39 protein-coding genes (2 of these 39 only partly in view) are annotated in these 57,671 nt (G+C 43.9%); 11 read left to right on the top strand and 28 right to left on the bottom strand.

Annotated elements, in window-relative coordinates; translation table 11 throughout:
* From M1L62_RS16705 to M1L62_RS16655, 11 genes are all read right to left on the bottom strand, one after another.
* Nucleotides 1-323: the beginning of an NAD(P)/FAD-dependent oxidoreductase gene (locus tag M1L62_RS16705; protein WP_254560749.1), read on the bottom strand. 964 nt of this gene lie to the left of the window's left edge; only the first 323 of its 1,287 coding nucleotides appear in the window; its start codon is at nucleotides 321-323; the stop codon falls past the left edge of the window.
* Nucleotides 324-630: 307 nt separating this feature from the next.
* A complete protein-coding gene (locus M1L62_RS16700) occupies nucleotides 631-1,581 on the bottom strand; it encodes a DUF7674 family protein (protein WP_254560748.1) in 951 nt (316 codons plus the stop codon).
* A 210-nt stretch (nucleotides 1,582-1,791) separates the two neighbouring features.
* On the bottom strand, nucleotides 1,792-4,170 hold the full coding sequence (locus M1L62_RS16695) for an ABC transporter permease (RefSeq protein WP_254560747.1): 2,379 nt from the start codon (nucleotides 4,168-4,170) through the stop codon (nucleotides 1,792-1,794).
* A gap of 86 nt (nucleotides 4,171-4,256) precedes the next feature.
* The gene (locus tag M1L62_RS16690) at nucleotides 4,257-6,629 is read right to left on the bottom strand and encodes an ABC transporter permease (RefSeq protein WP_254560746.1); all 2,373 of its coding nucleotides are present in this window, start codon (nucleotides 6,627-6,629) and stop codon (nucleotides 4,257-4,259) included.
* Nucleotides 6,630-6,682: 53 nt separating this feature from the next.
* Nucleotides 6,683-9,118, bottom strand: a complete 2,436-nt coding sequence (locus M1L62_RS16685; protein ID WP_254560745.1) for an ABC transporter permease — start codon at nucleotides 9,116-9,118, stop codon at nucleotides 6,683-6,685.
* 40 nt (nucleotides 9,119-9,158) lie between these two features.
* The gene (locus tag M1L62_RS16680) at nucleotides 9,159-11,525 is read right to left on the bottom strand and encodes an ABC transporter permease (RefSeq protein ID WP_254560744.1); all 2,367 of its coding nucleotides are present in this window, start codon (nucleotides 11,523-11,525) and stop codon (nucleotides 9,159-9,161) included.
* Nucleotides 11,526-11,546: 21 nt separating this feature from the next.
* Nucleotides 11,547-13,907 (bottom strand): ABC transporter permease, encoded by a 2,361-nt coding sequence (locus M1L62_RS16675; RefSeq protein ID WP_254560743.1) that lies wholly within the window; start codon nucleotides 13,905-13,907, stop codon nucleotides 11,547-11,549.
* Nucleotides 13,908-13,967: 60 nt separating this feature from the next.
* Nucleotides 13,968-16,385 (bottom strand): ABC transporter permease, encoded by a 2,418-nt coding sequence (locus tag M1L62_RS16670; protein WP_254560742.1) that lies wholly within the window; start codon nucleotides 16,383-16,385, stop codon nucleotides 13,968-13,970.
* Between the two features lie 107 nt (nucleotides 16,386-16,492).
* A complete protein-coding gene (locus tag M1L62_RS16665) occupies nucleotides 16,493-18,844 on the bottom strand; it encodes an ABC transporter permease (RefSeq protein WP_254560741.1) in 2,352 nt (783 codons plus the stop codon).
* Between the two features lie 107 nt (nucleotides 18,845-18,951).
* Entirely contained in the window at nucleotides 18,952-21,336 is a 2,385-nt protein-coding gene (locus tag M1L62_RS16660) for an ABC transporter permease (RefSeq protein ID WP_254560740.1), read from the bottom strand.
* 100 nt (nucleotides 21,337-21,436) lie between these two features.
* Complete coding sequence (locus M1L62_RS16655) at nucleotides 21,437-23,821, bottom strand: ABC transporter permease (protein ID WP_254560739.1); 2,385 nt, start codon at nucleotides 23,819-23,821, stop codon at nucleotides 21,437-21,439.
* A 375-nt stretch (nucleotides 23,822-24,196) separates the two neighbouring features.
* Between M1L62_RS16655 and M1L62_RS16650 the strand changes: the two genes are divergently transcribed.
* Nucleotides 24,197-25,522 carry a serine hydrolase domain-containing protein gene (locus tag M1L62_RS16650; RefSeq protein ID WP_254560738.1) on the top strand — a complete coding sequence of 442 codons (1,326 nt, stop codon included), beginning with the start codon at nucleotides 24,197-24,199 and terminating at the stop codon, nucleotides 25,520-25,522.
* A 77-nt stretch (nucleotides 25,523-25,599) separates the two neighbouring features.
* On the opposite strand, the gene M1L62_RS16645 is transcribed toward M1L62_RS16650, so the two are convergent.
* The 4 genes from M1L62_RS16645 to M1L62_RS16630 form a co-directional block, all read right to left on the bottom strand.
* Nucleotides 25,600-27,324 carry a HAMP domain-containing sensor histidine kinase gene (locus M1L62_RS16645; RefSeq protein ID WP_254560737.1) on the bottom strand — a complete coding sequence of 575 codons (1,725 nt, stop codon included), beginning with the start codon at nucleotides 27,322-27,324 and terminating at the stop codon, nucleotides 25,600-25,602.
* Nucleotides 27,324-28,454 (bottom strand): sensor protein KdpD, encoded by a 1,131-nt coding sequence (locus M1L62_RS16640; protein WP_254560736.1) that lies wholly within the window; start codon nucleotides 28,452-28,454, stop codon nucleotides 27,324-27,326. Before M1L62_RS16640 ends, M1L62_RS16645 begins: the two co-directional genes overlap by 1 nt.
* Complete coding sequence (locus M1L62_RS16635; RefSeq protein ID WP_254560735.1) at nucleotides 28,454-29,545, bottom strand: porin; 1,092 nt, start codon at nucleotides 29,543-29,545, stop codon at nucleotides 28,454-28,456. The genes M1L62_RS16640 and M1L62_RS16635 overlap by 1 nt, the downstream gene beginning before the upstream one ends.
* A gap of 256 nt (nucleotides 29,546-29,801) precedes the next feature.
* Nucleotides 29,802-30,362, bottom strand: a complete 561-nt coding sequence (locus tag M1L62_RS16630) for a K(+)-transporting ATPase subunit C (RefSeq protein ID WP_254560734.1) — start codon at nucleotides 30,360-30,362, stop codon at nucleotides 29,802-29,804.
* A 36-nt stretch (nucleotides 30,363-30,398) separates the two neighbouring features.
* Between M1L62_RS16630 and M1L62_RS16625 the strand changes: the two genes are divergently transcribed.
* Together M1L62_RS16625 and M1L62_RS16620 are read left to right on the top strand one after the other, a co-directional pair.
* On the top strand, nucleotides 30,399-30,662 hold the full coding sequence (locus tag M1L62_RS16625; RefSeq protein WP_254560733.1) for a hypothetical protein: 264 nt from the start codon (nucleotides 30,399-30,401) through the stop codon (nucleotides 30,660-30,662).
* Nucleotides 30,659-30,925: a Txe/YoeB family addiction module toxin gene (locus M1L62_RS16620; protein ID WP_254560732.1), complete on the top strand. Its 267-nt coding sequence runs from the start codon at nucleotides 30,659-30,661 to the stop codon at nucleotides 30,923-30,925. The genes M1L62_RS16625 and M1L62_RS16620 overlap by 4 nt, the downstream gene beginning before the upstream one ends.
* On the opposite strand, the gene kdpB is transcribed toward M1L62_RS16620, so the two are convergent.
* The 5 genes from kdpB to M1L62_RS16595 form a co-directional block, all read right to left on the bottom strand.
* Entirely contained in the window at nucleotides 30,926-32,968 is a 2,043-nt protein-coding gene (kdpB, locus tag M1L62_RS16615) for a potassium-transporting ATPase subunit KdpB (protein WP_254560731.1), read from the bottom strand.
* Nucleotides 32,969-33,076: 108 nt separating this feature from the next.
* Complete coding sequence (gene kdpA, locus M1L62_RS16610) at nucleotides 33,077-34,765, bottom strand: potassium-transporting ATPase subunit KdpA (RefSeq protein WP_254560730.1); 1,689 nt, start codon at nucleotides 34,763-34,765, stop codon at nucleotides 33,077-33,079.
* 232 nt (nucleotides 34,766-34,997) lie between these two features.
* Nucleotides 34,998-35,276 (bottom strand): DUF7674 family protein, encoded by a 279-nt coding sequence (locus tag M1L62_RS16605; protein ID WP_254560729.1) that lies wholly within the window; start codon nucleotides 35,274-35,276, stop codon nucleotides 34,998-35,000.
* 415 nt (nucleotides 35,277-35,691) lie between these two features.
* The gene (locus tag M1L62_RS16600) at nucleotides 35,692-37,407 is read right to left on the bottom strand and encodes a GMC oxidoreductase (protein WP_254560728.1); all 1,716 of its coding nucleotides are present in this window, start codon (nucleotides 37,405-37,407) and stop codon (nucleotides 35,692-35,694) included.
* A 38-nt stretch (nucleotides 37,408-37,445) separates the two neighbouring features.
* Nucleotides 37,446-37,976: a gluconate 2-dehydrogenase subunit 3 family protein gene (locus M1L62_RS16595; protein ID WP_254560727.1), complete on the bottom strand. Its 531-nt coding sequence runs from the start codon at nucleotides 37,974-37,976 to the stop codon at nucleotides 37,446-37,448.
* 271 nt (nucleotides 37,977-38,247) lie between these two features.
* Between M1L62_RS16595 and M1L62_RS16590 the strand changes: the two genes are divergently transcribed.
* The 4 genes from M1L62_RS16590 to M1L62_RS16575 are packed head-to-tail and all read left to right on the top strand — an operon-like array spanning nucleotide 38,248 to nucleotide 44,341.
* Nucleotides 38,248-38,721, top strand: coding sequence for a MarR family winged helix-turn-helix transcriptional regulator (locus tag M1L62_RS16590; protein WP_254560726.1), 474 nt, complete (start codon nucleotides 38,248-38,250; stop codon nucleotides 38,719-38,721).
* Nucleotides 38,722-38,774: 53 nt separating this feature from the next.
* The gene (locus M1L62_RS16585) at nucleotides 38,775-40,103 is read left to right on the top strand and encodes a TolC family protein (protein WP_254560725.1); all 1,329 of its coding nucleotides are present in this window, start codon (nucleotides 38,775-38,777) and stop codon (nucleotides 40,101-40,103) included.
* Between the two features lie 21 nt (nucleotides 40,104-40,124).
* Nucleotides 40,125-41,180, top strand: a complete 1,056-nt coding sequence (locus M1L62_RS16580) for an efflux RND transporter periplasmic adaptor subunit (RefSeq protein ID WP_254560724.1) — start codon at nucleotides 40,125-40,127, stop codon at nucleotides 41,178-41,180.
* Nucleotides 41,181-41,218: 38 nt separating this feature from the next.
* Nucleotides 41,219-44,341: an efflux RND transporter permease subunit gene (locus tag M1L62_RS16575; RefSeq protein WP_254560723.1), complete on the top strand. Its 3,123-nt coding sequence runs from the start codon at nucleotides 41,219-41,221 to the stop codon at nucleotides 44,339-44,341.
* A gap of 354 nt (nucleotides 44,342-44,695) precedes the next feature.
* Here the strand turns inward: M1L62_RS16575 and M1L62_RS16570 are convergent, their stop codons facing one another.
* The 3 genes from M1L62_RS16570 to M1L62_RS16560 all read right to left on the bottom strand — a co-directional run bounded on the left by M1L62_RS16570 (nucleotide 44,696) and on the right by M1L62_RS16560 (nucleotide 47,032).
* Nucleotides 44,696-45,358: a YiaD family glycine zipper/OmpA-like lipoprotein gene (locus tag M1L62_RS16570; RefSeq protein WP_254560722.1), complete on the bottom strand. Its 663-nt coding sequence runs from the start codon at nucleotides 45,356-45,358 to the stop codon at nucleotides 44,696-44,698.
* Between the two features lie 27 nt (nucleotides 45,359-45,385).
* A complete protein-coding gene (locus M1L62_RS16565) occupies nucleotides 45,386-46,213 on the bottom strand; it encodes a tetratricopeptide repeat protein (protein WP_254560721.1) in 828 nt (275 codons plus the stop codon).
* A gap of 135 nt (nucleotides 46,214-46,348) precedes the next feature.
* Nucleotides 46,349-47,032 (bottom strand): HAD family hydrolase, encoded by a 684-nt coding sequence (locus tag M1L62_RS16560; protein WP_254560720.1) that lies wholly within the window; start codon nucleotides 47,030-47,032, stop codon nucleotides 46,349-46,351.
* A gap of 288 nt (nucleotides 47,033-47,320) precedes the next feature.
* Here M1L62_RS16560 and M1L62_RS16555 point away from each other — a divergent pair, with 288 nt between their 5' ends.
* Nucleotides 47,321-48,175 (top strand): polysaccharide deacetylase family protein, encoded by an 855-nt coding sequence (locus M1L62_RS16555; protein WP_254560719.1) that lies wholly within the window; start codon nucleotides 47,321-47,323, stop codon nucleotides 48,173-48,175.
* A gap of 9 nt (nucleotides 48,176-48,184) precedes the next feature.
* On the opposite strand, the gene M1L62_RS16550 is transcribed toward M1L62_RS16555, so the two are convergent.
* Nucleotides 48,185-48,850, bottom strand: coding sequence for an NAD(P)-dependent oxidoreductase (locus M1L62_RS16550; protein ID WP_254560718.1), 666 nt, complete (start codon nucleotides 48,848-48,850; stop codon nucleotides 48,185-48,187).
* A 172-nt stretch (nucleotides 48,851-49,022) separates the two neighbouring features.
* Between M1L62_RS16550 and M1L62_RS16545 the strand changes: the two genes are divergently transcribed.
* The gene (locus M1L62_RS16545; RefSeq protein WP_254560717.1) at nucleotides 49,023-49,865 is read left to right on the top strand and encodes a CHRD domain-containing protein; all 843 of its coding nucleotides are present in this window, start codon (nucleotides 49,023-49,025) and stop codon (nucleotides 49,863-49,865) included.
* 68 nt (nucleotides 49,866-49,933) lie between these two features.
* Here M1L62_RS16545 and M1L62_RS16540 read toward each other — a convergent pair whose 3' ends face one another.
* The 3 genes from M1L62_RS16540 to M1L62_RS16530 all read right to left on the bottom strand — a co-directional run bounded on the left by M1L62_RS16540 (nucleotide 49,934) and on the right by M1L62_RS16530 (nucleotide 52,923).
* Nucleotides 49,934-50,821: an EamA family transporter gene (locus M1L62_RS16540; protein WP_254560716.1), complete on the bottom strand. Its 888-nt coding sequence runs from the start codon at nucleotides 50,819-50,821 to the stop codon at nucleotides 49,934-49,936.
* A gap of 336 nt (nucleotides 50,822-51,157) precedes the next feature.
* On the bottom strand, nucleotides 51,158-52,300 hold the full coding sequence (locus M1L62_RS16535; RefSeq protein WP_254560715.1) for an FAD-dependent oxidoreductase: 1,143 nt from the start codon (nucleotides 52,298-52,300) through the stop codon (nucleotides 51,158-51,160).
* A gap of 26 nt (nucleotides 52,301-52,326) precedes the next feature.
* Nucleotides 52,327-52,923, bottom strand: a complete 597-nt coding sequence (locus M1L62_RS16530; RefSeq protein WP_254560714.1) for a TetR/AcrR family transcriptional regulator — start codon at nucleotides 52,921-52,923, stop codon at nucleotides 52,327-52,329.
* 435 nt (nucleotides 52,924-53,358) lie between these two features.
* Between M1L62_RS16530 and M1L62_RS16525 the strand changes: the two genes are divergently transcribed.
* A complete protein-coding gene (locus tag M1L62_RS16525; RefSeq protein ID WP_254560713.1) occupies nucleotides 53,359-54,354 on the top strand; it encodes a zinc-binding dehydrogenase in 996 nt (331 codons plus the stop codon).
* Between the two features lie 138 nt (nucleotides 54,355-54,492).
* A complete protein-coding gene (locus M1L62_RS16520; protein WP_254560712.1) occupies nucleotides 54,493-56,892 on the top strand; it encodes an FtsX-like permease family protein in 2,400 nt (799 codons plus the stop codon).
* 121 nt (nucleotides 56,893-57,013) lie between these two features.
* Here the strand turns inward: M1L62_RS16520 and M1L62_RS16515 are convergent, their stop codons facing one another.
* Nucleotides 57,014-57,671, bottom strand: partial view of an enolase C-terminal domain-like protein gene (locus M1L62_RS16515; RefSeq protein WP_254560711.1) — the end only. The gene runs 707 nt beyond the window's last position; the window shows 658 of its 1,365 coding nt (coding positions 708-1,365); its start codon lies off the right edge, out of view — the gene reads right to left on this strand; the stop codon is at nucleotides 57,014-57,016.

Below are 57,671 nucleotides of genomic sequence, written 5' to 3'. Positions count from 1 at the left end.
TAATTCGTCTCTGCACCAGTTGCAAATACCAGATAATCATAATCCAGCTCACCGTTGGAAAGAATAATTTTCTTTTCTGCCGGAATCACTCTTTGCAATTCACCCAAACGGAAATGAAGATTTTCTTTTCCCGAAAATAATTTCCGGAAAGGATAACTGATACTGGATGGCTCTAAAAAAGCGGTGGCTACCTGATATATCAGCGGCGGGAAAAAGTTGTAATTGTTTTTATCGACAAGTACGACCTCAAACTGATCTTTGTTGGCAAGCGAAAGTGCAAAATTAATTCCTGCAAATCCACCTCCTATAATCACTACCTTCATTATAAAACTATTTTAATTTAGATAACAATCCGGTCATGTGTATCGTTTCGTCTGGTCGCATAAATAATCAGGCCAAAGGGAAATATTATACAGATGTTATGTCAAAATACTATTTTAAGCAAAAAAAGGCTCAATAGTCCCGGTATTGAACGAAGATAATAAAAGAAAGGAGTATCAGGAAAGTTTTCACGCATGGCAAATCGCCCGCTCTTTCAAAATGAAGCGCAGAACGACACACAAAAAACCGGCAAAAAAATGAGTTTGATAAAAGGACAAAACAAAGAATCCCGCATTGCGAAGCCCCTGATTAATTAGTCAAAAAGGGATCTTTCTCCGCCGGTGTATATAACATGGCAGTACAAAAACAGTTCTTGCACTGTTTGCTTTGCAAAGCCTGATAATTCACGCAGCTTTTGCACCCTTCCCAGAACTTTTTCTCCTGTGTGATCTCGCTGTAAGTAACAGTTTCAAAACCAAGCTTCGCATTCATTTTCATGACCGCAAGACCAGTCGTGATGCTGAAAATTTTTGCCTTCGGAAATCTTTGACGCGACAACTGAAATATCTTTTCCTTAATCGCTTTGGCCACACCACACTTTCGATAGGCAGGAGAAACGATAAGACCGGAATTTGAAACGAATTCCCGGTTCTGCCAAACTTCAATATAGGAAAAACCCACCCACTCATTTTCGGCTGTCAGCGCGATAACCGCCTTACCTTCTTTCATCTTTTTGATGATCGCAGCAGGTTTGCGCTTGGAAATTCCACAGCCGCGTACAATTGCCGAAGCTTCCATTTCGTCTGTAATTTGTCTGGCAAAAATTGCGTCTTCGCAAGTAGCCATACGTACCGTAATATTTTGAAAATGATCAGATTCTATCAGATTTTCCGTCTGCGGCAGGATCGTGGCATGCTCCAATTCTTTCAGATAAATAGCATAGAAATCGTCAGGAATGAAAAATTTAAGCCTTTTTTTCTCCACTTCGTCTTTTTGCAGAAAGGATGAAAATGAATAAATAAAGCTTTTTTCAACGGCGTTACGAATAATCAAATCACCCTGACTGTACAACCGTTTAGCGAGCGAAAAACATTTGCGGGACAGGTTCAGGTTGTAATCCAAAACAGCTTCCTTGGAAAAATCCAGCAACCGCTGAACGGATTTGTAGATGTCGGTGGAGAGAGAACTTCTTTTATATAAATTAGTCAATTGCGGAAACTCGGATTCAATCAATTTCGTGCCTTCGTACTGCGATATCATCGTTTTAAATGTTAGTGATCTTTTTGAACAGATATCCAAAACACATACCCGCAAACATGCCATTTAAAATACGCACTAATTATCAGCTGTTTACAAATTAAGCCATTTCTAAAAACGAGAAACCACCATTTCATTCTGATAAGGTTTTTATCAGAATGAAATGGTGGTAATCAATCTTGAATACGCGAATAAGGAACGGATTACCCTGATTTATTCGCTCTTCAAACTCTTTATCGGATCCATCAGCGCAGCTTTCACAGCCTGATAACCGACTGTCAGTAATGTGAGAAAAGCCACAGAAATTGTTGCGACGACAAAAACGCCGATGCCGATATCTGCGCGGTAAGCAAACGCATGCAGCCATCGGTTCATCGCCCAGCCAATGAAAGGGAATGCAATCAACATGGCTATCAATACCAGTTTGAGAAAATCCAGCGATAACATCATCGTAACGTTCGCAACGGTGGCTCCTACGACCTTGCGGATTCCAATTTCTTTTTGTCTTCTTTGCGCGGTAAAAGCGGCAAGTCCAAACAATCCAAGACAGGAAATCAGGATGGCTAGACCTGCAAAATAATGTGACAAAATACCGATTCTCAGCTCGGAAGCATAAAGCGCCTTATAGTTTTCATCCAAAAACTGATAATCGAATACCAGTCCCGGATTGTATTGTTGAAATATCTTTTGAACCTGAGCAATGGTCTGTTTTTCAGTGCCGGCAGTTATTTTTATCATCACGTTCGGCATGATGGGATAAGCCTGGAAGAAACACGGTTTCACTGTTTCGTATAAAGACTCAAAATTAAAATTTTCCACTACGCCAACAATCTGCCTTTCCTGCCCCCAGAATTTAACCGTTTTCCCGACCGGATCTTTGAGCCCCATGCTCTTAATAGCAGCTTCGTTAAATACAATTTCTTTGTAAGCTGCCGGATTTTGTGAAAAACTCCGTCCTTCTTTCAATTTCATGCCCAGCGTTTCAATAAAATTGTATCCAACTTCAAGATTCGAAAACTCAATATTGGTACCGGCTGCTTTCCCCGGCCAGTCAAAATCCGAGATCGCGCCATGAGAACCTGTAAGGTTATGATAGTAACTGGACGCATTTTTAACACCGGGAATATCACGGACCTCACTCAGGAATGTCTCAGCGGTTTTCAGCTTCACAGAATCCATTTCCAGCGGAATTTCAAAATGAATGATATTATCCCGGTTATAGCCAAGGTTCTTGGTTTGAATGTAGTCGATCTGCTTATACACGACCAGAACGGAAACAATAAAAATCACCGACACGGCAAATTGAAATACAACCAATCCCTGCCGCACCCAAACTTCCCCGGCCGAGGTTTTGAGTTTGCCTTTCAGAACGGTTGCCGGAGTAAAACCCGAAAGATATAAAGCCGGATAACTGCCCGCGACGAGTCCGGCCAATATGGTTATTCCCAGAATCACAGTGATTAGTGTCCCGTCAAAATGAAGAACAATTTGCTTTCCTGTAATAACATTGAACTGTGGCAGTAAAAGGAAGAGAAGTAACACCGCTATCCCCAATGATAGAAATGACATTAGCAAGGACTCTCCTAAATACTGGAAAACGAGCGAACTGCGAAGCGCCCCAACGACTTTTTTAATGCCCACTTCCTTGATTCTGCCGGAGGCTTTCGCCGTTGACAAATTCATAAAATTGATACAGGCAATGATCAGTATAAAAATCCCTATTGCAGAAAATAGTCTGACATAAGTGATCCTTCCACCGGCCTCAACCCCATTTTCATACTGCCCATGCAGATACTTGTCTGAATATTTAACAGAAAATAGCTGGGCGGTAAGTGTTTTATCTTTGGATTTCAGATAATTCCTGATCTTGTTATTAAATTTACCGATCTCGGTTCCCTTTTTCAGAATGAGAAATGTACTCGGGTCGCTGTTCCCCCATACTTTCATACCTGGCCGTTTTGCAACAAACTGTTCAAAACTAAAAATCAGGTCAAACTGGTTGGTGGCGTTAACAGGGTTACTCCGGAAGACAGCACCAATGGCATATGAACCGCTCATCTCTCCCTCGTCCCATTTTATTGTTTTTCCAATAATGTCATGGGTTGTATGAAATAACTTTACGGCCAGATCTTCTGAAATCCCGATTGTTTGTTTATCAGAAAACAAGGTCTTTTTCTCACCCTGAATGATAGGACAGGTAAATACTTCGAAATAATCTTCCCCTACAAACTGGCCTGCCGCTTTCAGGTGAATAGCTCCGTGTGAAATGACACCCTTGTTGGAAAACCATGACGCCGGAACCACTGAAACCGCATGTTCGACTTCCGGCATTTCGGAGGCTAACGCCTCAGCCAAAACACCAGGCGTATTGTCGATGGTTTTAATACCGTCGTCGTTGCTGTGATTGGCCATCACCTGATATAGCTGGCTGTCTTTTTCATTAACCTTATCCACATGCAGTTCGTCATTGACCCATAAGTAAATGAGCAGGGCGCATACCAGGCCTGTCGATAAACCGGCCAGGTTCAGCAGGGTAAACTGGCGCTCTTTCACGAGATTTCGCCAGGCGATTTTTAAGTGGGGGATGATCACGGGTTTGGGAAGTTTTTGGTTTGGTTTTTGGGGCCTTCCTAAACAATGAATTGTTTAGGAAGGCCGGGCGACGACGAGCGTCGCCCCTACTCGGTTTTCAAACTTTTTACCGGGTTCATCAGCGCGGCTCTGATGGCCTGATAACTTACTGTAAGCAGTGTAATGACCAATGCCCCCAAACCCGTGCTGACAAAAACCAACCAGGAAATCTCCACGCGGTATGTGTAATTCGTGAGCCATTTATCCATAAAATGAAAAGCAATAGGGCTGGAAATGAGGCACGAGATAATGACCAGAACGACAAAGTCTTTGGAAAGCATCTGCCATAAATTACCTACTGACGCGCCCAGCACTTTACGTATCCCGATTTCTTTTGTCCGTTGTTCCGCAATAAAGGAGGCTAGTCCGAATAGTCCGAGACAGGAAATAAAAATAGCCAATACTGCAAAAAAGGTCGCCAGTTTACCGATTCGTTCTTCATCTCCGAATTTTTTGGCATATTCTTCATCGGCAAACTGATATGTAAACGGGCTGGCCGGATTGTATTTTTTAAAAACACTTTCGACCTTACCCAGTGCCTCTGGTATTGCCACGGCATTTGCCAGTTTTATGCTGATGACATTGACATTCCTGCGGTTCACTACAAAAAACGAAGGATTCACAGGCGAGAACGGATTTTCTTTGATCATATCGGAAATGATGCCGATGACTTTGAACTGCTTATCCCCCAGCTTCACAAAAGACTCCAAAGGCTTTTTGAGCGCCATCAGTTTTAGCGCAGATTCATTTAGGATAATAGCGGATGAGTCCGTTGCAAATTCCCTCGAAAAATCACGTCCCTGTTTGATTTTCCAGCCAACCGTCTTTCCATATTCATGTGTTACCGCGTTTGACATCAACAGGGGCTGCGACTGAGGATTTTTACCTTCCCAGAAAACGTTAGTCGTTCCTCCATCCTGAGCCGTCACCGCACCCGACGATTCAGACATTTCATACACAGCGCCTGTGTTGAGCAGATCGTTCCGCAAGGCGTCATAATGCCCGTAAAGCTCAGGAGTATTCATTTTAATTTCAATAAGGCCACTGCGACTGTATCCAGCGGAGCGGTTTTTAGCATGTTCGATCTGATTGAAAATGATAACGGTGCCAATAATCAGTGTAACAGAAACGGTGAATTGCACAACCACCAATATTTTACGCGGAAGTGAAGCAAAACGGCCAACTTTCAGTGTCCCTTTGAGCACTTTCAAAGGTTGAAAAGATGAGAGATAAAGCGCGGGATAACTACCGGCAACAAGGCCTGTAAAAATACTGATAATGACACCTACAAGCCAGAACCATGGATTTAACCATAAAATTTCGATATCTTTTTGGGCAACCTGATTAAAATACGGAAGGAATAATTGAGCGAGAAAAAGCGAAAGCACGGAGGCAAATCCAACAACGAGCATCGACTCACTAAAAAACTGCCCTACCAACTGAGAACGCAGGGATCCTATGGCTTTGCGGATACCTACTTCTTTTGCCCTTTTCTCCGATCGCGCTGTACTCAAATTCATAAAATTGATGCAGGCAAGCAGGAGAACAAAAATACCGATGATACCAAAAAGCCAGACAAATTGAATAAGTCCACCCGTATTCACACCGTTTTTAAAATCTGAATACAGGTGCCAGCGGCTCATCGGATGCAGAAAAAACTCCGGTTTGTAGCCGGGCGGGTCGTCTCTTTTTATACGGGCATCCTTGATCTTTGCAGAAACTTTATCAAAATCGGCACCATCTTTGAGTTGGGCGTATATCTGAAAAGAGTTTTCATCCCATTCGTATTGAGCCCGTTTCGCATAAGAATCTTTCGAGGTCAGCAGGCTCCACGGTGTCAAAAATTGTACATCAGCAAATGCACTGTTAACAGGGAAATCTTCATAAACCCCGGTAACCCGCACATCGTATTTATTGTTAACTCTTACTAAACTGTTAATTGGATTTTTGTTCCCAAAAAAAGAGCTCGCCAGCGACTTCGCAAGCATGATAGAATTCATTTCTTTTAATCCGTCAGAGGTACCGTTCAGTACTTTAACAGACATCATTTTTAAGAAATCGGGTTCTACGGCACTTCCGTTCTTGGCAAACTTCCTATCCCCCGAAGACAAAACCAGCCCTTGTCCCTTCGATAAACTAACCGCTTCGAAATCCGCGTATTTACTCCTAAGCTCTTCTGCCAATGGTATCGGTACCACACCGTAAGTAGATTTTTCAACATCAAACGTCACAAACTGCCAGACCTGAGCAATACGGCCATAGTGCTTGTGGTATTTGTTGTAAGTCAGCTCATCGTAAACCCAGAGACCGATCAGTATAGCAACGGCCATTCCCACAGCCAGTCCACCAATGTTAATAGCAGAATAAACCTTGTTATTAACAAGATTCCGGAACGCGATTTTGAAATAGTTACGTATCATTTTCTGGGCGGTTAGCTGTCAGTGTTTAGGTATTGGCACTTTTATGTATTGTCTTATTCCGTTTTCAGACTTTCCACCGGATTCATCAGTGCGGCTTTCACACTTTGGAAACTGACAGTCAGTAATGCAATAACGATGGTGATGAAACCCGCCAGAACAAATACCCACCATTGAATATCAACCTTATAGGCGAAATCCCTCAACCAAAAATCCATCGCATACCAGCCAACGGGCGAAGCAATGGCAATAGCCAGAAGAACGGGTTTCAAAAAATCTTTGGATAACAATGTTGTGATACTGACCACTGATGCTCCGAGTACTTTCCGTACACCAATTTCCTTGGTACGTTGCTCCGCTGAAAAAGCACTCAAACCGAACAATCCCAAACAAGCGATCAGAATCGCTGTGGACGCAAAGGCTGAAAACAAGTTCTCTATACGTTGCTCAGCACGATACATGGCATCAAAATCTTCACTTAAAAATGAATATTCGAAAGGTTTTCCGGGAGCAGTTTTCTTCCAGATCTTGCCAATGGAGCTAAGCGAAGCAGCAATGTCTTTGGTATCCAGCTTAAAAGAGACCGCTTCCAGAGCTGCCTTTTCAACACTGGAACCCAGCGCGGCACTGCTGATAAATAAGCCCAGGGGTTCAATTTTGGTCCGCAGCGACTCGTAATGAAAATCTTTTATCACCCCGATAATCGTCGCTTTTTCATCACCCGTTTTATGTATCGTTTTTCCAACCGGGTTTTCATATCCAAATCTTTTAGCAGCACTTTCGTTGATGATTACACCATCCATATCCGCGGAGCTCCCGGTCGTAAAGTTTCTTCCCTCTAAAAGTTCAAGATTCAGCGTTTTCAAGTAATCTGTGTCAACCATCCATTCCTGCATATTCACCGCAAACTTTCCATCGGTTTGTTCCTTTGGAAACCACATATCATTCCAGCGTTGAGAAATCACGGGAAGAAAACCACTGACAGTACCCGCTTTAACCGATGGATTCTGCAAGACCTCGTTTTTAAATACCATCAGGTCTGATGCAGTAGATTGACCCGTTTTGACAACAAGCACCTGCTCTTTGTCAAAACCAACTTTTTTGGTACGTATGTAACTAAGCTGCTGGTTGATAAGTAAAGTCCCGATAATCAGCAGCACCGACATGGAGAACTGAAAAACAACGAGATAACTCCGCAAACCTTGCCGGTTGTTGAATATTTTCAAACTACCTTTAAGCGCATTCGCGGGCTGAAATGACGAAAGATAAAACGCGGGATAAATACCAGCCAGCAAGCCCACAATCACAGTACCTGCCAGTACAATGAGAATAGTTTGCGGATTAATCGCGTCTGAGAAGGAAAGCTCCCTGGCCGCCAATGAATTGAAGGCTGGCAACAAAGTGTATAATAGTACAATTCCCGTCAGTAAAGCCAGAAAAGTAGTCAGCATGGATTCAGACAAAAACTGAAAAACAAGGACGGAGCGGTTGGAACCCATTACTTTCCTCACACCGACTTCGCGCGCCCGTTTTGAAGAACGCGCCGTAGTCAGATTGACAAAATTGAAAACGGCGATCAGGAGAATAAAGAAGCCTATGATCAGGAATATGTAAAAGTACTGAATACTGCCATTCGGCGAGAGTTCGCCTTCCCGGTTTGAATACAGGTGAATATCACGCAATGACATCAGTGAGTAACTGAAATTATTGCCGGCTTTTCTCGTCTCGGCAAGTGTAGTCTGAAAATACTGACGCAAAGCCGGATCTATGTATGTCTGAATTACTTTTTCAAACTTGGCATCAACCGATTTGGGATCGGTTCCTGATTTTAGCACCACATAGGTATTGAAAATATGATTGCCCCATTTATTCGCTTTTGCATCTTTGGTTTCATACACCGGCAGGAGAAAATCCGCACGGAAATGCGACTGACGCGGCATATCCTGCATAACACCGGTTACTCTTCTTGTTTCGCCATGATCGAAAACCAGGGTCCGGTTTAAGGCATCTGTTGTACCAAAATATTTTAGAGCCATTTGCCTGGTTATTACTACGGATCCGGGCTCGGTCAACGATTTTTTCGGATTTCCGGCTGTAAACGGCAGCGTAAAAACTCCAAAAATGGTGGAATCTGCGTAAATAATATTTTGCTCCCGGGCGAAGGCACGATCGCTTTTCACCAGCTGACTGCCATATTTCCCCAGGCGGGTTGATTCTTCAACTTCGGGGAAGTCTTTTTTCAAGGTCTGGGCCATCGGTGTAGGGGCGGAAGCTCCCTGCATGCTTTTTCCGGAATAAGTGATGTCGCTGTTTATCCTGTATATTCTTTCCGATTTATCATGGAATGTGTCATAACTCAGTTCGTCTTTGACATACAGAAAACAGAGCAGGCTGACCGCCAGTCCTATGGAAAGTCCGAAGATGGTAATGGCCGAATATCCTTTGTTATGGACGAGGCTTCGGATCGCGATTTTTATGTAGGTCTGGAGCATGGGATTGGGGTTGGTAAGCGGGCAGGGACTAGCCCCGCCCCTACTCGGATTTCAAACTTTTTACAGGATCCATTAACGCCGCTTTTACACTTTGGAATGACACCGTCAGCAATGCTATGGCAAGGGCAAGCAAACCGGACAGTGCGAATACCCACCACTCGATGTTTATTTTATAGGCAAAATCCTGTAACCAGAGGCCCATCGTATACCAGGCAATCGGGACAGCGATGACGATACCGATCAAAACGAGTTTTATGAAGTCTTTTGCCAGAAGCTGAATAATTCCTCCAACACTCGATCCCAGCACTTTGCGTACACCAATTTCCCGTGTTCGGATTTGCGCAGTATAAGTGGCCAGTCCGAATAATCCCAAACAGGAAATAAATATGGCTATGGTAGCAAAAATGTTAAACAGTAATCCGGTTTGTTCTTCTGCTTTGTACAGATCATTAAATGTATCATCGAGAAAGGCATATTCGAACGGGACATCGGCATTGTACTGTTTCCACGAACGTTCGGCTGCTTTGATCACCCCGGCAGCATTCTCGCCGTTTGTTTTGATATAAATCCGATACATATCCTGTGGATCATAGGAAAAGATAGCCGGCTCGATCTTTTGCTTCATGGAAGCTGAATGAAAATCCTTGACGACACCAATTATGGTTCCCTCATGCTTCCAAAGTTTAAATTTCTTTCCAATCGGATCTTTAATACGTGCTGCTTTTACCGCCGTTTCGTTTAATATAAAATGCAGTGAATCAGATACGGAACCGGTAAAGTTCGCCCCTTGCACAATCTGCATTTTGAAGAAAGGAATGAAGTCTTTATCCACCTTCATAGGCCGGAGCATCATCGTTTCACCCTTCTCTTTCCCATCCCATGAATTATCGCCGGTCTGGCTTCCGATTCTTACAATGTTGTTACTCGCGCGGGTCACGCCGGCCACGCCAACTTCATTCAGCAGATCTCCTTTTACTGCCTCATAATGTTTGCTCATATCCCGCATATAAAATGACAGGACATGGGTTTTATCATAACCAAGTTCTTTCGAACGGATGTATTTGAGCTGATTATTAATGATAAACGTACCGGCAACAAGAATAACCGAGACTGCGAACTGAATCACGACCAGCACTTTTCTGAATAAAGCCTCATTAATTTTTCCGGAAACTTTCCCCTTCAAAGCCCTTAACGGGTCAAAAGATGATAACAGCAAAGCCGGATAAATGCTGGAAGCGATCAGCGTACCGAGGATCGTCAAACCGATAACCTGCCAGATGTGATAATCTGCAAAATCTATGGCCAGTTCTTTCCCTGAAATTTTGTTATAAACCGGTAGCAGACCATACATCAAAATCATAGCAAACCCTGTCGCGATGACAAATAGCAACACAGTTTCAACCAGAAACTGAACGAAAAGCTGTGTTTTGGCTGCACCAACAATCTTGCGCATACTAATCTCCTTCGAACGCAACATGGAACGCGCCGTAGAAAGATTGACATAATTAATGCAGGCAATCGCAAGTATCAAAAGCGCAATGACAATGAACATTCTTACCTTTTCGATCCCGCCGTCGGTTCCGTCGGCGTGGTAAAGATGCGTTTTAGGCAGCGCCTGCAAAAGGTATGTCAAATCCGTATCGTCGGGTTTGTTGCGTAAATGGATATTCCGGAGTTTCACTGCCAGATTGCTAACCGACACCGCTGGCCGAAGCAACAGGTAAGTGGTGTAATCAAACTGAGAGAAATCATTATCCATGTTTTTCCCATCTTTATTTGCCTGATAAATGTTTTGAAAAAACAGGGAGATCGGCAAAAACATGTCGCCCTTGAAACTTGAATTTTTCGGAAGGTCGGCAATCACGCCGCTTATTGTAAAACTATGGTTGTCCTTGGTGGTAATGATCTTCCCAATCGGATTTTCGTCTCCAAAATAGCGTTGAGCAGTAGTTTCCGTCACGATGATCGAATGGTTATCGGTAAACGGTTTTGACGGATTCCCTTTAATCAGATTAAAGTCAAAAACCGAGAACAACGAAGGATCGGTAAACACCGTGTTATCTTCATTAAAAATTTTGTCTTTATACTTAAACAAAGTGTAGACAGAGTTATAGGTCAACCGGACCGTCTCTTGCACTTCGGGCAGCTCTCTTTTCGCGAAAGTAGCAATCGGCGCAACCGTCGATTCCCATATCTGCTGACTCGAACCAGTACCAACCCGGTTTTCAAGTTTGTAAATATTGTCCGCCTGCCTGTGAAACTTGTCATAGCCCATTTCATCCTGCACCCACAATAAAATCAGGATACCAACACCCAAACCCACCGTTAACCCGGTGCAGTTTATCAATGAATAGAACCTGTTTTTCAACAAATTACGCCAGGCGATTTTAAAATAATTACTTATCATAATAGGATCTATATTTTAAATTTACTCTGATTTCAAACTCTTGACCGGATTCATCAGCGCGGCTTTGATACTTTGAAAACTGATGGTAAGCAGGGCCGTCATAACGGTGAGCACACCAGTTGCTGCAAAAATCCACCACTCCACACCCACCTTAAAAGCAAAATTTTCCAGCCAATTCTCCATTAAGATACTGGAAATCGGTATTGCGATGAGAATCGCGATTAAGACCAATTTCAAAAAATCTCCTGATAACAAAACGGTTATACTCAAAACGCCTGAACCAAGTACTTTTCGGATGCCTATTTCTTTTGTCCGCTGCTCGGCCGTAAAAGCGACAAGCCCCAACAAGCCAAGGCAGGATATCATGATCGCGGTTGCCGCAAAGAAACTGAACAATTGTTGCGTATGTTGTTCAGACCGATATTGTTTGTCGTAGGCTTCCGACAAAAATGTGTACTCAAAAGCAGTCTGTGGGTTGTACTTTTTCCATATTCCCTCGGCAGCAGCAACGGCTGATTGCGCCGAGATCGCAGTAGTTTTGACATGCACAACATTATTTGCAGCAGGGAAATTGTACAGGATTAAAGGACGAATCCGTTCATGAGCCGAGGCAATGTTAAAATCCTTCACCACACCAATGATCGTGCCCTCCGTTCCATCAAACTTAAATCTCCTGCCAACCGGATTTTTAATTCCTGATTGTTTCAGAGCCATTTCATTCAATATAAAATGAGCCGAATCCGAAGGACCTCCTTCAAAGTTCTTCCCTGCCAGCATTTTGATCCCAAAATTTGGAATAAACTCCGGATCAATACTCATATGAGCGAAAATGACTCCTTGCTTATTATCGCCGCCATCCCAGGAAACTGTCGTTGTCCCGTGGCTTACATTAATAGGCGTATCGCTGGAAGTGCTGATACGTTTAATGGCAGATTCTTTCAGAAGTGCCTGTTTCAAAACAGCAGCTGATTTTTTACCGTCAAAAGAAAACACATATTCGCGGTTGACACCTGAGTCTCGCTGGCGCATGTAGCTTAGCTGCCGGCCAATAATAAAGGTGCTGCTGATGAGCACAGTCGTCAATACAAACTGTGTAACCACCAAACCCTTGCGCAAACCCACGGTAGACTGACGCATAGAACGCCCGCGCAATGCGCTAACGGGATTATAACCAGACACGAGGATGGCCGGATAAATACCTGCCAAAACAAAGGTAAGAATAAGTGTTCCGAGCAGCATCAACCACGACTGAAAGTCAAGCAATGAGAAGTTCTGGGTTTTACCCGTAATATTTTTATAAAAAGGCAGCAGCACCTGAATCAAAGCCAGCGCTGTGATCAAAGAGAAACTCAATGTAATCATCGATTCCACAAGCAGCTGCCCTGCAACCTGACCGGATTTAGCTCCTACTGCCTTACGAATGCCAACCTCCTTATTACGTCGCGTCGCCCTGGCCGTTGTCAGGTTTACATAATTAATACAACCGATAGCCAGAAGAAGCAATGCTGTCAGCCCGAGAATGCGGACCTGCTGCATTCCGGAACTCTTGCCCTCAGGAGAATACAGATGCAGCTCCCGAAGCGGTTGAAGCCTGTACTCAACTGCATCTTCGCCCTTCTCCATTACCGCATTATTGGCCTGGGTCATTTGCTCCGCTGCCCCAACCGGATCGACAGTAACACCAAGTTTCACATAACTCTCGAAATCATAGTCACTCCGGTTATCGTCCATCAATTTCTGTTTGTACTTAACCTTATGGGCCTGCTTTAACACGTGCATCGGAAGATACATTTTGTATCGAAGCGACGAATTATCGGGGTTATCTCTGATAACCGCCCCTACTGAAAAGGTTAAATTATCCTCAATACTTGTAAATGTTTTACCAATTACGTTTGAAGATCCAAAGAGTTTTTCGGCGAGTTCACGTGTAATCAAAATGGATGAAGTTGTCGGAAATGGATTTTTAGGATCGCCATGAAGAATTTCAAGTCCGTTGAAAACAGTCAGAAGGTTTTCATCAGCATAAGCCATTGCCCCTTTCTCAGTAATAATCTTATCGCCAACACGAAAGGCACCGTGATGATAATCGGCGAAACGCACGACGGATTCCACACCCGGCACCGTTTTTTTTGCCTGCACGGCAGCAGATGCCGGAGTATCTGAAAAAGTGTTTTCATCCAGCTTAACTCCAAAATGAGAATTGATCCTGTAAATTCTTTCGTTGTCAGAATGAAAGTTATCAAAACTCAACTCATCCTTCACCCACCAAAAAAGCAACAGACTAACGGCAAGAACGACCCCAAGTCCGCCGATATTCAAAGCAGAATACCACCCTCCTTTTATCAGATTCCTGAACGATATTTTGAGATAATTACGGATCATATCCTGGATTATGGGTTTGAAAACATTCAGTTAGGAAAAGCCGACCAGTATATCATTGATTTACTCTGATTTCAAACTCTTGATCGGATTCATCAGCGCGGCTTTGATACTTTGAAAACTGATGGTAAGCAGGGCAATACAAATTGTCAGGACGCCGGACAGGGCAAAGACCCACCATTCGATATCGATTTTATATGCAAAATCCCGCAGCCATTGGTTCATTCCATACCAGGCTAGTGGTGTAGCAATCAGGATTGCAACCAGGATAAGGCCCACAAAATCCTTTGAAAGCAAAGTCACAATACTGGCTACGGAAGCACCCAGTACTTTGCGGACACCTATTTCTTTGGTTCGTTGAAGTGTCGTGAAAGCTGCCAGTCCAAACAATCCCAAACAGGCAATAACCACGGCGAGCACCGCAAAAATGCCAAACAGCTGCCCTATCCGCTGTTCCGACTGATACATTTTATTAAACCGCTCATTTAAAAATGTGTATGAAAAAGGATTGTCGGTTTGTGCTTTCCATTTTCGTTCAAGCGTTTTAAGCAATGCAGGCATATTATCAGTTCGAATACGCAGTGCCATCTGATATCGGTCTCCGCCATAAGTCATCACCAACGGCGCAATGCTTTGATGCATGTTTTCAAAATGAAAATTCTTGGTCACACCGACAACGGTATAGACTTTTTTACTTCCCGGTGTTCCATTGCCAATCGTATTCACGCGCTGACCAATGGCATTTTTCCAGCCAAATTGTTTGACAGCCGCTTCATTAACCAGAACGGCCGCACTGTCGGAAGAAAACGATTTGGAGAAATTACGTCCCAGCGCCAGCCCGATTCCCAGCGTCGGCAGATAATCTTCATCGATCTGATACACTCTTAAACGATATGGAGAGACGGTGCTCCCGGCACTTTCAGGTAAAAAACCATCTGTTCCATTGTTTGAAGCTCCCGCAGGAACGTACCCTGCAAGCGTAACATTCAGAATCTGGGACTGATTTTTAAGCTCATTTTTAAACGTCTCCGTTTTGTCTCCCAACAAATAAGTGTCTTGCAGGATCAAAACCTGATCTTTATCAAACCCTACTTTTTTGTTTTGTATAAACCGAAGCTGCTGATACACGACAATCGTTCCGATAATCATTACAATGGAAACTACAAACTGCACCGTAACCAAGGTGTTACGCAGCCATCCGCTTCTTACGCCTGATTGAAGTCTTCCTTTTAATACCGTGATCGGCTTGAAAGCCGACAGGAAAAATGCGGGATAACTTCCGGCCAGTAATCCTACGAATAAACAGCCCACGATCGCGCAGGAAATCATCCGGATATTGAGGATCGACATCAGATCGAATTGTTTTCCGGCTAACTGGTTGAAATTCGGCAGCACGAGAATCACCACGCCAAAAGCCACCAGAAGTGCTACGAATGTCAGTAATATGGATTCTGTTAAAAACTGACGGATCAGCTGCTGCTGAATTGAACCTAGTACTTTACGAATCCCGACTTCCTTTGCCCTGTTTGCAGAACCGGCAGTTGACAGATTCATGAAATTGATACAGGCAATTAAAAGAATGAAAACTGCAATGGCCGAGAAAATGTAGACATACTTTAAATCTCCGTTTGGTTCAAGTTCTGCTTCAAGATTTGAATGTAGATGAATATCCGTAAGCGGCTGAAATTCAAATCCGAAACGATCACCCTTACGCAGATATTCCTCATAACTTATCCCCAAAAACTCCTGAATTTCAGGAGCAATGTATTTTTGGGTTATGACCGGACTTTGCGCAGCCAGTTTATCTACCGTATAATCTTTTCTCAACAAAAGATACGTGTGAGCGCCGCTGGACAGCCATTTTTGACCGAGATTCGTAGATTTAATAGATCCGAAGAAATCGTAATGAAAATGCGAGTTTGCCGGTACATCTTTACATACACCTGTAATCCTGAACAAACCTTGCGTCCCTAAGGTCAGGCTTTTGCCAATTGGATCGCTTTTCCCAAAATATTTCCGGGCAGTCGTTTCTGTTACAACGAGCGTATTCGGCGCATTGAGAACACTTTTAACATCACCCTTTACAAGCGGCAGTGTGAAAACTGAAAAGAAATTACTGTCCACAAACGTAACCCGCTCTTCCTTAAACTTCACATTGTCATACTTAACCAGGAATGTACCTTCTTGTGTCAAACGCGTATATGATTCAACTCCGGGATAATCTTTGGCTATTGCTGGCCCCGCCGGGGCTGGTGCGGCAGCAATGGCAATTTCTTTGCCACCTATTTTCCCGTTTAACGTTACCCGAAAAATACGGTCTGCATTCGTGTTAAACTTGTCATAACTTAACTCGCTCTGCACGAACAACAGAATCAACATACAGGTAGCCAGGCCAATAGCCAAACCAAAAATATTGATGGCAGAAAACGCTTTCTTACTCCAAAGACTGCGCCATGCTATTTTGAAATAATTTTGAATCATGGTAGTTATAAGCGTTTAGGCGTTAGCGTTTAGCTTTCTATTGAATTTGAGTTTTATTAGGTCTTTTTACTATCCGGGAAAAGCCAACAGCTAATCGCCAAAAGTCTCTACTCGCTTTTTAAACTTTTCACGGGATTTGCCAGAGCTGCTCTGATACTCTGGTAACCTATCGTAATCGCGGCGATGGCAAACGTTATGACAATAGCAGCTCCAAAAATAGCAGGACCAATGCTGATGTGATAGGCGAATTCCTGCAACCATTTGTCCATAGCAAACCAGGCTACCGGCGCGGCAATGACGAAGGCGATCAGGATAAGCCAGATAAACTGGTTCACAAAAAGAATCACAATGCCCGGAACCGATGCACCCATCACTTTGCGGATCCCTATTTCCTTTGTACGCTGAACGGCCATCAGCGACACCAATCCGTACAGGCCCAGACAGCCGATTAAAATCGCGATGGCCGAGAAAATCCGGAACGCATTATACATTTTCTCTTCCTGCTTGTACATCCCGGCAATATGCTGGTCAATAAATTCGTAGTTGAAAAGATTATCCGGATTAAGCTCCGACCAATCCTTTTCGATCGAGGCGACGGTTTCCCGGATATTTTGCCCACGAAGTTTTACACTCGCCTGCCAGAAAGAATTTGGATTATACATGATAATACATGCCCTGATCTTGTCATGTTTGGATTCGCTTTGAAAGTCCCTGACAACACCGCTGATCCGAGTAGGCGTTCTGCCAATAAGTACCCGTTTTCCGATTGCCTTTCCCGGATCCTGTATCCCCATCCTTTTGATCAAGGTCTGGTTAACAACCAGGTTGACAATGGTGTCTTTCGAAGTCATTTTTCTCACCGGGTCACCTGCAAGAAGTTCCAATTTATACATGGATAAATAGTGCTCATCCACCTGTTTGATCTCCGTTACATCCGTTTCCGTCATGCCCATATCAGGTGAATTGAACGGAGCAAAATTGGTGCTGTATGCAGGCCCGCCCGAAGCAAAACTAACCTGCTGCACACCCGGATTATCTTCCAGTTTTTGTCTCAACACATCTTTTTTCTCACCGGTAGGAAAAGTGATGATCGCATCTTTATCAAAACCCATATCCTGGTTTAAAAAGAAATCCATCTGATTGCCAACAATCAGCGTTCCTGCCAAAAGGATCTGGGTTATTGCAAATTGCACAACCACCAATCCCTTTCTCAAATAAGATTTTCCATGCGCATTGTCCGCAACGCCGGATTTCAATGCTTTTATCGGCTGAAATCCAGACTGCACAAAAGCTGGGTACAAACCCGCAATCACAATTGTCAGCAAAGTAATGACGGCAATTACACCAATAACCTCAGGCTCAAACAAACGCGAAGATTCGACGCTGATATCCAGCAAAGATTTTGTGTACGGCAGAAAAAACAGCACCGCTGCCAACGCCAGCACGATCGCAATACATACCAAAACCGTTGTTTCTCCCAGCATTTGCATGATGAGCTGTTTCCTTTGAGCGCCCAAAGTTTTGCGGACACCCACTTCCTTTCCTCGTTTCAGCGACTGCGCAGTGGCCAGATTAACGAAGTTTATACAGGCGGTCAGAATTATAAAAAGCGCGACGCCGGCCAATCCATAAATCGTTTCCCTGGATCTTGGCATCGAGATATGATTCAGATAACGTCTGTCGAAATGAATCTCTTTCAGCGGCTGCAATAACAGCACGCCTTTTTCCTCATCAATTTCTTTTCGCCAGTTTTTAGACAGAAAACCTGGCAACTGAGCCTGAACGCGAACGGCCGATTTATCATCAGGCAAAGTCACATACACAAACCCGCCCTGAATAGACCAAAAATCGTGATTGCCGATGTCTTTTTTAATCGTTTCCCAGGAAACTAAAAATGAAAAAACAAAGTGTGTATTAGAAGGGAGATCTTTGATAACCCCGCTCACGCGCAGATCACGCTGATTATCCAGCCTGATCGTTTTGCCGATGGCGTCACCCGTGTTAAAATATTTTCTCGCTATGCTTTCCGTCAGTACAACCGTGTTGGGCTCCTTCAACGCCGTCTTCGGATTACCTTGCAACCAGGTAAAATCGAAAATACCTGTAAAATTTTCGTCGGCAAAAGCATATACTTTTTCCTTAAACTTTTGCTCTCCGACTTTCACCAGTCCACCTTCCTGATAGTAATATTGCGAAACCTCTGCTTCCGGAAAATCGTTTCTGAAAGCGGGTGCAACCGCAAAAGAAACGCTTGGGTTACAGGGTTCTCCAAAAAGCGTCACACGATAGGTATGGTTGGCTTTCGCATGATAATCGTCGTAACTCAATTCGTTTTGCACAACCAGAAAAATCACAATACAGGCGCCCAAACCCAGGGCCAATCCTGCAATATTGATAAATGCGTAGCTTTTGTTACGCAACAATGTTCTGAGAGCAATCTTAAAATAGTTACGAATCATGGTAGGTATAAGCTTTTAGGCGTTAGCGTTTAGCTTTCGATTGAATTTGAGTTTTATCAGGTCTTTTTACTATCCTTGAAAAGCCAACAGCTAATCACTAAAAGTCCCTACTCGCTTTTTAAACTTTTCACCGGATCGAGCATTGCTGCGCGCACAGCCTGAAAACTGACCGTCACGAAGGCTATTATAAAAGTCGTCAACAAGGCCATGATAAATATTCCGGCGCCAATCCTGATCTGGAATTTAAAGTCCGAAAGCCAGCCATTCATTAACCACCAGGCGATCGGGGCTGCGATAACAAAAGCAATCAGAATAAGCTGCACAAACTCTTTACCGAAAATCCATAATATCTGGGCGATAGAGCTCCCGAGTACTTTGCGGATACCAATTTCCTTCGTTTTTTGCGTCGCCATAAACGATATGAGACCATACAATCCCAGACAGCCAATAAACAGGGCGAGTAAAGAAAATGCCTGAATCAGTTTCAGCATCAGGGCCTCAGTCTCGTAAAATTTAGCTATATCCTGGTCTACAAATTCGTATTCATATAATTTGTCAGGATGGCGCTGGCTCCACAATTTTTCCAGACTCGCCATTGTCCCTGCGATATCACCCGTTTTGATTTTGACAGCATAACTATTGTAGAGTGAAGGAGAAGAAAAAATACCGATCGGGTTGATATCTTCGTGGAACGACCTGTCGTGAAAATCCTTTACCACACCAACAATCGGACCTTCACACTGTCCGCTGATTTTAAGCTTCTTGCCAAGCAATTCATCAGCAGATTTCAGATTAAGTTTTTTGGCCAAAGCCTCATTAACCACAAACTCCTGAGCGGTGTCTGCTGGTAAAATATTTCTGCCTGCGATCAGCTTTAAGCCGAAAGTTTTCACATAATTATGATCACCTGCCTTAACCGAAAGTCTGAACTCCTGCTCTTTAGGGTCATTTTCGTAAAAAGGTGTCGTGTTCCAACTGATACTCGCAGCCGGCGCCGCAAAGCACATACTTACATCGGATACGCCAGCAAGGTTCTCAAACTCATTTTTCATCGATTTCGCGGCCTGATAATCGGAAGAAACCGGGAGCATCACAACCGCTTCCTTATTAAAACCCAAATCGGATTGTTTTGAGAAATTCATCTGTTTGGTAATGATGATCATACCAATAACCAGCGCCTGCGACAGGGCAAACTGTGCGATGATTAAAGCACGTCTCACATTAAAACCACCGATATGCTGCTGCGACAATTTACCTTTTAAAGCAACAACCGGCTGAAAACCAGCCAGAATAAGACCCGGATAAGAACCTGCAAAAAAGGTTACGATCACGATCAGCAGCGGAATAAAAAGCAGCAGCTTCCAGTCGGATAACAAATTGAATTCGATCTGCGCGTTGAACCAGGTATTAATATAGGGCAACACGACCCAGGACAATAACAAGGCTATTACCAGCGCGAGACACGCAATAACACCCGTTTGCGCAATGAACTGCCAGAAAAGCTGCCCACGCAAACTACCCAGTACTTTGCGAACACCCACTTCCCTGGCCCGGCTCAACGCCTGTGCCGTTGCCAGATTGACGAAGTTGACGCAGGCTGTCACAATCAGAAAAACGCCGATAAACGATAATATCCACAGATTCTTTTTCTCCATGGCGCCACCATAATTTGCATTAAAATGCACATCTGAAAGTGGTTGTAATTTGTAATGATGGACATTTGAACTTGTCGGACGGAATTTTTTCACGTAAGCCGGGAAAACTTTTTCAACCTGTGCAACCGAAACCTGCGGACGTAACAGGACAAAACATTTCATACCGCTCATGATCCCTCCCCAGGCATCGTCGCGGGAAAGCCATTCGTTATGTTGTTTCAAGGTTGGATAAGAAACAAATATCTCTGTTTTCTGGTCACTGTTTTTGGGCAGATCCTTTAAAATACCTGTGATCTTTACGTCTATTTTTTCTCCAAACCGAATGGTTTTGTTGATCGGATTCTCAGCTCCAAAATACTTACGCGCCAGGTTTTCCGTAATAATGGCGGTATTGGGGTCAATCAGTGCGGTCTTGTTATTTCCGACAATCAGAGGAAAGTTGAATATTTCAAAGTACTGCGGCTCAGTAAAGGCAAAACCACCCGTTTCCTTGTATTTCCGGATCTCGTTGCCCGCATTAACCGTAATAACTTCATCCTCATGCATGGCGACGCGCGCTACTTTTTCGGCAAACGAATAATCGTCCCGGAATACCTTTCCCAACGGGCTTGGTACAGCAGGCTGGTACGATATCCCATCGCGATGCTGCTCAGTAACAATGCGATAAATACGATCTGAGTTGGCGTGAAAGTTATCGAAACTCAGATTAAATTTTACCAACACAAAAATCAGCAGTCCGCAGGTCATGCCTAAGCCCAGGCCAAGAATATTGATCAGGGTATAGGATTTGTTTTTTACAAGATTTCTAAGAGCGATTTTCAAGTAACTACGTATCATAATAGGAATGTTATGGACGGGTTTAACGTATTTTGAACTAAAAATGTCAACAAAAATCGGTCTTGAAATAACCAGTCATGGACGACGACGAGCGTTGCCCCTACTCGCTCCGCAAACTTTTCACCGGATCAAGCAAGGCGGCCCGGATGGCCTGATAACTTACTGTCATCAACGTAATAATTAAAGCACCCAGACTGGCAAGCACAAAAATCCACCAGGAAACCTCCGTCCGGTACTCATACTTTTGCAACCAGCCGTTCAGGAAATAAAAGGCGACTGGCGCCGCAATAACACAGGAAATGATAACCAGAATGACAAAATCCCGGGAAAGCATCTGCCAAAGGTTTGCGACAGATGCGCCTAAAACCTTCCGTACGCCAATTTCCTTGGTACGCTGCTCGGCTGTGAAAGAAGCAAGGCCAAAAATACCCAGGCAGCTAATCAGCACCGCCAGAATCGAAAAGAAGGTTGTCAACTTGCCAATCCGCTCTTCATTAAAGAATTTTTGGGCGTATTCTTCGTCTACAAATTTGTATTCAAAAGGTGAAGCACTGTCATATTTCTTAAACACATTTTCAATTTTGGCCAAAGCATCGGCCGCGTTTGCCTGGGGATCAATTTTGACATTGACAACACCGCCATCTCCTGTTGCCATGCTATAAAAAAGCGGCCGAATCGGCGCGTAAGGCGATTCTACGATCATATCTTTCACCACACCGATTATTTGCAGGGGCGTGCCGTTCCATGTTAACATTTCGCCAACAGGATTTTTCAGTCCCATAAATTTTACTGCCGACTCATTCACCACAAGCCCAGCCGAATCGGATGCAAAATCCTTTGAAAAATCTCTACCGTCTACAAATTGCCAGCCCACCGTTTTTCCATAACCGTGGGAAACTTCGTTGAAATGAAAGTCAACCGACAGCGACGGATCTTTTCCCTTCCAGGCAAAACCGCTTGTCGATGACCAGGTTCCAGTGGTAGGACTTCCCGATTCAGCGATTTCCGCTATCGCTCCCGACTTTTTCAATTCGTCACGAACGGCTTCAAAGTGGTTATGAATATCCGGCGTTGTCATGTTGAGAACCACTAACCCGTTACGGTCATAACCTACCGGCCGGTTTTTGGCAAACTGGATCTGGCGAAAAACAACCGTTGTTCCGATAATCAGAATGATGGAAACAGTGAACTGCACCACAACCAGCGCCTTACGCGGAATAGCTGCGAACCTGCCAGCCTTGAACGTTCCTTTCAAAACTTTCACCGGCTGAAATGACGATAAATACAAAGCCGGATAACTTCCTGCGACGACGGCCGTAAAAACGCTAAAACCAATGCTAGCAAGCCAAAACAGCGGATTACTCCATAAAATAGTCAGTTTTTTATCCGCCACTTCATTAAACTGCGGCAGCATAAGCAACACAAGTACCAAGGCAACAACAAAGGCCATTGCCACGACAATAAACGATTCACTGAAAAACTGAGCAATCAATTGATTGCGGACAGACCCGATTGCCTTACGTATACCAACTTCTTTTGCCCGTTTTTCGGAGCGCGCCGTGCTCAGATTCATAAAATTGATGCAGGCGAGAAGCAGTACAAAAGTGCCGATAATGCCGAAAAGCCAGATAAATTCGATCTGTCCGCCAATGCGTTTTCCTTCTTTAAATTCCGAATAAAGATGCCAATCGGCCATCGCGTTCAGAAAAACTTCCGGCTTGTATTTCAGCTGTTCCTTGTGAATATTTTTAACTTTTATATCCCGAATTTTGGCAGATACCTTGTCGATATCAGCGTTGTCATGAAGCTGAACAAAGGTTTGATAACTATTGGCCCGCCATGGATCATCATTCGTTTTCAACCAGGGCGACGCAATCTCCATAAGACTCCACGGGGCCATAAACTGCATATCACGGAAAGATGAATTATACGGAAGATCTTCATAAACGCCCGTAACCTTTACATTGAACTTGTTATCAATTTTCATGATTTGGTCAATCGGATCCGCCTCGCCGAAGAAAGCTTTTGCCACCGATTCCGACAGCAATACGGAATACGGATCTTTCAATCCCGATGCTGAACCTTTTATCATTTTAAGAGTCAGCATTTCCGGTGCGTCCGGTTCCATGTAAGGACCATTTTTTGCAAATTTCTTATCACCATAGGCCAACACATGCCGGTTGCTCCATGACGACATGATCACATGTTTAAAATCACTTCCATAGTTTCGTCTGAGTTCCTCGCCAATCGGATAAGGTACGGCGGTTTGCGTTCCTATTTGCCCATTGTAAGTCTGGTGCTGCATGATCTGGGCAATCCTGCCATGATTCTTATGATAGCTATCGTATGAAATTTCATCATAAATCCAGAGACCGATCAGCATCGCAACGGCCATCCCCATTGCCAGACCGGTAATGTTGATGAACCCATAACCCTTATTTTTGGCAAGATTCCTGAAAGCGATTTTAAAATAGTTATGTATCATGGCTAATAAATTGGTAGGCAACCGCTTCGGCGGTCCGAAAAATCGAACAATACTTTTAACACTTATTTGTTATTCTGTCGATAAGTCTACCTGTTCAAATACTTTGCCACTTAATAAGTATTTAATTAAAATGTTGATTATTAAATAGTTGACAAATAAATAGTATAAAAGTAATGTCCGATAATGAACACCGTTGTTCGGTTTGGAACGGATGTTCATATCAAAGTTAATTTGAAATCCGCGTTCGATAGCCCTGCATTTACAACATAAGCCTTTTATCCTCTTTTACTGCCAGTTATATAATCTTTTCCAATTACAGATCAATAAAAAGTAAATATGCATCTCCATTTCTTTGTCAAACCATTTGAAACGATAATGAGAAGAATAATTTCTACCGCCCTGATCATATTTCTTTTAAATTTTTTCGCCGTCGCCCAATCAATTAACACAGCGAAACTGGATAGCTTTTTCAGTGTGCTTGCCTCCCGTAATCTGGCAATAGGTAGCTTGACAATCTCAAAAAATAATGAAGTTAAATATCAAAGGGCTATTGGATATTCAAGTCTAGAGGGGGAAAAGAAAATACCGGCAAACGTTGACACCAAATACCGGATTGGCTCGGTAAGTAAAATGTTCACCGCTGTTATGATTTTTCAACTTATTGAGGAGAGGAAAATAAATCCGGATCAAAAACTGACCACGTATTTCCCAGATCTACCCAATGCAGACAGAATCACAATTGCAAATTTGCTAAATCACAGAAGTGGTCTACACAATTACACCGAAGGCACAAACTATCCTGAGTGGATGGATGAACCCAAAACGAATGATGAAATGCTCCGGATTATCAAAGAAAAAGGAGCGGATTTCGATCCAGATACCCGAGCTGAATACTCAAATTCCAACTATCTGCTTCTGGGTTATATCATAGAAAAAATTACCGGACAGCCCTACGAAAAAGTACTGAAAGACAGAATCACTTCTAAAATCAGATTATCCGAAACGGCATACATGCATCCGATTGATGTCGAAAAAAATGAGAGTTATTCCTATAAGTTTTCCGACGGTGGTTGGAAAAAAGAGAAGGAAACGATCACTGGCCTGCACGGAGGTGCCGGCTCAATTATCTCCACACCTACCGATCTGGTAAAATTTATTGAGGCCCTGTTTACTGAAAAGCTTATCAATAAATCAAGTCTGGAAAAAATGAACGGGATGGTCGACGGTTATGGAATGGGCATGTTCCCCTTTGATTATGGCACCAAACCTGGTTACGGCCACAACGGCAGGATCGAAGAATTTTATACCGCAGTCAGATATTTCCCTGGCGAAAAGCTGGCCTTTGCATACTGCACAAACGGAATTGAATATCCAAGAACCGATATTTTAAACGGGATTTTGAAGATCATTTTTGATGACGATTTTTCTATTCCTTTCATCAATGTAACAAGACCGCAAAGTGAAGATTTGGATAAATATCTCGGCAAATACTACACAGACCAGCTGCCCATAGAAGTGACATGTGTCAAGGACAACGCAAAACTTTTATTGGAGACCAAAGGGAAAGTATTCGAAGTGGAGCCTATTGCCAGAAACTATTTTATGCACGCCCCAACGGGTACATTTTTCGAGTTTTCTCCTGAAAAAGGAGAACTGCAAATAAAAGAAACGGATAATATCTACTATTTGAAAAGAAAGTAAGGTTCAGATTATCAGGTCAACACCGATTTGAAATGAGTGTTTCATGGCTTTGCGTTTGTAACGCTTTTCAAACATATTTAAGAATTCAAATTAAAATAAAAAGTACTGCCCATTCCAATCTCAGAATCTACTCCGATCCTCCCACCTTGGGCTTCAATAAACTCCTTGCTGATGGCGAGACCAAGGCCGGTACCCGTTTTTGCACTACCCGGCACCTGAAAATAACGGTCGAAAATTTTCTCCCGATACCGGCTTTCGATACCCTTCCCTTCATCTTTCACCGAAAACAATACGCCTGTAATTTCCTTCTTCACACCAATCACAATTTTGCTTTCTTCCAGAGAATAACGAATGGCGTTAGTCAAAAAGTTAATTAAAACCCAGGCTGTTTTTTCTGTATCGGCCTTCACTTCAGGCAGGTTTTCATCGACCTCAGAAATCAGCTGGATCTGCTTCTGATCCGCCTGTATCCTGACCGCCTCCATCGCATATTGCAGTATTTTATATGGACTGCTCTGCTGAATATTTAATTGTATATTTCCGGTTTCTACCTGTGAGAGATTGAGCAATTCTCCGGTTATTTTGAGCAGGCGGTTACTATCATCTTTGATACTATCAATCAGTTGCTTCTGCTCTTCGTTCACATCACCGGTTTGTTTATTTTCCAACAATTGAACACTCATTTTTATGGAAGAAATCGGTGTCTTCAATTCATGGGAGACCGTGGCGATGAAGTTGGTCTTAGCAAAATCGAGCTCCTTAAATGGTGTAATATTTTTAAGCACAATCACCTGACCGATAAAGATCTTCTCCTTTTCTCCCGTTGGTGTAATCGTGATATTTACAATCTCTTTCTCAAAATAACTCTCCTTGTTATCTGCGTAAATTTTCAGCGGCTTCTCCTTTTCCGTATCGTTTTTTTGCGAGACCAGCCCCTGCACGAGCGAACGGATCAGATCATTATCCAATGCTACTTCCACGGCAGGTTTACCAATAATATCCTCAGCCAGAAGTCCTGATATTTTCAGTACTTCGTCGTTCGCGAACAACACTTTTTTATGTTCATCGAGTCCTAAAACCGGCTCGTGCATATTATTGATCAGCGTTTCTATCCTTTTCTTTTCAAATAGTATTTTAGAGAGATTGCTACTGTCGTATTCTTCCAATTTTTCAGCCATGGTATTGAAGGATCCTGCCAATTCGCCAAACTCGTTTTTGCTTCCAAAATGTACCCTTTGAGAATAATTTTTTGCTGCAATCTCCTTGATACTTTCAGTAAGTTCCTTAATCGGATTAGCTATGTTACTTGGCAAATTGACGAGCAGCGTAAAGGCAAAAAGAAAACAAAGCGTCCCCGTAATCACGATCCAAAGATTGGCCGAACGGGCGGTCTGTTGCGCAATTTCACTTTTCCGCTGAATGGCCTCCATATTAAGCCGCATAAGCTCGGTAATATCTTTTCTGATCACCTGATGCAGCGACATATCGGACGGCATTTTTTTCAACTGAATCAAATGATCGGAAATGGCATCCGTAGCTTCCCGTTCTCCTATTTCCGTTACATTCTGCCGCTGTTTATTGAGGTTATCTTCAAAAGCCAGAAGCGCTTTTGTACTCTGCTGCGCCTGATCCAGCGCCATCAGCATATTACGAGAATATTCGAGGGTATTATAATTATCGACCAGAATATTTTCGGTGTCATTTTTCAGCACATTGATATACCGTGCAGCCACCAACGACAATATAATGATCATCAGAAACAGCAGTCCTACCCCCAGGGTTAATTTGGTTTTTATTTTCATCAGGACAGAATAACCAGGTCAATTTCGGAAATAGATAGCTTTTTCAATAACTGGTTAAAGATATTGGTAGCCAAAATTACTTTAAACAAATTCATATGCGGCTTTCCGATGCAAATTGTTGTGATCTGCCTTTGCTCGGCAACTTCCATGATTGTCTTGGATACATGCGCACTTTCGATACGAATTATTTCGCCGCCAAGTTCTGTGGCGAGCTTAAAATTATTTATAAGATGCCTCTGCTTGTCGAGCGCAATTTTATCCATACTCTCCTTGGGTGTCTGAACATAAAGCAACACCCACGGACTATTATAATAACTGGCCAGTCTCGCAGTTTTCCGGATTACAATTTTGGCCGTCTGCGCATTGCTGCTGATGCAGGCCATAAATTTATTCGGCTTCAACGAGGTGGTTCCCCTCGAAGTAATTTCACTCTCCACCTTTCTAACCACCTGACTGGCTACTTCTTTCAGCGCCAGTTCACGGAGCTGTAAAATATTCCCGGATGTAAAAAAGTTGTTAAGTGCCGTAGGGACTTTTTCAGTTGCATAAATCTTACCTTCCTTCAAACGTGTGATCAATTCGTCGGCAGTAAGGTCGATATTGACGACTTCATCGGCCAGCTTTAACACACTGTCCGGAATTCGTTCTTTTACCTCAACCCCGGTAATCTGCTTAATCTCTTCGTTCAGACTTTCGATATGCTGGATATTGACCGCACTGATCACGTTGATACCGGCATCCAGTATTTCCAAAACATCCTGCCACCGTTTATCGTTTTTACTGCCTTCGATATTGGTGTGCGCCAGTTCATCCACAATGACAATTTCCGGCCGCAAACTGATCACCGCCTGCAAATCAAACTCTTCCAGTTCTTTACCTTTGTAAAACAGTTTTCTTCTCGGGATAATCGGCAGCCCTTCGAGCAGGTCGTGGGTTTCCTTCCGGTTGTGCGTTTCTATATAACCGATTTTCACATCGATACCATTTCGCATCAATGTGTGCGCCTCTTGCAGCATACGGAAGGTTTTACCTACACCGGCACTCATGCCGATGTAGATTTTAAACTTCCCTTTCCTGGATTTTTTGATGAGGTCCAGAAAATGTTTTACGTTATTTTCCTTTTCAGTCATTAAAATGATATGGCCACTGATGTTGTCACAAAGTAATTCTGGCTTTCGGCCTTGCCGTCCTTTGTAAATATATCGTCTTTGCTGTTAAAAGCTCTCGCTTCCAGACGGAACATCACGTTGGACGCTGGCAGATAGTCAAAGTTTGCCGAGTATCCGAAAGTTTTGAATCCGTTTGGCGTTCCGGTACTGATAATTACTCCCTTTTCGTCTGCATAATATTCTCCGCGGGCCGCAATCCTGATTTTTTCATTCGGCGTATAACGGGCAATTAAAACGGGCGTATACCAAACATTGTAACTGCTGCTGCCCTTGCTTTTCTGCTGGGCACCCATGTCAAATCCAGCAGTCAAACCAAACTTATCGGTTAGCTGAAACTGCCCGTAAAGGTTACTAAAATATCTCCACTGTTTTGTGCTGTCCGGCTGCTCGTTCCCGATGTAGGTGCTCCAATTCAGGGTAGTTTTCGCAGATGGTTTATAAGTCAGCTGTGTTCCAAATGCCGGTGTCTGATTTCCCTGAACTTTTTGGATCCGCTGCCAGCCATTCAGATACATGGCTGCGGCGTATAATTTTTCGTCTTTACTCGTGAAACCGATTTTCACGCCCGCCTCGTAGTATGGCGAATTCTCAGCCAGCAAACTCCTCGTCAAATTCCAGTTATCCTTTCCGATCGCACTTTCAAATCCGATGTGTGACGGCATAATTCCTGCATCAACCCACAAATTATTTTTCTTTGAGATTTTGACTCCTACGTTGGCTTCAAAAATATTTTTAAGCAGCCCCTGCTCCGCCGACAAATTATATTGCGCATAAGTTCCGGCCATCACCGCCAGGTTTGCACGTACATTTTCGGTGTTATAGGCAACTTTAAAAAGGCCAAGATTCAGATTTACTTCGTTGTGTTTGTTAAAATTATATAAAAATGAAGGCCTTTCATGATTGGCGGGTTTGTTAAAATCATAGCTGTAAAAGGCTTCAACATATCCCGAAAAAGTTAAAGGATTTGATTTTGGCTTTTCTGTTGAGATCGTGTCCTGTGCAATGGCCTGAAATGAAATCATTCCGGCGGCAATTAATAATAATTTATTCATTTTCATGTTGGTAAGCGTACTGGATTTTTGAAGTTATTCTTGTCGAGTGGGAGAATTGATAAGTTATCAAGATGCCGGCTTTGAACGCCATGGAGATCAGGTCCGAGTCATCGGGAAGTCTGATCCGGGTCTTTCGAGAAGTCAAGACCGGGCAACCCCATTTTGAAAACTTGACTTCTCTTTCCCTCTTTTCACCCGGCATAAAACAATTCTACCTAATCGATTAATATATAAAACGTTGCGTAATTCAATTGACTTATTTACTCTGATCAAGCGCCATGTTCAATTTCAATACATTGACTTTTGCAGGACCCAAAAGTCCGAGCAATGGCGCTTCCGTATTTTTTTCGATTAATTCCTCCACATTCTTTTCGGAAAGGTTTCTTGTTTTGGCGATCCTTTTCAGCTGTACCAAAGCAGCTTTGGGAGATATGTCCGGGTCTAGTCCGCTACCGCTGGCCGTTACCAATTCGACCGGAATGTCCTGTTTTTTCACCTCCGGGTTGTGCACTAAAAAAGTGTCAATACGCGCCTGAACGGTTTGCAGATATTCAGGATTTGACGGTCCCTTGTTGCTCCCGCCGCTACCCGCCGAGTTGTAATCCACCGCAGACGGACGGGAATTAAAGTATTTATCCTCCGTAAAAGTCTGGCCAACGTTGGTGTAATATTTTTTACCATTTTGTGTTATTACCTCGCCATTGCCATGATTTGGAGCCAATTGGGCAACACCCCAGATGATGATTGTATAAACACCTGCAAAGAAAACCAGCGTAATGGCGGTCAATCTGATTGCGGGAAATAGGTTCGTTTTCATTGTTATTTATTTTAACTTTATAGAAATTTATATTTTATGGAAGCTGTACTGAAAATTAAATCTTCTGAGTTCACTGACGAATTGATTTCCAAAATCAAAGCATTATTAAGTGTTTCAAAAGACAGCGAGGTCACAATTAGCATCACCGATAAGCCATCCCTTGGACTCCTTCGCGATGAGAGTCGTGAAGAATATTTCTCGAGGCTTGATAAATCAATCGACGATTTCGAAAAAGGAAATGTTATTTCGTTTAGCGGAGATAGCTTTGAACAATTTGTAAAGCACATCGCACAGGAATGAATAACACGATTTTCTCTCTTCAAGTGATTGAAGATCTCACACACTGGTCTAAAAGTAAACCTCGTCTCGTTAAAAAAGTTTTTGAACTGATCAATGATATCCATAAGCACCCTTTCGAAGGACTGGGCAAACCGGAAGGGCTTAAACATCAGTATAAGGGATATTGGAGCAGACGAATTACAGACGAACATCGTTTGATTTATAAGCCGGTCGCCGAAAAAGACATCCTTGTTATCAGTGTTCATGGACATTATGATCAATAATTACAACCAGATACTCACCAGCAAATCAATTACCTTGATACCTAGGAAAGGAATTACTACACCTCCCAAACCATAGATAAACAGGTTTCTTCTCAGTAACGCGCTCGCTCCGATCGGTTTATAGGCCACCCCTTTCAGTGCCAATGGAATCAGTATCGGGATAATGATCGCGTTGAAAATCACGGCTGACAAAATTGCACTTTCAGGACTATGCAGATCCATAATATTCAGACCTTTAAGGGCAGGGATCGCGGCAATAAACAAGGCCGGGATAATTGCAAAATATTTGGCGACGTCATTGGCGATTGAGAAAGTGGTCAGCGTACCTCGTGTCATCAACAACTGTTTTCCAATCTCCACAATTTCAATCAGTTTCGTCGGATCATTATCCAGGTCGACCATATTACCTGCCTCCTTGGCTGCCTGCGTTCCACTGTTCATGGCCACTCCAACATCAGCCTGCGCAAGCGCCGGCGCATCGTTGGTTCCATCACCCATCATCGCCACGAGCTTACCACTTTCCTGCTCTCTTTTGATGTAATTCATCTTATCTTCCGGTTTCGCTTCGGCGATAAAATCATCCACACCTGCTTTTTCGGCAATAAACTTCGCTGTCAGCGGATTGTCTCCGGTTACCATCACTGTTTTTACACCCATTTTACGCAGACGCTCGAAACGTTCACTGATACCCGGTTTAATAATATCCTGCAATTCAATCACGCCAAGTACCTTTTCATTTTCCGAAACCACGAGCGGCGTTCCCCCGTTGTTCGATATCGCTTTGGTCCTATCCTCAATTTCAGCGGGAAATTTGTTACCAGCTTTTGTAGTGAGATTTCTGATCGAATCGAAAGCACCTTTACGGATTCTGGTTTCATCAAAATCAACACCTGAACTTCTTGTTTCAGCCGTGAACTTGATAAAAGTCGGGTTATTCAAATTCGCATAAGTCGACGGATTCAGATTCGCCAGTTCCAGGATAGATTTCCCTTCCGGCGTTTCGTCAGCAATGGAGCTTAATACGGCACATTTAATGAAATGATTGTCAGTCACACCTTTGGCGGCGTAAAAATTTGTCGCTTTTCTGTTCCCGATCGTAATCGTACCGGTTTTATCCAAAAGAAGTACATCAATATCCCCGGCGGTTTCAACGGCTTTCCCGGACTTTGTAATCACATTTGCACGAAGTGCGCGGTCCATACCGGCTATACCAATGGCCGACAAAAGACCACCTATCGTTGTCGGGATCAGACAAACGAAAAGCGAAATAAATGCTGCAATGGTGATCGGTGTATTGGCATGGTCAGCGAAAGGTTTCAACGTCACGCAGACGATAATAAAGACCAGTGTAAATCCGGCTAAAAGAATCGTAAGCGCAATTTCATTGGGTGTTTTCTGACGACTGGCACCTTCTACCAGAGCAATCATTTTGTCAAGAAAACTCTCACCCGGTTCTGTCGTTACCATAACCTTGATCTTGTCAGACAAAACCTTTGTTCCACCCGTCACACTGCTTTTATCTCCACCCGCTTCACGAATTACGGGAGCACTTTCACCCGTAATTGCACTTTCATCAATCGTCGCCAGCCCTTCGATAATCTCGCCGTCGGTTGCAATGTTATCACCCGCCTCACAGATAAAAATATCCCCTTTTCTCATCGAAGCAGACATCACTTGTCTGGTCGAAACCGAGAACCCGGCTTTGTTTTCGATAACCAGTTTCGCCGGTGTTTCTTCTCTTGTTTTACGCAAGCTGTCGGCCTGTGCCTTACCTCTCGCCTCTGCGAGTCCCTCCGCAAAATTGGCAAAAAGCAGAGTCAGTAATAACACTAAAAACACCGTAAAATTATAGGCAAAACTCCCCTGAGATTTCTCCCCCATTAAAGTCCATATACTTACCACCAGCATAATTGCCGTTCCGATTTCCACCGTGAACATCACCGGATTGCGGAACATTATTTTGGGATTCAGTTTGACAAATGCCTGTTTGAGGGCTTCGTTGACCAGGTCCTTTTGGAACAAGGACGTATCTTTATTTTTCATTTCCTGATGGCATTTCGCCGTTATTGATTTTGGTATTCGCTGCTTTTCAGACTACCGGTTATTGTATAACCCAGCGCTTTCGCAGCACTATTAAAATGAATTCAGTTGTTAGCGCAGCGTGAAATATTCGGCAATTGGACCCAAGGTCAGTGCCGGGAAGAAAGATAACGCCGTGATGATCACGATAACCGCCAGAATCATAATCCCGAAGGTCGAAGAATCCGTTTTTAACGTCCCTGCGCTTTCAGGAATGTATTTTTTATTAGCTAAAAGGCCGGCAATCGCAATTGGACCAATGATCGGAATGTAACGTGACAGGATCAAAACAAAACCTGTACTGATGTTCCACCAGGGATTATTATCTCCCAACCCTTCAAACCCGCTACCGTTGTTTGCCGATGATGAAGTGTATTCGTACAACATTTCGGTGAATCCATGAAAACCGGGATTAGCCAGCGTAGCGGAAGTGATCGACGGGAATGCCGCTGCGAGCGCAGTACCCACCAAGATCAGGAACGGATGAAGCAAGGCTACAATCATCGCAATTTTCATTTCTCTGGCTTCGATCTTTTTACCCATAAATTCAGGTGTCCGACCGACCATCAACCCGCTGATAAACACGGCCAGAATGATAAAAATAAAGAAGTTAAGCATACCCGCTCCCACACCGCCATAAAATGCGTTGGTCATCATGCCCAGCAGCTGGGTCATACCGGACAGGGGCGTAAAGCTGTCGTGCATGCTATTGATCGAACCGGTGGATATAACGGTAGTCGCTATACTCCAAAACGCTGATGCGGTACTTCCCAACCTGACTTCCTTGCCTTCCATCGCACCGGCGCTGTTGTCGATTCCCATCGCAGTGATGGCATGGTTACCTCCATTTTCCCACATGATCGTCGGAATGGTGAGGACCAGAAAACCAGCGGTCATCACACCAAAGATCATCCATCCCATCTTTCTTCTTTTCAGGAAAAATCCGAAAGCAAAAACCATAGCAATCGGAATTACCATCTGCGAAAACATCTCCGTCATGTTGGTCAGGTAATTCGGATTTTCCAGCGGATGCGCTGAATTGGCTCCATAATATCCGCCACCATTCGTCCCCAAATGCTTGATTGCTACAAATGCGGCAACCGGCCCTGTCGAAACCTGTACGGTATCGCCCTGCATATTGATGATGGTATCTTTACCTTCAAAAGTCATCGGCGTTCCGTTGAAAGCCAGGATAGAAGCAACAACAATCGAAAGTGGAAGTAAAATCCTCGTGCATGATTTTACCATCAGATTATAAAAATTGCCCAATTTGTCGGTTGTCCGTTCGCGCAGCGCTAAAAACAAAACTGCCGCTGCCGCCATACCCGTTCCTGCTGTTACAAAGTGAAGAAACATCAGAAACAGCTGCGATAAATAACTTACTCCCGATTCGCCCGAGTAATGCTGTAAGTTACAGTTTACCACGAAAGAAATACTGGTATTAAAGGCCAGATCGGCGCTTTGTCCCGGATTTCCATCCGGGTTCAGTGGTAACCAGCCTTGGTTCATCAGCACAAACATCCCCAGAACGAACCAGACCATGTTGATGGTGATCATTGAAAACATGTGCTGTTTCCAATTCATTTCGGCCTTTTCGTCGATACCGCCGATTTTGAAAAACAATTTTTCAATTGGGTTAAAAACAGGGTCCAAGGATGTTTTCTCGCCTGCGTAAACTTTTGCGATGTATTTCCCAAACGGTATTGCAAAGGCAACCGTCAGGATAAACATGGCAATGATTCCAAATATTTCAGTGTTCATTTTTTCTAATTTTTAATTCGATTTCAGTTTCCGGCAGTTAAATCCGGTCAGAATTTTTCGGGTTTGATCAGTACATAACAGATGTAACCAAACACGCATATGGAGATAAAAAACAGTGCTGCCATGGTTAGATATTTTCAAAAAAATTGACGGTTTTGTAAAAGAGTGCGAAACATAAAATTCCGGCGGATACCAAGAGGATTGTGATCATGATATTTAAGTTAAATTGATTTTATAATGCATTGATTTGTTTGATGTATTCAGCTTTCAGCGTTTTGGGAAAGAGTGCGTCGATATTGCAGTGATTTAATTCGAGCGTGCCTGAAACAGTGTAGACATATACCATCGCCACTGCGTTTTTTGTTTGCTTATTTCCATTGATCAAAAGGTTTTCAGCAAAGTCCAGACATTTTTTAACCCGCGGCATATCATTTCTTGCAATCATCATGCGCGTCAGATCGGCAAATTTTTGCATCTGCTTGTAAATTCCTGTTGCTGGTTTCGTTCTCATCGTTTTTTAAATTGTTACGATAGTGTTAATACCAAAAATGATCCTGAATTCTGGCACGAAACCTAATCAAATGTCTATCAATAAGATAAAATCAAACCACTGTGAAAGGAAGAAATAAAACCCTATCATTTTGATAAGCTTTTATCAATTTAGAATTCCAGGAATAAATTCCCGGGCTACAAGATGGGACGTACCGTTCGGCACTTTTGGCCTGGAACAGGGTTCCGGATAATGGAAGATTGGCGATTTGAAAGGAAATGACAATGCCGTAGGCATGACCGATCTTGTAGCCATGGATTTTAATCCATGAAAAAAAAAGCCAGATCCCACAAACATGAATTTTAATCCATAAAAAAATCCCCCTGGCCGAATCGCAAAATTCAGCCAGGGGGAAAACAAATTATTTATCCTTTTATCAGATATTCTTTTTCTTCAATTCCTTCACAGCGAAATCAGCTGCTCTTGCCGTAAGCGCCATGTAAGTAAGTGAAGGGTTCACACAGGAAGCCGAAACCATGGCGGCTCCATCCGTTACAAAAACGTTCTTCACCGCATGCATCTGGTTATTTCCATTCAAAACAGATGTTTTCGGATCACGACCCATACGCGCCGTTCCCATCTCGTGAATTGCCATACCCAGATAAGATCCGTTGTCATGCGTTTTCACATTTTTAAGACCAGACTTTTCAAGCATCTCAGCCGCATCGTTCATCATGTCTTTACGCATTTTTTTCTCGTTTTCACGAAGATCAGCGTCAAAAACAACGGTTGGCATGCCCCATTTATCCTTTTTATCCTTGTTCAGGTACATATAGTTTTCATGGTATGGCAAAGTTTCGCCAAAACCACCAAAGCCCATTGTCCACTGTCCCGGGGTCGTTAACTCTTCTTTGAAATCAGCGCCGAAAGCAAGTTCAGCAACATTACGCTGCCAGCCCTGACGACCGCCACCGCCCTGATAACCATATCCACGCAAATAATCACGCTTATCAGAACCGATATTCTGGTAACGGGGAATGTAGATCCCGTTAGCACGACGACCGAAATAATATTTATCAAGGTCACCTTCCCAAACCCCGCTTGCTCCCGTACGGAAATGGTGATCCATCAGGTTATGCCCCAATTCACCTGAATCATTACCCAAACCATTCGGGAAACGGTCAGACGTTGAGTTCAAAAGCACCAGCGAAGTACCAATCGCACTCGCACAAACAAATATAATCTTGGCAAAATATTCACGCTCTTCCAGGGTAACCGAATCCGTTACCTTCACGCCCGTTGCCTTTTGTTTTACTTTATCATAAACAATTTCCCGCACCACAGAATCAGGACGCAACGTCAAAAGACCCGTTTTTACCGCCGGTGGTAAAGTACTTGACTGCGTGCTGAAATAGGCTCCGTAAGGGCAGCCATAAGAACAGCGGTTACGGTACTGACATGGAGAACGCCCTCCTTCAAGCTGGATTTTGCCCGCCTGCGAAAGGTTGGCAACCCTGCCAATTGTCATGGTACGGCCAGGAAATTGTTTTTCCAGTCTCTTGCGAACCTCTTTTTCCACAAAATACATTTCCATCGGCGGTAAGAAATCGCTGTCCGGAAGTTGGGGCAAGCCCAGTTTTTCACCCGAAATCCCAACGTGTTTTTCAACGTAAGAATACCATGGTGCGATATCTTTATAACGGATCGGCCAGTCAACTGCGATTCCGTCTTTCAAATTCGCTTCAAAATCAAGGTCGCTCCAACGGTACGACTGACGCCCCCACATAATGGATTTCCCGCCAACGATATTCGGTCGAAACCAGTCAAATCTTTTCTTCTCTTCATAAGGTGAATCCGAATCGTTCATCCAGTACTTTTCGGTCATCTCATTGTAGGGATAATCACGGGACAAAAACGGGTGCGTTTCTTTTTGTTTTACTGTCAAACGCCCGTTATATTTCATTTCCCAGGGATCTTTCAACGCATTCTCGTAACCCGTAACGTGTTCAAGCGGTTTTCCCTTTTCAAGCATCAATACCCTCAAACCCTTTTCAGTCAATTCCTTCGCTGCCCATCCGCCCGAAACACCGGAACCGATTACGATGGCATCGTAGGTCATATCTTTTACTGCATCAACATTTAAATTCGCCATGGTGATAATTCTTTTGATAATTTAGAAAGGTTTAGATCTTAAAGCGCCCACGTTTTCTGGCCTTCTTTCATAGGATAAGAACCGTCAAAACGACCCGGGATTGGCAGATAATCCAACGCCTTCGTTGCTCCGATTTCCGAAGTAAAATAGCCGGTCACTGTAAGACCTTTCATTTGCACGAAAAATGGTTTATCGGCAGTGGTGCTACGCTTCACGATCTCGTTTTTCTGAGCTGTATCCAACGCTATAAAACCCTTTCCGTAAACAGCGTTGCTGTCTTTGTTCAGCCTTTCAACGCCGTCATAGAACTTTTTCTGCTCTTCCTGCACATAACAGTCGCGGATCACACGGGTGATAAACTTTTCAACGCCGGCAGCTTTCGCGCCCGGTGTCTTGGTGGTGGGGATAATCACGTCGGCAATTTCAGCAAGTAAAGCTTCCTGTTCGGCAGAAACCTCCAAAGAAGGGCCAAAATTCAGCTTTTCTCCCATCACACCAGCCATTAAAGGCGCAGAAATAACACCTCCCATCAGAAGGGTTAATTTTTGAACGGCTTCTCTACGATTCATCTGAAAAGAAAATTGTTAATAATATTGATTCAGGATTAATTGTTGAAATTCAAACGGATAGGAAAATTCGTATGCTTTGATTTCAAATAACTTCGTAAGTTAGTTAAATACAGGATTTAAATGCACTTTTCGGGCATAGCTTTTTTTAATTTTTAAATATTTTCTTCAAAACTTTCAGGATATAAGTACATTTTTTAACATTTGGAAAATTTTAACATAGATAACCGGGAATATATTTGGTTGATATGTCTACCTATTTTACCTTTACACCATGAATATAGAAGTAAAAGAACTGAACAAAGCCAACTACGAGCGTTTGAGCAAAATGATGTTGTTTAATATACTCAACGTTTCGCACCTTATTGGCCGCAATACCAATAAGGAACTGGCTAAGATGGGCTATACTTTGCAAGTCGAACAGCTTCAGATACTGTTTGTGGTTTATTTGCGGGAAGGTAACTCACCGTCGCAACAGGAAATTGCCAACTTTTCTCAAAAAGATAAAGGAGGCATCCAGCGATCGGTCCAGACACTCGCCCGCGATGGCTACGTACGCATCGTAAGCGATTCACACGATCGTCGCAAAAACCTGATTGAGCTTACGCCAGCGGGGAAAATGGTGGTAACGAAAATGATGGAATCAATCGAAGATATCGACAGAAGAATGACTGCGTCGATCAGTCAGGAAGAAATTGAATCGCTGATTTCCATTGTAAGGAAAATTTCAAACGTCGTTAAAGAGTAAAAAATTTGGATATATAGTTGATATATCCACAGTAGACACATCAACCTATTAGTATGAAAAGAAGATTTTTCGGTAAGCTGGTTATGCTTCTTACCCTCCCGTTACTCTCTCAGGCGCAAACCGCCTGGTCATTAAAGGATTGCATCGACTACGGTCTCAAACATTTTGGAACGGTAAGAATCGCGCAATACCAAAAAGAAAATGCAAGGCAGCAGTCACGGCAGGCATTGTCGGGTTATCTGCCTCAGATTACCGGAAATGGTTCTCTTGACGATAACCTCAAACTGCAAACCACCCTCCTTCCCGCCGGTGTTTTCGGTCCTGAGCCGACACGTATCGCCTTGGGCTCAAAGTACCAGACAAACGTCTCTGCTTCGGCCGACCAGACCATTTTTGATCAGTCGCTGCTGATCGGAATTAAGGCAAACAAACCAAACCAGCAGCGCGCTGAGCTCAATGAAAAGCAAACGCAGGAGGACATTATTTACCAGGTAACAAAAAATTATTATCAGGTTTTTGTCTCGCAACAGCAGATTTCCCTGTTAGAGGAAAATCTTGAAAAAACCCAACAGGTGTTGAACATCCTGAAACTACAACGCGATAACGGCGTAATCCAGCCGGTTGATTATGACCGTACAGAGGTTAGCTACAACAGCAATAGGTCACAGCTGACACTGGCAAAAAACAATGTTACCCTGGCGCTCAACCGCCTGAAATATCAAATGGGACTTGATCTGGCGCAGGAATTAGCAGTAAAAGACTCCGTTTTATTAACGCAGTTACCAGCGGTCGGAGATGCACAATTTGACGCGAAAAACCTGACAGACTATCAGTTAACCGAAAACGAATTAACGCTAAACCGCCTGGATCAGGAACGTATCAAAGCAGGTTACCTGCCCCGGCTGAGCTTCAATGCGCGTTACGGTCAGCTTGCTCTGGCAAATGATTTCAGCAATTCTTTCAAGAATTTCGTCGGCTTTGCCAGCATCGGACTCAAACTGAGCGTTCCTATCTTCGACGGGTTCAGCAGAAATGCTCAGATCCAGCAGGCGAAAATCAAAGTAGTGACGCAGGAAGAGCAGCAAAAAATGAACGTACAATCGTACAGACTTGCTTTTAGCAATTCGGAGTCTCAGCTTGATCAGGCCAAATTCAATGTCGAAAATGACGACCGGAATGTGAAACTGGCCAGAAAAGTGTATGACCTGACCACGCTTCAATACAAACAGGGAACAACCCCGCTCACGGATCTGATTAACTCCGAAAATGCGTACCGCCAGGCTCAGACCGACTATGTGAATTCGCTTATCAACTTCTACCAGGCGAGGCTCGATCTCGAACAAGCCCAGGGCACCTTATTACCTTTCTTCAATCAACTTTGAAATAACAAATTGTAACAGGCAATGAAAAAGACAACGATAATTATTACGCTTGCGATACTGGCCGTTGTAGGGCTGATTGGGGCCAGGCTGGTTTCCAATAAAAAGAAAATTGACGAAAAGAATAAACCGGTGGTTGCTTCTACGGCGGCCATTCCCGTTACGGTGGTCGAGGTGAGCGAAGATACTGTGAGCCAGTCCTTGCTTAAAACCGGTAACCTTATCCCGTTCAGGGAAACATCCATCATGGCAACCAGTCAGGGACAGGTCTTAAACGTCAATTTTGACCTTGGGAGCAACGTCTCGAAAGGCTCGACGCTGATTCAGATTGACAACAAACTTAACCAGCTTGCATTACAGGCAACGCAGCTTAACATTGACAAACTCAAAAAAGACGTAGCCCGTTACAACACCCTTTACGCCGGCAATGCAACAACTGAATTGCAGCTGAATCAAACAAAATACGATTACGAAAGTGCTGTGAACAAGGCCGAGCAAATTGCAAAACAAATTCAGGATGCTACGGTGAAAGCGCCGATCAGCGGCCGCATCGTAAAAAAGGATATCGAAGTTGGGGAATTTGTCAATACAGGAACGGTGCTTGGGACAATCCTTGATGTATCACGCCTGAAAGTTCAGGTTATGGTAAATGAAAAGGATGTGTATCAGCTGCATGAAGGGCAAAAGGTAAAAGTAAGTGCCGATGTTTTGGCCGGCAAGATTTATCCCGGACAGATTACCTACATCGCACCACGCGGGAATGAGGAACACAGTTATCCGGTTGAAATCACCGTGGGAGGTGCCGGTCCACTGAAAGCAGGAACTTTTGTCAATGTTGATTTCTCTCAAAAATCAAAAGAAAAATCGTTGCAGATCCCAAGGGCTGCGCTAGTTGAAAGTGTGAAAAATCCATACGTATATGTGGTCAATAACAACATGGCCGAACAGCGAAAAATCACTGTGGGCAGAGAACTGGGAGACCTTATCGAAGTATTGGGCGGATTACAGGCAGGCGATCAGGTTGTTACAACCGGGCAGCTGAATCTTACCAATGGCAAACCGGTTCAGATCACTAAATAGACCGGCGGTATAGTCCGGAACCATTAAAACATACAACTATGTCTATAACCGAATTATCAGTTAAAAGACCGCTGTTGATTACGACGATTTTCACCGTATTGATTCTTTTCGGTGTGATCAGTTACCAACAGCTTTCATACAATCTTTTGCCAAAATTTGAGGCAAACGTAATCAGCGTTTCCACGACCTATCGGGGTGCCTCGGCAGATGAAGTGGAGACCAATGTCACCAAACGAATTGAAGATGCACTGGCTTCGCTGGAAGGTTTGGATCGTATCAACTCCACTTCTCAGGAAGGCGCGTCGATCGTGGTGATCCAGTTGAAAAACGGGGTTGATGTGACGCTCGCCCAACAGGATGCGCAGCGTAAAGTTGAGCAGATCATCAATCTACTGCCCGATGAAGCAGACCGTCCTACGATCAACAAATTCTCGACGGACGAACTTCCCGTACTCCGTATGGGGGTGACGGCTAATATTTCGCCGGCAAAACTGTATGACCTGATTGACGATGAGCTAAAACCACAGCTTTCCAATGCGGCTGGTGTGGGCCGCATCGACCTGATCGGCGGAAACGAACGGGAAATCCAGGTTAATGTGGATGCACAGAAATTACGCGCCTACAATCTTTCCATCGGGCAAATTGCAGCGGCAATCAACAATGCCAACACAAGTTACCCGGCCGGCCAGCTTGAAACAAGGGCTTCACAGTTATCCATCCGCTTCGATGCTTCGGTAGCAAACACCGACGCTTTCAGAAATCTGATTGTTTCCAGAACTGCGGATGGCGGTGAAGTACAATTGAAAGATGTGGCCGAAGTGGTGGATGCCACCACAAAACCGACGGCGATCAACCACATCAATTCGATGCCTTCTATTGGTTTGCAGGTTTTGAAACAATCGGATGCCAACGCCGTAGAGGTGAGCAAGCAGGTAAAGGCGAAAATCGTTACCCTTGAAAAACAATATGCTTCATCCGGTTTAAAATTCAATATCGCGGCCGACCAGTCGACGTATACATTGGCATCAGCAAATGCGGTTGTATTTGATTTATTCCTTGCGGTTGCCATTGTTTCTGTGGTGATGCTTATGTTCCTGCACAGTTTCCGGTCCTCGCTTTTCGTGTTGGTCGCGTTGCCCTCGTCCATTATCCCTACATTCATTCTGATGTATCTCCTTGGGTTTTCGCTGAACCTCATGACGTTGATGGCACTTTCACTCGTTGTTGGGATCTTGGTCGATGACTCCATTGTGGTTTTGGAAAACATCAACAGACATATGGAAATGGGCAAAAGCCGCTGGCAGGCCGCACTTGACGGACGTAGCGAAATTGGTTTTACAGCCCTTGCAATTACGTTAGTCGACGTTGTGGTTTTCGTTCCTCTGGCTATGACCGGCGGATTGATTGGAAATATCCTTCGCGAATTCTCTCTGGTGGTGGTTTTCTCAACATTGATGAGTTTGTTCGTTTCTTTCACGCTGACGCCGCTTCTGGTTTCGCGTTTTGGAAAAATGGAAGTGCTTAACCCGAGTTCACTTTGGGGAAAACTTAACCTCGGCTTTGAAAACCTGCTGACCCGCCTTCAAAATGGTTACGGGCGCATTTTGCTCAAAGTATTAGGCCATAAAAGATATGTATTTTTGGGCGTGCTAGCCTTGTTGATCGGAGCCATCGCGTTGGTTCCCGCCGGTTTCATTGGAGCGGCTTTTATGCCACAAAGTGACCAGGGAGAGTTTACTGTTCAAATTGAACTGGCACCAACTGCATCAATCTACGAAAGCAACAAGGTGACCCAGCAGGCTGAACAAATGCTGCTGAAACATCCAGAGGTAACCAACGTGTTCAGCAACATCGGTTACAGCAGCAATAACCTCACGTCGTCATCGAACAGTAACCTTTCCACTTTGAATGTCAAGTTAACGGACAAAAAAGAACGGACCGTTTCGACCGAAGATTTCAGTGTGTTGGTTAAAGCTGAAATTGCGAAAATTGCCGGAACAAAAGTTACCGTTAGCCCCACCGGTCTCGTAGGAACTTCCGAAGCCCCTATCCAGATCGCCGTGAAGGGAACCAACCTGGACTCCATTCGTAAGGCATCCGCTTTGGTTAAAAATGTTGCAGAGTCTGTACCTGGAACGCAGGACGTTAAGTATTCCGTACAGGATCCAAAACCGGAGGTAAAGGTAAACCTGAACCGGGAACGGATGGCCCAACTCGGCATCAATGCGGCAGAAGTCGGGATTGCTTTGCAGAACGGTTTCCGCGGAGATGACCGTTCCAAATTCAAACAAAATGGAAAGGAATATGATATCCTTGTCAGTCTGGATCAGTTCGACCGCACCAGCGCCTCCGACATCAGCCAGTTAACTTTTGTCAATAATCAGGGAAAATCATTTCAGTTATCCCAATTCGCGACGGTAGAAGAACAAATCGGTGAAAGCGTTTTGCAACGTATTGACCGGCTTTCTTCAATCTCCGTGAATGCGCAGGTAGTTGGCCGACCCGTGGGAACCGTGGGTGCAGACATCAAAGCGAAGGTTGAAAAACTGACCTTGCCATCGGGTATTTCTATCCAGTATCTTGGACAGATGCAGCAGCAGGGCGATGCTTTCGGCAGTTTGGGACTTGCCTTGGTGATTGCGATTCTGCTGGTGTACTTTATCATGGTCGGGCTTTATGAAAGCGTAGTTTATCCTTTCGTGGTATTGTTCTCCATTCCGGTGGCTTTGATCGGTGCACTTCTGGCACTGGCATTATCAATGGAAAGTTTGACCGTTTTCGCGATTGTCGGTATGATCATGTTACTCGGTCTTGTGGCAAAAAACGCGATTCTGATCGTCGATTTTACCAATCACTTAAAAGAAGAAGGGTATGAAGTGGTCCATGCATTGGTTGAAGCCGGGAAAGAACGTCTTCGCCCGATTTTGATGACTACCCTGGCGATGGTCTTCGGGATGTTGCCGATTGCTTTGGCAAGTGGTGCAGGTGCGGAAACCAAAAATGGTATGGCCTGGGTTATTATCGGCGGTCTGACCAGCTCGCTTGTTCTGACGCTATTACTTGTCCCTTCGGCTTATTTGGTGGTTGATAGAATTAAGGCTCGTTTTGAAAAGAAAAAAGCAAAAAAGAAAGCAGCGTCCGAAGAATTGACTATCGGCTAAACTGATTCCTGATATCAATAACGCAGGCTGCCTCCACAGGGCAGCCTGTTGTGTTTTCGGGGCTAATTTTCTGGTATAGATATAAATCGATAACAATGAACGGTTTATATCAACAAAAAAAGAGCCTCCGAAACCAGAAGCTCTTTAGTGGTACCTCTACTATGCTCACGGATGAGCACAACAGAAATTGTAAAAATATCAGGCCAGTAAATCCAGAAATATCTCCACCGATTAATCAGGACACTTTTTTAAGAGGAAAATGTGTGGCAACAGCAACATAGCAAACTATACCAAATCATAAAAAAAGCCACGAATTTTGAAAATCCGTGGCTTTTTTTATCTGGTTATTTACCGTTAACGGATCTCTCCTTTCTCGGCATCTTTTTTCATATCGTCGTTGGCAAAAATGGCAAGTTCAACACGACGGTTTTTCTCACGATTTACTTCACTGTCGTTAGGGAATTTGGGCTGTGACTCTCCATACCATTTTGTCCTTAACCGTGAGGACGGAATATTCTGTGATTCAAGATATTTAGAAACCGATTCGGCACGGCGTTCAGACAATTTCAGGTTATAGTCGTCGGAACCTGTATCGTCCGTATGGCCTTCCAGCAATATCTGCGTATCGTCATATTTACTTAAAATCCCGCCTACTTTTTTCAATTCTGTTTTAGCATCTTCACTCAGTTCCGCAGAGTTAAGTTTGAAAAGCAGCCCCGAATTAAACGTCAGGTTGATTCCCTCTCCCACTCTTTCCACGGTTGCATCGGGAATTGCCTGTTTCAGTTCCTGCGCTTGTTTATCCATGTGTTTTCCAATGAAATAACCCGCAGATCCCCCCACAGCCGCACCGATCAACGCACCGATCACACTATTTTTTCCGGCAAGCTCACCAATGGCGGCCCCAGCAGCGGCCCCGCCAGCTACACCGATCCCGGTTCCTTTCTGGGTGTTGTTTAAACTTTTACAGCCAATCAAAAAGGCCAGCGCAACAATAATAATGCTATTTTTTTTCACTACTTAACGTTTTAGTTTATCAATTATTTACTCACAAATCATGCTGGACAGCAAGTCGAGCTGCAAATTTCTCAGCCCCAAATCCAGCGCCTTTTTCATATCCGCACACAAGGTACGCTGCTCCTGTTTGGTCATTCTTTTCGACAACTCTTTAATGTCCGTCGTAACATATTTCTGCTGTACTTGTTTCAAGCGCGCCTCCGTTCTGATCTGGTAAATTTCGAGATCATTTTTGCCCAGATCCAATACCTTGTCGTAAGCAGTGAACGCGTCGTCATAGTTATTGATCTTGATCATCATATCACCCTTCTGAATAAAAAAAGCAGGGTTTGTCGGATCCAGTTCAATGGCTTTCGTCAGATTTGTATCAGCCTCTGCCAGCATATTTAATTGAAAATCAAGGTGTGCGAGCTGCGCAAACATGCCGGCACGGGCTTTGACATTTTTATTTTTTTTGGTCAGGTCTGTTATTTTCACAAGATCCGCTTTCGCATCTTCCGTTCTACCTAGTCTGTTATAAGCATAACTTCTTGCATAATAAGCCGTTACATTCGTCTGCTTACTTACCTTGATCGCTGCATTTGCCGGAGCAATGGCTTCCTCATACTGTTTCAATCCGTTCAACGCTATGGCCTTTCCCACATTACCTTCCTCTTTGGCATCCTTGGCTGAACAATCTTTGAGAACCTTCGTAAAAGTATTGAGCGCATCCTGATACTGTCCCTGATCGTTCTGTTTATTGCCGGCCTGTACCTGTTTGTAACATTTGTTGGACATGGTAATAAGCTGCTGAGCCCGCAAGGCAAAAGGCGACAGCATGGCAAAAAGTATAAAGGCTTTGGTCTTTGTTCTCATAAATGAAGTACTTGATGAATAATGGATGCTGACCGCAATCAGATTTCAATCAACAGATCATGTTAATGAATCGTGCCACGAATCAGCATTTGAAAGCATGTGAATAAAATTTACGCTAAAATACTGCCGTCTGATTTACAGGAATTGAAGGATCTCCTTGATATGCTCCACAGTTCTGAACCGCTCGTTTTCAATGGTATGCTCAATCTGTTCATGCGCCCAGGTCACGGCGTAAGGGACGTGAATACCATAACCACCGATATTTAAAACGGGTAGAATATCCGATTTAAGCGAATTTCCGATCATTAAAAGATTCTCGGGCAATATATCGAGATGTTTAATCAGTTTAAGATAATTCGCATCATCCTTCTCCGACATGATCTCAATATGGTGAAAGTAATGGCTCAGACCTGATTTTTTAAGCTTTCTTTCCTGATCCAGCAAATCACCTTTCGTGGCCACAACCAGCCTGTACCTTCCTTTCAAAGTATCCAGCACATCTTCCACGCCGGCAAGCAGGTCAACGGGCTCGTTGAGCAGATTTTTACCCAAATCAAGGATTTTTTCTATATGATCAAGGCTGATCGTTTTGTTGGAAACTTTCAGTGCCGTTTCGATCATCGAAAGCATAAACCCTTTTACGCCATAACCGTATAATCCAAGATTATCAATCTCGATTTTAAACAATTCCCGCTCCAAAGCATGTGGCTGAAGGTATTCACTAAGCAGTGTGCAAAACTCCTCCTCAGTACGTCTGAAATAGGGCTCATTTACCCATAAAGTGTCATCCGCATCAAAGGCAATAACTTTTATATCCATTTTTTAGTTTTTTGATTGGAGGCAAAAGTAGGGAATTGAAAAACAAATTGGCTGAAAGTAACCCGATATTTAATCTTCATTTTTACATCAGATCATTCAATTGATACTATTCCAAAACAATAACTTTTAGACGCAACGCATGGGTAGAAACATCTCACTCAGTTGCTTATCGAAATTGAGGTCCTGTTTTAAAACGAATCGTCAAAGTATTTTAAAGAATTAACAAACGTCTTCAACAAAAACAAGTTCCTCCTTATTTTCTAAAACGAACATTTAAGCTGATAAATCGTGAATAAATCTGTCCAAATTCTGTTACTTTCTCTGTTTGTATCGGCGTCCTACGCCCAACAATCCCCTCCCCGGTTAATCGTCCGTGGTGACGACATGGGTTATTCACATTCCGGAAATCTGGGACTGATCAAATCTTCGAAGGATGGAATACAAACCTCGATCGAAGTTATTGTGCCGTCACCGTGGTTTCCCGAAGCTGTCAAAATGTTAAATGAAAATCCCGGGATCGATGTGGGAATACATCTGGCAATAACCAGCGAATGGGACAATGTAAAATGGCGCCCTATGACCGATTGTCCTAGCTTACGTGATGCGGACGGATATTTTTTCCCGATGGTTTATCCTAACAAAAATTACCCAAAACGATCGGTCGTGGAAAACAACTGGCAACTGGCCGACATCGAAAAAGAATTTCGCGCGCAAATTGAGCTGGCTCTTAAGAAAATCCCCCGTATCAGTCATTTGTCTTCCCACATGGGCTGCACCGGCATAACCGAAGAGGTAAAAGCACTAACCAGACGACTTGCCAAAGAATACAAAATCCCGGTAGATGCCGAGCCAAAAGTTGATAAATATGTAAGTTATGACGGTCCTCATAAAACCTCTGACGAAAAGATCGGGAGTTTCATTTCGATGCTCAGTAAACTCGAAAACGGGAAAACCTATCTGTTTCTGGATCATCCGGGTCTGGACGACGCGGAGTTGAAAGCGATTTCGCACATCGGTTATGAAAACGTGGCAGAAGACCGCCAGGGTGTCACCGACCTCTTTACCAGCCATAAAGTTAAGGAAGCCATAAAGGCGAAAGGCATAAAATTGATTGCTTATAAGGATCTCGTCGAAAAAAGATAAAGCCGTTTTTCATGTAGAAATCACAGGCGTTTTCCGCAGGTGCGTATTTTCTGCTAAAATATCCAACACAAACCGCGCCACATTAAACCGGCTGATGGTCAGCCCCGGTCTCGGCGAATTATCAAAACTTACCAAAACATCTGTGGGACGGGTAGCATTCACCAGTGCCGCCGGTCTGATGGCCGTGTATTCTAATCCGGAAGCGGCCAGAAGTTGCTCCTGAGCTTCGTGGTCGCGATAAGCCACGCCGATGTTGCTGTGATCAATAAACCATCTGAACCAACCAGGGATATGTTTCCGGGAGTCGCCAACACCCCAGGCCGACAACACAATGACCCGACTAATGCCGTGCAAAGGACTTAGCGCGATCACCCGGCTTATCGTTTCAGACAAAAAATTTTCCGGAGTCCTTAGCTCCGACCAGGGAAAATCTGATTTTCGGGAGATGTTCAATGTACTTATGATGGCCCGGCAATCTCGCATGGCTTCATTCAAAATCTCCTGATCCAAAGGATTGCCTTCAATGATTCTCAGACGCTCATGTTTGACCTTGAAATGGTTGAGGTCCCGCACCAGAACATTCACTTCATAACCTTTTTCCAGTGCCTGTTTTACAAGCACTTTTCCCGTGCGGCCTGTGGCTCCCAGAATTAAAATCCGATGTAATTCTCCCATTTCAAATCGTCGTTTCCAAAGAATCAGATATACAAAACGCTGTTATCAACGCCCCACACAGCACAATAAAACTAACACACTCATTATTAACAATTTATTATTGCAAGATAAGGATACGATTCCGTATTAAACATTAACTTTAATAGATCATTTCAACTAAACGAACTATTCCATGAAGTCATTATCCAAACTATTCTCCCTGATCGTATTAGTCACTGTTTTTTCAGCTTGCGAAGACCACAAAGTCGAAAACGTAGTGTCCCAGAAAGGGCTCCCTTTGAGTGCAGCGCAAGAATCCGTTTTTAACAGCAGTAAGGCATGGGGATCCGCTGACGTATCCTATGACAAAGTGAGTAAAGTGCTAAGTTATACCGTCAAATGGAATGATCTGACGGGAAACCCTACGGGAGCCCACATACACGGGACATCTCCAAGAGGTACCAATTCGGCGGTAAAACATGATTTTGCCTCGTTGATCTCGAAAACGCCAAGTGGCACTTTTACCAATTCAGTGGTTGTAGACGGCGTGGCGATCAATGAAACCGACCTGCTGAACGGTTTATATTATTTCAATTTTCATACCCCAACAAACCCTGGCGGCGAAATCCGCGGACAAATTGAGTTTTACAATCAAAGCCATATCGTCAGCAAGAAAGGTCTTGTGCTGAGTGGTGCTAACGAAGTTCCGGCCAACGCAAGCACCGCCACAGGAACAGCCGATGTAACTTATAACAAAACCACCAAATTACTCAGCTTTTTCCTGACCTGGAACAACCTCGCCGGCGTACCAACGGGATCTCACATTCACGGTCCTGCTCCTAAGGGTACCAACGCTTCTGTCAAATTTGATTTCTTCACCTTGATTCCCAAAACGGTTTCGGGTTCCTTTTCAAACTCAGTTGTGGTGGACGGAATAGCCATCAATGAAGCTGACCTGCTGGCCGGCAAATACTATTTCAATATCCACAATTCAACTTATCCTGGCGGCGAAATCCGCGTTCAAATTGAGTTTTAAATAATGTCATCATACAATAAACCAGGCATCTGACATTCGGATGCCTGGTTTATTACTCGTTTCTATGACTACCTGCCAGTCGGGGTTTTACCCTTAAACAAATTCATCCCAACGATCGCCCCAAGCATAACTGACACGCCCAACCATTGCCACAAATCGATGGATTCGCCCAAAATCAGGTATGCACTGATGATAGCAACCGGCAATTCCACGGTCATCAGAATTGCGCTTAACCCGGCACCAATCCTCGGGATGCCCCTCGCAAATAACACAGGAGGGATAACTGTACCAAAAACGGCGAGAAAAAGTGCCCACTTGACCAGGTTTATATCGAATTGACTGGCTGTTAAAAAGGGTTTCACATTCACAAAAAAAATGGTGATCGCAGAACCCGTCATGATGATTGCGCTCTTTTTCAAAAGCGGTTCTCCTTTCCCCGCCTTGCTATTGGCAACAATATAAACCGCATACAGAAAAGACGAGGTCAGCGCGTAAAGAATCCCTTTCAGTGAAAATGTACCGGCATTTTTCAGTAAACCTCCTGCCATTATCGTTCCGGCTAAAATCACAGCGGTGATCGATACTTCCGGCCACGATGGTTTTCGTTTAAACAGAATCCATTCCAGCAGAAGGCCGAGCCAGGTAAACTGCATAAGAATGACGATCGCCAGCGATGCCGGAATGTAGGCAACCGACAGGTAGTAGGTAAAGGTAGTAAGCCCGATTGCAGCTCCGGTTAAAAGAAGCGGCCAGTTCATCTTCCGCGTTAAGGAAACACTGGTAGGTTTCTTTTTGTAAAACAAGGTGATCGTCCACAAAATCGCAGCGCCTGTTAATGCCTGCGCGAAAGAGATTTCTGCGGGGCTATATCCCTGCTGATAGGCCAGCTTAACGAATGAAGACAATATCCCGAAGCTTGCCGCTCCGGTTAAAACCATGAAAATATATCTGGTCATTATTGGTTGGATTATGGAAATACGACAGGAGACAGGTAATTCCCGTCCCGAAACTGACGCAGGCCAGACAACCGAAAAACTAACGTGATGGCAATAGTTATTAACCCAACCTGAAAACAGGCAGAATTATATCAGAAAACGAGCTTTCCGGTTAGCGAGCCTGACGGGCAACCGGCGGAGGTAGAATATTTGAGAAAACAGTAGAATACATGACGATTATTTTTTGGTAAAAGTAAAAATAAAGTTTCAGATTGCAACTGGTTCCCGTACATCCGAACGCAGATACAAATCTGAAACTTAGCAATAATTTTTCTTCACCAAAACGGCTCGAACTGGTCAGCCCACGATATCCAACAGATAGGAAATGGCTTCCGGTGCATGCAGTGCCGCGGTTGATTCAAGTGTGATTCCGGCGATTTCGGAGGCTCTTGAACGCATTTGATTTTCGTAAGCGGCAATAGCCATTTGTAAATCTATAAATTTCGGGTTAAGCAGGCATTGACTTAATTCCTTCGCATCGAGCATTGCCATGTTCACGCCCTCACCCGCATAGGGCGGCATCAAATGCGCGGCATCACCCAGCATGGTAAGATTTGGCAAGGCTTCCCAGGTCTGGTCCAGCGGCATGCAGTACTGAGGTCGCGGCACGAATGATCCCGTCGCATTTTCAAACAATTCCAGCCATACGTTGTCCCAGCCTGCAAACTCAGTTTTAAACCATGCAAGCACCTGAGTTTTGTCTGAAAAGTCAATACCAGACGTCCCGCTCCACATTTCTTCTTTATGAGACCCGGTATAAAACACCAGACTCCCGCCCCCTTTTGAACTTACAATGAGCGACTTGTCATCTCCCATCGCAAAAATTTTCCCTCCATTTAGCAATTTATGGATATTCGGCGTTGACTTTTCAGAATCGTAGACCGCGCCCTCCACCATGGTAATGCCTGCATAAAAAGGCTGGATGGAGGTTATGTAAGGACGTATTTTTGAGTTGGCACCATCGGCCGCAATCACCAGATCGGCCACTGCGAACGTTCCGTCTTTAAATTCAATTTTCCATCCGCCGTTATCCTCAGAGAGCGAAACGAAGTGGCTTCCCCAAACCACAGTGTTCGGTTTTAAAGAATCCAGCAAAATCTGCTGCAATGGCCCGCGATCTATTTCCGGACGGGAAATATCTCCCTCGCGTTCAGCATCGCCGTCAAAGATGATATTGGCACCTTTGTCCAAAATCCGAAGTTTATCGGCCCCCGGGCGGTAATTAGCCATAAACGCCTCCCATAATCCGGCTTCTCGGATCGCCAGCAATCCCGATTCTTCGTGTAAATCGAGTGTGGCGCCTTTCGGCCGGGCATCCTTATGAGCATCTCTTTCATACACCTTTACTTCTGCGCCGTTCATTTGCAGTAATCTGGCAAGGGTTAGTCCGCCGGGTCCTCCCCCGACAATCGCTATTTTCTTGTTGTTGATCAAGTTCATTGTTTTTGTTTTATTAATAGTCTTATTTATTTCATCACGCCTTTTATCAAAGCTCCGCAACATGCGGTAATCATCTCGTCGTCAATAATCTGTACCGGTCTTTCCTCATAATCAAAATACTCGCTGACCAGATCAAGAATCGGCGAAAACAGAAGGGCCTTGTAAACATCACGATGGAAATCCATGATTACTCCCGCTTCGATATGGCGTCGTAAAAATTGATGTATCGGTGCAAAAAATACTCCTTCTTTAATGTTCTTGTTTCTGAAAGCATTATTCAGCAACGGAGAGGATTTCCCATACCTGATCAGCGCAAAAGCCGGTTTATTATTTTTCAGGTAAGCAAAAGTGTTCAGCCATATTTTTTTCACGCCCTCCGCAAAATCCATGTCCGGGCTGAAACTTTCCAGCACCGCTTTTTCGTAATTCACCAGTACTTCTTCAATAAAAAGTTTCAACAAGAGGTCTTCCTTGTTTTCATATTTTATGTAAATCGTTCTGGGCGATATGTTGGCGGCCTTGGCCAGCTTCTGCATACTGAGATTTTCTAGCCCTTCTTCCGCAATAATTTTAAGCGCAATACTTCGGATTGCCTCTTCCTTTTCCAGATTTTTCGGTCTCATAGCCTATTTATTTCACTTTTTTTCAGAATCGAAAAAATGACGACACAAAGTAAGTAAATGTTTATTTACTTACAAAATATTTTTTTTTAATCTTCGAATTCGGGTTATTCACGTATACTCTCAGAGGTTGTAATATGGAAATTTAAAGATGTAACTGTATCACCAGAAGGCGCCTGCCAACAGCTCAGGAGATTTTAATGCCATTAAGTAACTTTTTTATTAAAAATCAGAAGAATTTATTATTTTAAGTGTCTTAATGTACCCTTCCGTCAGACTGAATATCAAATGACTAATAGAAATTCCATTCTGACAGTTTAAATTTATCAGGCAGATCACAAATTAAGATGTTTTAATCGCGCTGCGGGCTAAACGTTTTCAGTTTGTTATTTGTTGTCAAAACACCGCACTCTAAAATTTAGCCCACCGAAATGAAATATGAAAGCAGCCGTTTTGGATCAGTCAGACTTCTCAATCCGCATTGAAGAAGTACCGATTCCTGAAATAAAAGCTGGTCAGGTTCTCGTTAAAATCAAAGCAGCGAGCCTTAATCATCATGAATTATGGCCCATGCAGGAAAAAAACCAGTTTGCGGATTTCAAGATTATTCCCGGCGCAGACGGTGCCGGTGACGTTGTTGATATTGGGCCCGATGCCGACAGCGCCTGGCTTCATAAACGTGTTGTGATAAATCCGTCCTTAAACTGGGATAAAAAGCAGAAAGATTTCGAAAATGATTTCGAGATTCTGGGTTATCCCATGCACGGGACCTTTGCCGAATACATCGCCATCGATGAACGATATATTTATGAAATTCCGGCACATTTAAATTATGAAGAGGCGGCCGCTGTTCCCCTCGCCGGCCTGACTGCCTATCGTGCTCTTTTTTCGAGAGGACAGCTCAACCGGAAAAGTACAATATTGATCACCGGCATTGGCGGCGGTGTTGCGCTTTGGGCTTTGGCATTTGCATTAAAAATGAATTCCAGGGTTTATGTGACATCCGGACAAGACGATAAAATACAAAAAGCCATCATTGCCGGCGCAAGCGGAGGCGCCAATTACAAGAGCCTGAACTGGAAAAAGGAATTGTTCGATCAGACAGAAGGGTTTGACCTGATCCTGGATGGTGCTGCCGGAACAGGGTTTGAAGTGTTGCTGCATCTGGTAAAAGCGGGAGGAAAAATAATAAGCTTCGGAAGAACAGCGGGCTCTATCCCATCATTCAACCCCAAGCTCATTTTCCTGAAACAAATCACCATCATGGGCACGACGATGGGCAATGACGATGAATTCAAAAACATGCTTTATTATGTGCTCTATCACCAGCTCCGCCCCATCATTGATTCGGTGTACGCCTTCGATGATATCCAAGCCGCCTTTGAGCGCATGGAAAGCGGGGAGCAGTTTGGGAAGATTGTGTTGCGGATGTAAATACAGGCGTTTTGATCGGATGAACGACAAGTTTCATCCGATCCATGTTAAATCATGTTAAAACCCTGCCTGTCAATTCATAAAAGCCACGTAATTCTTTAACTTGACCAGCCAAATTCCAAACCCAACGATGCTGCCATGATAAAGAACTACTTCAAAATCGCAATTCGAAACCTGCGTCTCAACCGGACTTATGCGATATTGAATATCCTCGGCCTCGGTCTGGGCATTACAGGTGCCGTTCTGATATTTCTTTTTCTGCAATATCATCTCAGCACAGATCGGCACCAGCCAGGTTTTGACCAGATTTACCGGGTTGTCCTCGATCTGCATCTGGATGAAGGCACCGAACATGAGCCGGGGTCGGCAGCACCGATGGCTCCTACCCTTTTACGTGATTATCCTCAGGTTGAGAAAGCCGGATTTATGGCAAAAATGCCAAACATTACCCTTGCAGCTACCGACGGCCAAAGAACCAATCGCTTTCTGGAAAAGACAAACGTGGTTCTGGCCGATCAGGGTTTTATGGAAATGTTTGCTTTCGGGTGGATCAGCCGGTTCAATCCTCACCAGATGACCGAGCCTGCGACGGTCGTGATCAGCGAAAAAATTGCACGGAAATATTTCGGAGAAACTGCCGTAACAGGTAAAACCCTGCGCATGAACAACATGCACGATTTAAGAATCATTGGCGTGATACAAGATCAAAAAAATCCCACGGACCTCGATTTTGAAGTCTACATTTCACTGGCAACGATTAAACAGATCGACTCTGCTTATGACATGTCATCATTTTCCTGGATCAGCAGCAGGAATTTTACTTTCGTCCGATTTGCCGAAAATACTGATGTTCAAAAAATACATAAGCTGCTAAAAAACAACGGTTCGAAATACTATGGTGCCGAAGCAAAATACTACGAGCATCAGTTTCAGCCGCTATCCGATATTCATTTTAACGAACGATACGACGGAAAAATCAGAAGATCCATCCTCTGGATATTGGCAGGAGTCGGCACTTTTTTACTGGTTATTGCCTGCATCAATTTTATAAATCTGGCCACGGCACAGGCGTTGAAACGGGCAAAGGAAATCGGGATACGAAAGGTTCTGGGGAGTACGCAGCAACAACTTTTTTGGCAATTTATGAGTGAAACGGGTTTGATAACCCTCGCCTCATCGCTGCTTGCATCGCTGTTTATCCTGCTTGCCTTACCCGTGATGAACAACTGGACCCAAACCAACGCATACCATTTCGGGCTGTTGTTTCAGTTTGAACTCACCATTTTCTGGATATTCACGCTGCTCCTTATCGTTATACTGGCTGGTTTTTACCCTGCGGTAATCATTTCAGGTTTCAACCCGATTACCGCGCTAAAAGGCAGGCTTGGAAGTAAACAGGTGGGTGGTATCGGGCTTCGGCGTTCGCTGATTGCGGTGCAGTTGATCATTGCCCAAGTGCTTGTGATTGGCACGCTGATTTTGTTGCTGCAAATGAAATTTTTCAAAAACGCCGATCTGGGTTTTGATCAGCATGCCGTTGTTACGCTCTCCCTTCCCAAAACAGATTCGGCCAAAAAAGTAAGTCAGTCTTTCCGTAATGAACTCATGCAAAATACGGATGTAAAATCGGTGAGTTATCAGTACGAAGCCCCTACATCATCCATGGGATACGGAGGATCGGTAAGGTTTGATAACCGGTCCGAATGGGAAAAATTCGTGATCCGCGACAGGTTTGCCGACCAACATTATCTCGAAACTTACCGGATGCCTCTTCTTGCCGGCAGAAGCACTGTTGACCGTGATTCCGTCACGGAATTTGTCGTCAACGAAGAATTAATGCATCGTGTGGGTATTCAGGATCCTCAGAAAATGCTCGGCCGACAGCTGGAAGACGGCAATACAGGTTTGAAAGGTCCGATTGTTGGCGTCGTCAAAAGTTTCCATCTTAAATCCCTTCAGGAGGCTGTGGAGCCCTGTGCCATTTTTGCCAATCCAAAACTTTATAAGGAAGTAGCGATCAGGCTCAACACAAAGGATTTTTCCAGATCATTAAAAGTGATTCAAAATGCCTGGCAAAAGATATACCCGGATGAAGTTTTCGAGTATCAGTTTGTTGATGAGAAGATCGCCCGGTTTTACGAAAAAGAAGAACAGCTGACAACGTTAATCCAAGCATTCGCCGTGACCGCCATTTTCATCTGCTGTCTCGGATTATTTGGTATGGTTTCGTTTATGGTCTCACAGCGCACCAAGGAAATCGGCGTCAGAAAAGTCCTGGGCGCTAGTGTTAACAGCATTGTTTTATTATTTGGTAAAGAATTTTTACAGCTTGTTGGCCTCGCTTTCATCATCGCAACACCGGTAGCATGGTACTTCATGAGCAACTGGCTAAACAATTTTGCCTACCGGATCGACCTGCACTGGTGGATTATGGCGTCCGGCGGTTTGATCATTCTGCTGATCACTTTGCTAACGGTTGGTTACAAAGTGGTACTTGCCGCGTTAATGAATCCCGTCAAAAGTCTGAAAGCAGAATAAAATCCGAAACAACACCCATAAAACTCCAAAAACACCCGCGCCCCCTGTAAAAGTGCCGCAGGCACGACCGATCCGATAGCGCCGGGTTTCAACCCGGCGATCCGGCGAGGATAAATTTTGGCTAAGGTTTCAATATCGTCCCATCACTTTTCCGTACAGTCCATCTTGATTTCGAGCTGATCGGATATTTTGCAGCCTCCTTCTCATTGATATCAATACCGAGTCCCGGCGTTTCATTGACATAATAATAACCATTTTTGATCGTCGGGCAGCCCGGAAAAACTTCCTGCACCTTTTCACTGAACTTTTGCGACTCCTGAATTCCGAAATTCCAGATCGCGATATCAATGTTATTATTAGCCGAATGCCCAACCGGCGACGTATCTCCCGGGCCATGCCATGCCGTTTTTACATTAAACCACTCTCCCAAACGAGCCACCTTCATTGCCGGCGTGATACCGCCCAATTGAGACACGTGGCAGCGGATGTAGTCAAACAGCTGATTTGCCATAGGCTCGCGGAATTCATTGATATTGTTAAAAAGCTCGCCCATCGCAATAGGCACCGTTGTGCTCTGACGAAGTTGTTTAAACCAGCCCATATTTTCAGGAGAAAAGGGATCTTCCACAAAATACGGCCGGTATTCTTCAAGACCTTTGATCATATTGATGGCGTCCATCGGCTCCACCAACTCATGCATGTCATGCAAAAGTTCAACGTCTTCACCACATTTTTTTCGTACCATTTCAAACATTTTGGGTACCCGTTTAAGGTAAGTC

Origin of the sequence: Dyadobacter diqingensis (genome assembly GCF_024220585.1) — a bacterium.
Classification (GTDB): domain Bacteria; phylum Bacteroidota; class Bacteroidia; order Cytophagales; family Spirosomataceae; genus Dyadobacter; species Dyadobacter diqingensis.
This window is presented reverse-complemented; position numbering and strand designations above follow the sequence as displayed.

Excerpts from the sequence above, each read along its gene's own strand:
- M1L62_RS16700 (WP_254560748.1), bottom strand. The coding sequence starts at position 1,581 with ATGATATCGCAGTACGAAGGCACGAAATTGATTGAATCCGAGTTTCCG.
- M1L62_RS16690 (WP_254560746.1), bottom strand. The coding sequence starts at position 6,629 with ATGATACGTAACTATTTCAAAATCGCGTTCCGGAATCTTGTTAATAAC.
- M1L62_RS16685 (WP_254560745.1), bottom strand. The coding sequence starts at position 9,118 with ATGCTCCAGACCTACATAAAAATCGCGATCCGAAGCCTCGTCCATAAC.
- M1L62_RS16680 (WP_254560744.1), bottom strand. The coding sequence starts at position 11,525 with ATGATAAGTAATTATTTTAAAATCGCCTGGCGTAATTTGTTGAAAAAC.
- M1L62_RS16675 (WP_254560743.1), bottom strand. The coding sequence starts at position 13,907 with ATGATCCGTAATTATCTCAAAATATCGTTCAGGAATCTGATAAAAGGA.
- M1L62_RS16670 (WP_254560742.1), bottom strand. The coding sequence starts at position 16,385 with ATGATTCAAAATTATTTCAAAATAGCATGGCGCAGTCTTTGGAGTAAG.
- M1L62_RS16665 (WP_254560741.1), bottom strand. The coding sequence starts at position 18,844 with ATGATTCGTAACTATTTTAAGATTGCTCTCAGAACATTGTTGCGTAAC.
- M1L62_RS16660 (WP_254560740.1), bottom strand. The coding sequence starts at position 21,336 with ATGATACGTAGTTACTTGAAAATCGCTCTTAGAAATCTTGTAAAAAAC.
- M1L62_RS16655 (WP_254560739.1), bottom strand. The coding sequence starts at position 23,821 with ATGATACATAACTATTTTAAAATCGCTTTCAGGAATCTTGCCAAAAAT.
- M1L62_RS16650 (WP_254560738.1), top strand. The coding sequence starts at position 24,197 with ATGAGAAGAATAATTTCTACCGCCCTGATCATATTTCTTTTAAATTTT.
- M1L62_RS16645 (WP_254560737.1), bottom strand. The coding sequence starts at position 27,324 with ATGAAAATAAAAACCAAATTAACCCTGGGGGTAGGACTGCTGTTTCTG.
- M1L62_RS16640 (WP_254560736.1), bottom strand. The coding sequence starts at position 28,454 with ATGACTGAAAAGGAAAATAACGTAAAACATTTTCTGGACCTCATCAAA.
- M1L62_RS16635 (WP_254560735.1), bottom strand. The coding sequence starts at position 29,545 with ATGAATAAATTATTATTAATTGCCGCCGGAATGATTTCATTTCAGGCC.
- M1L62_RS16630 (WP_254560734.1), bottom strand. The coding sequence starts at position 30,362 with ATGAAAACGAACCTATTTCCCGCAATCAGATTGACCGCCATTACGCTG.
- M1L62_RS16625 (WP_254560733.1), top strand. The coding sequence starts at position 30,399 with ATGGAAGCTGTACTGAAAATTAAATCTTCTGAGTTCACTGACGAATTG.
- M1L62_RS16620 (WP_254560732.1), top strand. The coding sequence starts at position 30,659 with ATGAATAACACGATTTTCTCTCTTCAAGTGATTGAAGATCTCACACAC.
- kdpB (WP_254560731.1), bottom strand. The coding sequence starts at position 32,968 with ATGAAAAATAAAGATACGTCCTTGTTCCAAAAGGACCTGGTCAACGAA.
- kdpA (WP_254560730.1), bottom strand. The coding sequence starts at position 34,765 with ATGAACACTGAAATATTTGGAATCATTGCCATGTTTATCCTGACGGTT.
- M1L62_RS16605 (WP_254560729.1), bottom strand. The coding sequence starts at position 35,276 with ATGAGAACGAAACCAGCAACAGGAATTTACAAGCAGATGCAAAAATTT.
- M1L62_RS16600 (WP_254560728.1), bottom strand. The coding sequence starts at position 37,407 with ATGGCGAATTTAAATGTTGATGCAGTAAAAGATATGACCTACGATGCC.
- M1L62_RS16595 (WP_254560727.1), bottom strand. The coding sequence starts at position 37,976 with ATGAATCGTAGAGAAGCCGTTCAAAAATTAACCCTTCTGATGGGAGGT.
- M1L62_RS16590 (WP_254560726.1), top strand. The coding sequence starts at position 38,248 with ATGAATATAGAAGTAAAAGAACTGAACAAAGCCAACTACGAGCGTTTG.
- M1L62_RS16585 (WP_254560725.1), top strand. The coding sequence starts at position 38,775 with ATGAAAAGAAGATTTTTCGGTAAGCTGGTTATGCTTCTTACCCTCCCG.
- M1L62_RS16580 (WP_254560724.1), top strand. The coding sequence starts at position 40,125 with ATGAAAAAGACAACGATAATTATTACGCTTGCGATACTGGCCGTTGTA.
- M1L62_RS16575 (WP_254560723.1), top strand. The coding sequence starts at position 41,219 with ATGTCTATAACCGAATTATCAGTTAAAAGACCGCTGTTGATTACGACG.
- M1L62_RS16565 (WP_254560721.1), bottom strand. The coding sequence starts at position 46,213 with ATGAGAACAAAGACCAAAGCCTTTATACTTTTTGCCATGCTGTCGCCT.
- M1L62_RS16560 (WP_254560720.1), bottom strand. The coding sequence starts at position 47,032 with ATGGATATAAAAGTTATTGCCTTTGATGCGGATGACACTTTATGGGTA.
- M1L62_RS16550 (WP_254560718.1), bottom strand. The coding sequence starts at position 48,850 with ATGGGAGAATTACATCGGATTTTAATTCTGGGAGCCACAGGCCGCACG.
- M1L62_RS16545 (WP_254560717.1), top strand. The coding sequence starts at position 49,023 with ATGAAGTCATTATCCAAACTATTCTCCCTGATCGTATTAGTCACTGTT.
- M1L62_RS16540 (WP_254560716.1), bottom strand. The coding sequence starts at position 50,821 with ATGACCAGATATATTTTCATGGTTTTAACCGGAGCGGCAAGCTTCGGG.
- M1L62_RS16535 (WP_254560715.1), bottom strand. The coding sequence starts at position 52,300 with ATGAACTTGATCAACAACAAGAAAATAGCGATTGTCGGGGGAGGACCC.
- M1L62_RS16530 (WP_254560714.1), bottom strand. The coding sequence starts at position 52,923 with ATGAGACCGAAAAATCTGGAAAAGGAAGAGGCAATCCGAAGTATTGCG.
- M1L62_RS16525 (WP_254560713.1), top strand. The coding sequence starts at position 53,359 with ATGAAAGCAGCCGTTTTGGATCAGTCAGACTTCTCAATCCGCATTGAA.
- M1L62_RS16520 (WP_254560712.1), top strand. The coding sequence starts at position 54,493 with ATGATAAAGAACTACTTCAAAATCGCAATTCGAAACCTGCGTCTCAAC.